The organism is Helicobacter typhlonius (genome assembly GCF_001460635.1).
Lineage (GTDB): Bacteria > Campylobacterota > Campylobacteria > Campylobacterales > Helicobacteraceae > Helicobacter_C > Helicobacter_C typhlonius.
On the sequence record NZ_LN907858.1, the window covers coordinates 287,288 to 344,958 of the forward strand.

Consider the following 57,671-nt stretch of genomic DNA (forward strand, 5'->3'; position numbering starts at 1 on the left):
TTATCCTTAGATTCTATAAAGTCATAGGTATAATTTTACCCAAGAAGTGCTAAAATAAGCAAAAATTCACAAAGGGATTTGGAGTGCAGAGGGTAAAAACAAAACAAATTTTCGTAGGAAACGTGGCAGTAGGCGGCGATGCGCCCATTTCTGTGCAAAGTATGACTTTTAGCAAAACTTGTGATATAGAGGCGACAAAAGCACAGCTTGATAGATTGTATTTTGCTGGGGCTGATATGGTGCGTGTGGCAGTGAGCGACCCAAAAGACGCGGCTGCACTCAAAGAGCTTAAAAGTGTTTCGCCCCTGCCACTTATCGCGGATATTCATTTTAGATACAAATTTGCCCTTATCGCAGCAGAGAGCGTGGATTGCATTCGTATCAATCCGGGCAATATCGGCTCAAAAGATAGAATTAAAGCTGTGGCAGATGCGTGTAATGCACGAGGCATACCTATTCGTATTGGTGTAAATGGTGGGAGTTTAGAAAAACAATTTGAGGAAAAATATGGTGCAACTCCTAAAGGTATGATTGAATCTGCGTTATACAACATCAAGCTTTTAGAGGATTTTGGATTCACAAATATCAAGGTTTCGCTCAAAGCAAGTGATGTAGAGCGCACAATGGCAGCATATAGAATGCTTCGTCCTTTAGTAGAGTATCCTTTTCATTTGGGCGTTACAGAGGCTGGGACTTTGCCGCATTCTATGGTAAAAAGTGCTATGGCACTTGGTGGGCTGCTTATGGAGGGCATTGGCGATACGATGAGAATCTCCATAACAGGTGAGCTTGAAGAAGAAATTAAAGTCGCGCGCCTCATACTTCAATACAGCGGACGACAAAAAAGCGGGGTAAGTATAGTGTCTTGCCCTACTTGTGGGCGCATTGAAGCAAATCTTGTCAAAATGGTGCAAGAGGTAGAATCTCGCATTAAGCATATCAAAACGCCTTTGCAAGTGAGCGTAATGGGCTGTGCTGTCAATGCTTTGGGTGAAGCTAAACACGCAGATATTGCCATTGCTTTTGGAAATAAAGATGGGCTGATTATTAAAGGTGGCAAGATTCTCTGCAAACTCAAAGAAGACAAATTACTTGAGCGGTTTATCGCAGAAGTAGAGGAGCTTGCCAAACAAAGAGAAGAAGCATAAGGGAGGAAGCATAATGCAAGATATACAAGCAATGCTCATATCTGCAAAGCGTAGTGCAAGGATATTAGAGCAATTAAGCGATAAAAAAAGAAATGCAGTGCTAGAATCTATGGCAGATGAGATAGAATCTCAATGCGAAATAATATGCGAAGCAAATGCTAAAGATATGAGTGCGGCAGAGCATCTTCCTCTAGCAATGCGTAAAAGATTAGAATTAAATAGTATAAAAGTGCATTCTATGGCAGATTCTATGCGTGATATTGCAAAGCTTCATTGCAGTGTAGGGCAGGTGATAAAGAGCTGGAAAAACAAGGCAGGATTAGAGATTACGCAAGTGAGTGTGCCGCTTGGTGTCATTGGTGTCATTTATGAATCTCGCCCTAATGTTACAAGTGATGTAAGTGCATTGTGCTTTAAAAGTGGGAATGTGTGTGTGCTCAAAGGTGGCAAAGAGGCATTTCACTCAAATGTGGCAATACTTAAAGCATTGCATAGTGCATTAGAGCAGCATTCACTTCCTAAAGGATGTGTGAGTATGATAGAGGATACTTCACGTGAGGGAATATTAGAATTTGTCAAAATGGATAAGTATGTGGATTTGCTTATACCACGAGGGGGTGAGGGATTGATTGAATTTGTCAAACATAACGCAACAATTCCTATCATCAAGCACGATAAGGGCGTGTGCCATACCTATATCCATAAAAGTGCGGATTTGGATATGGCACTCAATGTTGTGCTCAATGCAAAGTTAAGCTATCCCGCCGCGTGTAATGCGTGTGAGTGTATCTTGCTTGATGAGGTGCTTGTAGAGGGATTCTTACCGAAATTGCTTACAAAATTAAGAGAAGCAGATGTGCGTGTAATGTTTGAAAATGAAGTATGGCTCAAAAATTGGGGCATTGCAGATGATGGCTTAGCTGATTTTAGCAAAGAGTGGGGCGATAAGATTCTTAATCTTAAAGTTGTAAATGGAATTGATGAAGCCCTAGAGCATATTGCGCACTTTGGTTCTGCGCATTCGGAATCTATTATCACTCAAGATGAAGTGATAGCACAAACTTTTATGCGTGAGGTCGATGCGGCGTGTGTATATGTGAATGCTTCTACACGATTTAGCGATGGTGGAGAGTTTGGCTTTGGTGCGGAGGTGGGTATTTCTACCTCTAAACTTCACGCTAGAGGTCCTATGGGTATAGAATCTTTATTAAGTTATAAATATTGTATTACAGGCAATGGACAAGTGAGGTAAAATGGGAATCTTAAAAAAACAATGGAATATTTCGTGGCTTAATTTTACTCTGCTTTGTGCTACTTTTTTAAGTGCTGGGTTGGCATTGCGGTATGTGCGTATGTTGTGATAGGGTAACCTGTCTAAAAGACAGGTTTGACGCATTCCTTTAGCTTTGATATTTTAAAAGTAGAAGTTATCTATTTATTATGTATGTAAAATCATTGTATCCTCCTTAAAAGTAAATTTTAAGAAGTGTGTTAGTGAGAAATAATTGCGCATTTTGGATTCATTGTTTGCTCCTTTGTCTTTTGTGTCGGTATTGTAGCATATTACTTATAAAAATCTCCTCATCTGTGTGAGATTATACAACGCATACGCTAATGTATCAATTTGGGATTGAATGCAGAAGTGCCAAAATGAGAATCTGTGGGTTTGAGGAGTTAGGATTTTCTATGGTTTTTAATATTGCCTAACTTAACAATAGAAGTAATAATTGCTGGAATAAGTGAGAGCCAAGCATTGGGCTTATCATTTATGACAAGATAAGCAAATATTCCTAAACTCCCAAGAATAAAAATAGCTGCCGTTATAGCTCCTAAGCCTTGCAAACTATAAAACCAACGCATATCGCTTAATCTATTTTTTTGTTCTTGCCTTTCTAATTCAAGGATTTCTTTATCTATTTGCATTTTATGTTCAGCAGTTTTTTCAAGCAAATTCATAGCTCGTTGTGCTAAAGGTTCGGGGAGTTTGCCTATTGCGTTAAGTTCATTTTCCATAAAAATATTATTTTGTATATTTAATTGATTTTGTGGGTTTGTATCGTTTGGTAGATTATTTTTTCTTACAGGCTTCTTATTCATTTACAAAGCCTTAAGTTTTGTTCTCTGTTCTTTATGGTTTGTATTAATTTGTTTATAGGCTTGTATTTGTTTTTGTTGAATCTCTTGTGCAATTTGTCCATAACTTTTTGGGGTAGTGGGTGAGGGTGTGGCAGAAAACCCATTAATATAGCCTTCAGTAAATCCATCAATAAATGAATTTGCGTCAGAATCTTTTTTATAGGATTTATAAATCAAAAAGCCTATACCAGCAGTTAAAGCACCAAATAAAAACCATTTTAATTCTTTCATTGCCGCATTACCTCTTTGTATTTTGCAATATTACAATATTTTAACATATTTAAATAATAAATTCGGTTATTTCTCTATAATCTTAATTTCCTCATTGGTGGGATTATATAATTTATACACTAATTTATCAATTTGAGATTCCAAAGTGGAGGCGTAAGCAGTGGATTTTATAAAAACTAACATTTTAAAAATTCTTCACATCTTTTACTAATACAAACTTCTGCAAAAGCTTTTCCGAAAGCATTAAATTCAGTTTTATAAAAATATTTGCCCACGCTTTTGTAATTCTCGTGCTGTTGGTTTTTAAAAATTTCTCGTCCTTGTGTTGAGTTTTGCAAGACTAGATTGCCATCAATCTCAAAAAATATTTCTGCTGTTTGATAAAAGTTACCAGTTAATAATCCTAAAAGGGTGAGATGATTTTTGTAGATAGCGAAAAATTCTTTGTTAATATGATGTGAAATTTCAATATATTCTTCTTCATATATGCCATTCTCATTAGCTCTCATATAGTAAATGCAATCAATAGAGAGATACATTTTTAAAAGTGTTAAAATTTCCGCTTCATCTTTAGAAATTTGTTCTAGAATTTTAGGAAATGCAGGACTCAAGAATCTTTGTTTTGTCTTATCCACTGAATTTCGTAAAATATTAAAAAACATTTCACCCAAAAGCGTTTCATCTTGATGTAAAGCTAAATTTTGTAATGTTGGTATAACAATATTTGGTTGTGCTTTGATTCGATTATCTTTTGATACATCATTTTCTATTCTTGTAATCCATTTTCCAAATCTGTCATTAAGTGTTTTTGTGGGATAGTAAATTGGTGCAAGAATAAGTTTGGCAATTTCGCCCAATGTTACACCTGCTTGTTGTGCTGATGGTTGCAAAATATCCTTATATGCTTCTGTTAAATCAAAATTGATAGCCATATCACTCCTTATTTTCTATGGTTTTTATCTCCTCATTGGTAAAATTATACAACTCATACACTAAATTATCAATCTTACTTTCAAATTCTAGGCTATTGAAATTTTTATCCTTTGCTTTGTTTTGTAGAATCTCATCAACTAAAGCAATGATTTGATTCACGATTGTTTGGTTTGCTTTGGTGATTTTGGGTATTGGGAGTTTTAAAAGATTATTTGTTTTTAACTCACCTTCAATACCTCCTCCCATATAAAATTCACGCATAAGAAAATATACAAAAGAAGAGTTTAAAAACCCTGTAAGATATTTCATATCACATTCTTTGCCTGTAATGAGATTTGCGGGAGCTGGAGCAAAAAGCCTTTTTCCTCATACACAAAACAAGATTCATTTGCCATTATGCAAGGATAAAGAATCTTACCTTGCGCGTTTTGATGGAATCCGCTATGGCACAAGAAGCGAATCAAAAAATTGCGTATATAACGATAAATTTTATCAATTATTTCTGTTCTCTCTCTCTCTCTCTCTCTCTCTCTTGTTGATAATTCAGATTCAATTAAGTTTATCTCATTTTCATTTAATCCATAAGCTTTATAAACCAAGGAATCAAGGCGAGATTCTAAATCGGCTACGCTAGAGTTAGAATCTGCTTCTTTAGATTCTAAAATCTCACTTGCAAGATTTTCAATCTCTTTTAAAAGTGTAGAATCTATTTTATGAGTTTCTACCACAGGTAATTTTTCTACAAAGATTTTGCTCATTTCATAACCACTTGCACCTAAGGTTGCTCCAATTTGTTTAAAATACCAAAAGTTTGTTTTAGAGTTGAGAATCGCAGTTAGATAGAGTAATCTATTTTTATCTTTAATATTATCGCTTAAAATGAAACATTTTTGATTAGTAAAAAATCCTTGCATATCAAGATAAGCAATAAATTCCTTTGCCATATTTGGATAGATAATCTTGCCTTCATATTGCTTTTGTGGCACTTTAAGTCCCTCACAGAATTTAAAGGCTTCTTTTAACTCTAATTCAAAATTTTTACAAAGCGACTTCACTAAAACAATAAATTGAGATTCCACACAGGCAAGAAGCAGGTAAGCTAAACTATATTTGCCCCCCCCCCCATTACTTATTAGCTTTATTTCTTCATCATTTAAGCCATAGAGAGAGAAAACCATAGAATCAAGGCGAGATTCTAAATCTTTAAGTGTTGCATTTTGTTCTTCTTTTGATAAGGGGGAGGGGTTTGAATTAGGCGAAGTCGCTCCCTCCCCCTTATCTATCCCCCACCCCGACAACGCCTTTGAGGTTTGCACTTCGTGCGTTTTTATTGTATTGTAATGAGGATATACCTCATTGTTAAAATTTTCTAAAGACTTTTTGCATTGAATAATCGCATTTACAATTTTGCTAAATTCTGCTTCTTGGCTTTGAGTAATTTTGGGGATTGGGAGATTTTCTAAAAAGGCTTTTTTGTAGCGATAGCCACTTTCTCCTAATCCCCCTCCTGCATAAAATTCCTTAAAGGCAAAAGTGCAAAGCTTAGAATGTAAAAGCCCTAAAAGGTATTCTAGGGAGCTTTTAAAGTTTTTATTACCACTTAAAATAAAGCTTGTTGCTTCTGCATAGAAATACCCAAACTTAAACTCACCATTGTCTAAATAAAATTGTGGCTCTCTAACTATTTCACTATATACGATTTTAGGTTTGGCAAATTCGTTAAGGTAAGAATCTTTCGGGTTATTATCAAGTTCCAACCAATGATGTTGTCCTAAATAACCTTTGCCTGTATCAACTTTATTGCCTCTCGCATATCTGCATTGTCCTCTCGCTTGGAGTTTATCTTTGTGTTGTAAAAGGTGATTATAAATTATTGGATAGTCTTTTTCTAAATATTTATGACTATCAAATTTTGCTAATATTATCCACAATCCCGCCCACTCATAACTATATCTCTTAATATCTCTCCCACGCAAAATAGGCTTAATCAGTTGCGCAGTGCGCTCCTTTTCTGTGAGGTAAATAACACCTTTGTCTCTATCAATGCGTGAGTTTATATCTTTCATTATAAGCTGCTTTGGATTTTTAAAGCATTAGAAACCTCAAGGAGACTTTTTTCTCTTATAATATCACTATGCTTTTTGAGTTTATCTGCAATCTTATATCCCTCTTTGAGACTTGCAATGACTACTTCCAAACCATTTGTTCTTGCGCATTTCAAAGCGGGGATAATATCTGTATCTTTGCAAAATACCATTGCTTTATCAGCTAATTTTTGATAGGCAATATGGGATATATCAAGTCCTAAGAGCATATCTACTTGTTTTTGATTAATTATAGGTTTGCCATTACTATCAAAGCCAGAGAGTTTTAGCTCTCCTAATCGCACAGCAAAATAATCCTCAAAAGCAATATGTTTTACAAAATCAATAATCTTTTGTCGTATCTCGCCCATAGAGTTGTTTTTATGTTCATTGTATTCAAGGATTTTTTTAAATATTTCGGGATTCTTTTTCTTGTATCTACTTAATTCTTTATTAATCTCCTCATCTGATAGTGGCAAAGCGGTATAAAAGAATATTTTGCTGATTTCTTCTTTGTCTATATCAATAAATTGCTTAATCAAAAAAGATATATTTGATACATTGTTATAGTTGAAAGTAATATTTTTTCGTTCTTTGTGCGTTCGTTGAATATTATGAATATCTAAACGTAGATTTTCCCAATCAATAAAAACTACTACTTTTTTCATAATAACCCCATTAAACTAAAAAACCTACCTTAATCCCTGATTGCACCGAATTAAGTAATGTGCAACACTGCGGGGGATTAAGGTAGGTTTTAGCATAAATTATATAATATAAATACTTATATGAGCCTTAATTTTTAATCTAATGCGTGATTTGGGTCATACTCACTCAAAGGAAAAGGTTTTAGAGAATCTGCACTATCATCACACGCATTTAAAATCTCCTCACGCTTTTTAGAATCAATGATAAAGGCTTCATTATAGCCTGTTTTGATACCATAATTTATATTTATATCCCAATCCTTTAGCGGTGTGCCGATGGCTTCAATCTTAGCTTTAAGGGCTGTAATTTCTGGGCTTGTGAAAATAAAGGAATCCGTGCTTAGGGAATCTTGGGGGATAAGCCATTGTTTGTTTTTAATTACTTCGCTTATATCATTGTCTTCTTTTGTGAAACTTAAAAAGCATAAAGCATAGTTTTTGTTTGGCATATATTGCAGAGTAGTGATAGCTGTATCTACTTGGGCGGATTCAAAGATTTTCACACCATTAAAATCATAATGTGAATCAAGTTTAAAATCAAGGATAAACTCTCTTAAATTTTTTCCATATCCTGCTCTGCACCATTTGTTACTTGTAATAAAGCTTAAGAATCCTTCATTTTTTAATAAATCTAAACTTTTAACATAAAAGTAAGTGAAAATATCTGCGCTTGAATTGGCAAGGTTGTAGGATTTGCCTTTAAATTTTTCAAGTTGAAAGTTTTGAAACGCATTAAGTAGAGATTGTTTATTAGGAATCTTTTCTTGTCTAATATACGGCGGATTGCCAATGATTATATCAAAGCCCCCTTGTGCGAAAATGGGTGCAAAAAAGAAGCGATATAAAAAAAGCTTGTCGGTGTGGAAGTTATGTTCTTTATAATCTTTAAAGAGTGTGTTTAAATCGTGTTTAAAAGATTCGTATTGAAGTATTTTTTCTTGCTGTTTATCTCTTTCTTTTGGCTTAGATTTTGGATTTGCCTTTATGCTTTGAATATTCTCATCAATTTGCTTGATACGCTCATCAAAGGCTTCTTTCATTATCGCTAAAATCTCTGCTTTGAGTTGTGCTTTTTGTGCATTTGGCTCATAGTATTGCAGAAAAAGTGCTTCTAGCTTATGAGTTTGTGATTTATCAAATAAAGACGCATTGGCATTGCTCGTTTTCCCCCAAAGGTCTTTTTGATGTTGTGGTGCATTCAAATCACTTGGAATAATTTCAATGCCATTAATGCTTTCTATAAGAGCATTGCCCTGCATAAATTTAAAGTCAAGGTTTGGAAGTGGGCTAGGTGTATCCTCATCTACGGCGATTGAGAGCCAAAAGCGGAGTTTTGCTATCTCAATCGCATCAGCATCAATGTCTATTCCATAGATTTGCTGCTCTATAATCTCGCGCTTATATCTTGCTAAGTCTTGCTTTTGCAAAGAGGGGTTGAGTGTGTGCAGAGCTTCTAGTATCTCGCTTAGCATTCCCATTGGGAAAGCACCACTTCCAATAGCTGGGTCTAGGATTTTAAGCGATGTGATAGCTTGTGTTAATTGTTTCGCATTTTGTGCAATAAAATCATCGCTTTGTTTATAAAAAATAAAGTTATAGAGTGAATCTTTGTGTGCGTGTGGAGATTCTGTATCTTGTGTGAGGTGAGATTCATCGTGCAAGATTCTCTCCTGTAATGTGCGGGTTAGGACATTTTTACACATAAAATGCACAATTTCTCTAGGCGTGTAAAAAGCCCCACTTGATTTATTATAATCAATGAGGTTTTCAAACACTTTGCCTAGCATTTCTGGGTCAATACCGATTTCTTGATTATCTGGGGTGGATTCTTCAATCGTAAAATTATAGTTTTCAAATACATCAAAAATTGCTTTAAAATCAGTATTTTCTAGGCTTTGTGTAAGGACAAAATCTCTTTCTATGCCCTTACCTTGCTTGTCTCTATACTCTTCAAAAAGCCCACCATTAAGGAATGGAATCTTACAATCAAAGTGGGGTGAATAGTCATTTTTACGCTCTGTATTAAGTGTCTCAAAAAATAAAGGGCAAAGGTATTTTGTATAAAAAAATTCATTATTTTGCGTGGCTTTGATAAAAAGTGAAAACAAAAAGTTTTTATCGCCCTCTCCATAAGAAGCATTTTGTGCTACGCCTAGCCAACCCTTTTTTTGCAAAAAGTATAAAAACACAATGCGCCCTAGAAGTTTTTTGACAAAAGCATTGACTGCTTTTTCTCCATTTAAACCCTCATAATTATCTAAGATTTTTAAAGTGGCTTGATTTTGACATAATTTTTGCGATAAATCTTTATAAAGCCTTTCATAATCTCTATAAAATTCTTTACTTATAGGTTCTGTGCTAAAAGCTTCTTGGAGATTTTTTAAAGTTTTTTCTTTATCTAAAAATCCTTGAAGTTGTAATTTGGCTGTTTTTGTCTTTGTATTTTCTCCTAGTGTGAAGCTTTGTCGGCGGAGATTTGAAAAGGTTGTTTTGTTTTTTTCATAATCAAAACCTTGTGTTACAAGACTTAGTCTAAATTCTTTGCTTTCATCATAAAAAACTGCAAGCATTGCGTTTATTTCTGGTTGATTTTTGATGATTTCAGCGATTTCTTTATGGAGGGTGATTTTGGCATTAATTGATGTTGTTTTAAAGGCATAGATGCTTAAACTTTGTGAATCTAGGGTGATATTTTCACACATTTGTGAATAGGCGGTGATAATGCTATTATGCTTATCATAAGGAGTGCGTTGCTTGGTTTTTATGTCAATATCTTTTCCAAAAGATTCTATGATGAAGTTTTGAAAATGTTCGTGCTTATAGGCGTTATTAAGAAAAATATCTAAAGTTTTTGAAGATTCTACTACACTCATTTTATCCCCTTTGTTAAGTGAATTGTCGTAATGCTAATTTGGATTTGAGGTTCTGTGTGGGTGGCAGAATCTATTGTGTTATAATCTTGCTCTTTGCTAGTCTGCAAATCTGCATTTGGGGCAAATTTTTCTTTGATGACAAGGACTTCTCTTGCAAAATCCGCACTATTTTTAGCCTTTATATTGATAGTCTCTTTAGTAAGCTGGGGGTGTCCGTTTTTTATTAAATCAATAAGATTTTCCTTCACTTGCGAATCTAATTCTTGGCAAGAATTAATTTTACTGATAGCTGTTATTTCTTGTGGTTTAAGCTCTTTTTTTGTTGGATTAGGCGTATTGCGGGATTTTAGAGATTGCTTATAGGATTGCATTGCACTTTGGATATGCGTATAATGCACGCTCATATCTGCATTTTTGAGAGGACAAGATTCTAAATGTGCTTTCAAAAAGTCTGCCATTTCATAAAAATCACATTCTTGTGTTTGTGGCTCTTGGAGTAAGTTTTGGCTTGGCACAATATGATATGGATAAAAGTGTGCGTGATTGTGGCTAGAAATGTGGCGAATATAAGCAAAACTTTGAGTTTGATGAGATTGTATTATCGTGCGTGATTTAAGCGGGAGATGCTCTATCCTATCAAATTCATCTTTGTGATTTTTGTAGAAATCTTGTAATGCTTTTTTGTATTGTGAATCTTTGCTTGTTTCTTGATTGTTTTTATCGATTTGAGAATAGAGATTTTTGCTCCCTACAATCTCTTCATCATCATAAATTGCTGAATCTTCCCCTAATGTATAGTGAAAGCTTTGCAGTTTGCCCGAGGCAATAGAGTTTATATTGATAATCTCATCGGCTAAATGCGTAGGCTTGAAATTATAAATATGGATTTTTTCAAAGCTCGTGCCTATACGATTAATGCGCCCTATTCTTTGCATTAGCCTTGTGGAATTATAAGGCGTGTCATAATTAATAATAATATTTGCACGATGAAGGTTAATTCCTTCTGCTAATGTATCGGTTGTAATGATGATATTAAACTCATCTTTTTGTTTCTCTTGAGGATAGTTTGCGTCAAAATTTTCTTTAATTTTTTGCTCGTTTTCTTCACGATTACTTGCATCAATTTGTAAAATTGTATATGCAATAAGCTCTTTAGCAAGATATTTTGCGGTTGTCGCTGCTTCTGTGAAAATCACTATTTTTTGTGATTGTGGTAGATATTTATCTAAAGAATCTTTGAGTTTATCAAGTTTAGAATCTCCTTGTATATTCTCCCACGCATTGAGTAATTTTTCTAGGGCATCTCTATCATTTTGTAGCTTTTGATAAAAATCATTCTTAAAATGATGAGATTGTAAATGTATGAATTTATCTTCCTTTTTCTCTAAGAGATTCTGCAAGTCCTTATCATTATCTGATAATACAGCCTCATATAGCTTTTCTCTTGAATTATAGCCCTTTGGGAGTGCGATGGTGCCCTCGCTAAACATTGCAATAAGGGCATTGTGAGATGTGATTTGATTTTCAAGTGTGGCTTTAAATGCGTCTATGCTTGAATCAAATCGTTTAAATAGAATCTTTTGGATAAGCACACTCAAACGCTCTGCTGTGTCATTATAAAAACCTTTGCTTTTTTCATCTTCGCCATATTGTGATAAAAACTCCTCTTGTCCATCTTGGGTGAGATTTGGGAATATAAGATAACGCACATAGGAAAAAGTGCCTATATTGTTGTGTTTCTTTGAGAGAAAAGCAATTGTTTCTTTTGCAAGATTATGTGAGTTAGAATCTAAATCATAAAGCAAATCTTTAGGGGGTTCAATTTTTGGAAAAGTGAGATTTTGCTTTTTCATATCATCTTTATAGAGTAGCTCTATATCACCTCTAGTGCGGCGAATCATAATATGAGACAAAAGCTTATCGCGTAAGGTGTTGGCAATATTTTCTAGTTTTTTCTTTTCTTTATTTTGTGCAGATTCTTTTTCTTGTATGGATAAATTTGTGTTTTGGTTGATGATTTTTAGCTCTTTCATTGAGTTTTCAAATTTTGTTTGAAGGTCGCTAAAAAATTTTTCTAAGTTGTTTAAGCCTTCAATGAGAGAATTTCGCCTATTGCAAAAAAGATAGACTTGATTTGCTAAGTCTTTTGGAGAGTTATTTTGAGGAGTGGCGGAGAGGAGAATAATTTTTTTATGTGCGCCATTAAATGGAATCTTGCAAATATTTTCAAGCTCTTTGTAGCGGTTTGAAGTGCTGGAGCGAAAATTATGACTTTCATCAATAATTATAAGCTCTATATCCTCTCTTGTTTCTTTTGGGATTTTATGCAAGCTATCGTGAGTATAAATTTCATAATTTGCAATATTTATATCATCAAAATGTTTTTTCCACGATTTCTTAACGCTCGGTGGAGCAACAATGAGAATCTTGCCCTTAAGATTGTCTATGCGGCATTTTTTAGCGATGACAGACGCGATAAGTGTTTTGCCAAGCCCAACAACATCTGCAAGAAAGAATCCATTGTATTTTTTAAGCTTTTGCAATCCTTCCTGCACGGCGTGTATTTGATAATCATACGCGATATAGTCCTTAAAAAGAGCGGGAATTTCATTATCTTTCACCAAAAAGTCTTTGCCAAAATGCGTTAAAAGGAGCTTGTAATAAATATCTTTTGGGCTTAAAATTTCTAGGTAGCTTTGTTTTACACATCTATTAATGTCTTCTATGCTAATCTCTATGGAATCTTTCCATAGTCTTTCAAATTCGTTCAATGCAAAGCTTACATCTGCTTCATCTTTGCTTAAGAGATTGACTTCATAATTTTTCTCTAAGCCATTATGCGTGAGATTGGAGCTGCCTACGATAAGATAACCATTATAAAGGTTTATGTTGCCTGTATGGCTTTGTCGTGGTTCTTGCGTAAATAGATAGAATTTCGCGTGGCAATTTTTATCGCGCACAATGCGCATTTGAATCTGTTTGGATTCTAAGGCGACTTTTAGGGATAGGATAGAATCATCTACATTTTTATCATAATCTTCTTTTTCTAGTGCTTCTTTTTGATTTTGACTCCAGAGCGTGCGGAATCTATCCTTTTGAAAAGTGTAATCTAAGCCCTTTTGTGAAAGCTCATAAATGAGGCTATCTACATTAAGCCCCACTAGAATGCGAATGCTTTGAAATCTCTCATAGCCTCCTCTTTCTTGCAAAAGTTTATGTAAATGAATAAAGCCACTTATACGAAAAAACCCAATAAGAAAGCTTAGATTCTGCGTGTTGTTATCACTTAGAGCATTTTTGAATTGATTGAGAAGTGTATTTTGACCTTGATTTGTGGTAAATTTGAGATTTTGTGGGTATGTAGAAGAATTTTCTCTATCCCCCCCCCCCGCTAAAAGCTATAATATTCTCTTCCATTGTTCATACTACCCTAATTTTTCTTTTAAAAGCTCATTTACCCTTGCTGGATTTGCGCCTTTAGAGTTTTTCATCACTTGCCCGACAAAGAATCCAAAGAGTTTGTCTTTGCCACTTTTGTATTCCGCGACCTTGTCGGCATTAGCGCTTAACACAGATTCTATAACTGCAATAATTGCGCCATCATCATTAATTTGGGCTAATCCCATAGAATCTATGAGGCTATCTACATCGCCTCCTTTTTCCATAAGCACATCTAAAATTTCTTTGCCACTTTTTCCGCTGATTTTGCCCTCCTCAATGCGTTTAACAAGTGTGGCTAAAGTTTTAGAATCCACCCCACAAGTTTGCAGTGTATTTTCACCCTTTAATCGCCCTAAAAGCTCTGTAGTAAGCCAAGTAAGAGCACCTTTTGCGCTCGCACCTTCTTCAAGCATAGATTCAAAATAAAGTGCAAGCTCAAGGCTACTTGTAAGCACACCTGCATCATAAGGCTTAAGTCCTAAGGTATTAATATATCGCTCCCTTTTTTCATCGGGCATTTCTGGAATCTTCACTCCCTCACGCATAAGATTCTCATCAATAAAAACAGGCAAAAGGTCAGGGTCAGGGAAATAGCGATAATCAGCTGCCTCTTCCTTGCCACGCATTGAACGAGTAATGCCTTTGGCAGTGTCAAAAAGACGAGTTTCTTGCACAACTTCGCTTTGATATTTTCCCTCTTCCCAAGCTTCAATTTGTCTCTCTACCTCATATTCAATCGCTTTTTGGATAAATTTAAAGGAGTTAAGATTCTTAATCTCTACACGCGTATAGAGTTTGCAATCTCCTTTGGGGCGAATAGAAACGTTTGCATCACATCTAAAGCTTCCTTCTTGCATATTTGCATCGCTTATGCCAAGAAATCGCACAATAGAATGCAGCTTTTTAAGATAGGCTATTGCCTCATCGGAACTTCGCATATCGGGCTCACTCACAATTTCTAGTAGAGGCGTGCAGGCACGATTTAAATCTACTTTTGAATAATTATTTTCGTGGATATTTTTACCTGCATCTTCTTCAAGGTGCGCACGCGTTACACCGATAGTTTTTGTTTGGTTATTACATTCAATTTCAATACTTCCTCGTCCTACGATAGGAATCTCAAATTGACTGATTTGATAGGCTTTTGGCAAGTCTGGGTAAAAATAGTTTTTGCGTGCAAAGACAGAGTTTTGATTAATAGTCGCATTAATCGCAGTGCCAAAGGAAATCGCCTTTTTTACCGCTTCGCGATTAAGCACGGGGAGTGCGCCGGGTAGCCCTAAGCAAGTGGGGCAAACATTTTTGTTAGGCTCATCACCAAAGCTTGTTGCGCAAAAGCAAAAAATTTTTGTTTTGGTATTGAGTTGGACATGCACCTCTAAACCGATAATCGTTTCATACGCTGACATTTTCATAGCCTTTTGTGTTGAAAATATTGGAATATAAAATGCTAGTATAGGCTAAAGCCGATAAAAAATTTATAAATTTTTAACAATATTTGGTATAAAATTATAGTTTAAGATTTTATAGAATCTTTTACAAAAAGTAGAAAATACCGATATTTAAGTAGCTTTATAGAGGGTTTCAAAGAGATTTTAGGGGTGAGGCAAGTGAAAAACATAAAGGTGATGATGCTATTGTTAAGTTTTGTCTTAGGCTTAATGTGGGCTGAAGATTCACAACTGAACCAATTAGAATCATTAGAGGCACACAAGACTTCTTCTGATACAAATATAAGCAAAGAGCAGAGTGAAGATTCTGGTGCAAGTATGCAGGTGAGTAAAAATTTCTCAATCAAAGCTGATATAACCGCAAATGAGGGATATTCAGAGTTTGAACTTGAAACAGGTAAGGCAAATTTGAATGAGTTTGACGCTCCAATATCGCGTTATAGAACTGGTATGAAGCTTAATTATTCTTTTAAACCTGATGCGCGTGTAAAATTAAATTTTTTCCTGTTGAATGCTTTGGAGATAAATACCCAAAGACGTGGAGGAAAGGTTAAACCATATAATGATGGCACTTTGTATGAAGAGAATACATATGATTATGGCAGTGTAGCGGTGGAATCTAGTTGGGTAAATAGTGTTGGTGTGGCTTTAACGATTTTAGGCGTTCATAGGATTTCGCTTACAATGAAGCAAACGCAATTTGCTGGTGAGAATAATTCACTTGTCGCCCATATTGGTTTCCCCACCTTTGTTGGCAGTGTGAAACAAAATTCAGTATTAAATGATGGGAATCTGGTAATTGCCAACCCTTTTATGATTACCACGCAGTCTTTTTTGACATATACTTATGTGTTTTGATATGACTACATAGCATTATTTAGTAGGGTTTATTATGAATACAATCACTATTTTTGGTGGCGGTGCTTGGGGTAGGGCGTTAGCCTTTGCATTTGCTGAAAAAAATAGAGTTAGCATTGTTTCGAGGCGAGATATTAGCGCACTCCTCGCACCTCTTAATAAGAATCTTGTAAATAATAATCATTCACCCATTACGCAGGTAAGCCACAGCCAAGCATTAGATTCGGATTATTTTGTAATGGCTATTGCTACAAGTGCCTTGCGTGAATGGCTACATAGTGTCGCCTTGCCTCGTGATATAAAAATGCTCTGTGCAAGTAAGGGTATAGAAGCCGGCAGTGGTGCATTTGTGAGTGATATTATGGAAGAGTATGTGCCACACAAGAGCATCGCATACTTGTGTGGTCCTAGTTTTGCTACAGAGGTGGTGCGCTCCCTGCCTTGTGCGCTTGTGATACACTCGCGCAATCTTATCTTAAGTCGTGAGTTTGGCTCACTTATGCCACATTTTATCAAAACCTATGCAAGTCCTGATGTCGTGGGTGGCGAAGTTGCTGGGTCGTATAAGAATGTCATTGCCATAGCTGGTGGAATATGCGATGGCTTGAATTTTGGTGCAAATGCAAAGGCTTCGCTGCTTGCGCGAGGGCTTGTAGAAATGAGCCGATTTGGAGAGCATTTTGGTGCAAAAATGGAAACATTTTTGGGGCTTTCTGGTGCGGGAGATTTATTTCTCACATCAAATTCTACAATGTCGCGCAATTATCGTGTTGGACTTGGATTGGCGAAAGGAAAAGCAATTAATGAGATTCTCAAAGAGCTTGGTGAGGTGGCTGAAGGTGTGATTACTGCAAAAGCTATTACAGAGATAGGACAAAGGGAAAATATCTACACCCCAATAGCAAGGGAAATTAGTCTCATTATTGAAGGAAAAAGTGTGAAAGAAAGTTTGAAGTCTCTAATGGCGTAGCCCAAAGAGCTACGCTTCATCTGTTTGGCTTATTTTTTAGCCTTTGCTACGAGGTCTTTCAAGCCTTTTCCGGGTCTAAATTTAGGAACAGCTTTTTCTGCTGTTTTGTATGTTTTTGATGTGCCGGGAACTTTGCCTGTTTTAGCTTTTTGAATTGCTGTTTCAAATTTACCAAAACCAACAAGTTCAACGCTTTGTTTTTTAGAAAGAGCCTTAGAAATAGCTTCTGTAAAAGCGCTTACTGCTTGTTCAGCATCTTTTTTTGTGCTGTAATTGCCAACTTTTTTAACCAATTCCACGAATTCTGCCTTGTTCATAGCAAACTCCTTACTTTAGATTTTGAACGCGCCCATTCTACAAGAAATTAAGGCTTGAGTCAAGGTTTATATAAGATGTATGCGTATTTTGAGCAGATTTTCTATCAAAAATCTATGCTAGAGAGAATTTTCGAGGAATTTTTTAGCGGCTTTAATCTGTTCCATATGGATTTTAGTTTGGAGTTGCTTGGATTGTAGAAGTAGTCTTGTTTGATCGATAAGTTCTAAGGCTTGGAGCTTATCTTCAAGAGATGCAGATTCTAAATCTTGTGGGAGATTGCTTATAAGCACGAACGCGCCTTGGTCGTCTTCTTTGAGCAAGGCGACTTTAAGTTTATCGAACCAATTCATCTTGGTTAATCTCTCTCCACGCCTCAAGTAACCCTTTAGCAACATTTATGACAACATCAATTTTGGCGGGGTCATTTGCCACATTTGCCTGTGTAAGGAGCTTTATTTGGTGTGTGTAAAGCCCTGTGAGATATACTGCTACTTCGCCGCCTTTATCGTAATCAAGCGTATTCAAAAGCTCTGTAAATATATCTGTCGTGCGATTGATATAGTAGATTTTTTTCTCAATATCCTCTGCTTCCATATGTCGCTTCGCTTGGGCGCAAAATCGCAAGATTCCCTCATAGAGCATTTCTACAAGTTTAACAGGAGATTCTACAGAGACTGAATTTTGTTGATAGAGGCTATAAGCGTTATTGCCATACATTGGTTACTCCTTATTTTTTAGCTACAGATTGGTCAATCATCAGCTGAACGCTGCTGAAAGCATTGTTTGTTTTAGAAATTTGTGAATCATAGGCTGCAAATCTTTGTGCCATAATATCATAGCGCATATTAAGCTGCTCTACTGCTTTTTTGCGGTCCTCGCGTAACTTTTTGTCATCTCGAGTAAGGCTTTCTTCAAGCAACTTAAGCCGCGCATTACCACCATTGAGTAGCCTATCTAATTCTTGGTCAAATTTTTTAAACACACCATCGGTTTTCACCTCCCTAAATTCTAAAGTCTTTAAACTCCCATAGAAAAACTCCTGTGTGCCCTCTGGGTCGGAGCTTAACTCCATTTTGAGCTTATTCATATCAAGACTCATTTTGCCCTTTTCGTCAAGGGATAAGCCATATTTTGCAAGTCCCTTAATCTCGCTTTCTGTTGAAATAGTCGTAGAAAAAATGCGATTGAGTGTAGGGCGTATCATACGAATATCACTATCGCCATTAAAGATACCCGCTATTTTGGAATCTTCATCAAAGCGCGTAACTTCATCAAGCTTTAGCCCAAGCTCATTGTAAGTTTCCACAAATTGCTTTACATTCTCGATAATATCCTCATCATTGCGCGTGATGTTAATCACTGCGGGTTTGCCCGGCTCTGTGGTTGTGAGAAGCTCGATATTTACCCCACTCACCACATCATCTATTGTATTTGTAGGGCGTCTCATCGAGATTCCATTATATGAAAACACCGCATCTTCAGCTGTTTGCACCTTGCGTATTTTAAATAAATCCTCTTGTGTTTTGGCATAATCCATAGTCGTGCCGCTTTTCAATCCTAAATCTTCCAATGCCTTTTTACTATCAGGGTCATTGTCCGCAAAAATACTCACTTCGCCTGTGTCGGAATTGATGACAAGCTTGCCTTCATTATTCACAGAAGCATAAATACCTGCAATATTGTTAATCGCCTCTGCGATACTCTTCGCATTTTGTTCGGCTGTATTTTTCTTTTTGGTAAGTGTAGCAAGGTCAAGTGGAATACTACCTATATTAATAGTGCCTTTGAGTTGTCCTGCACCCACGCTTTTGGTTGCTACTATTAAATCATCTTGTTGAGTTGATTTATTGTCCTCACCAAAACCTAGAGTTTGCGACTTGCTACCCTCGAGATTAATGCTATGCCCACGTCTATCATTGATTGTGAGCATATCGCTATTTGCACCGCCTACGCCGATATTCAAGTCATTGCCAAGCATACCTTCAAAGTCAGAATCATTTTTAATTGCTTCAATAATCGCCTCTTTGAGTGCTTGTGCATTATCTTGCGACTTAGAACTTGCAGTTGTTTTTGGCAATCTTATGGATAAGGTCTTATCAATGCCTTTCTTGTCTTTAAGAGTGATAGAAAAATCCCCATCGTTAAGTTCAAAAGACCCACTAGGCACGGCAGAGCCTACGGCAGTCGAGCCAAAATATATGCGCGAAGCCTCGCCTGTATCTTTTGAATTAATCATTAGCTGGTAGGGATTTGAACCGCCTGTTTTCATTACAATCCCCATTACCTCGCCCTTTGTCGTATCAGTAATGAGTTGTGCCACGTCACCTAGCTCCATACCCGCTTTAATTTCGATTCTATAATCTTGCCCCTTATGGTTGAACTTTAGCACAGAATCCTTTTGGCTAAAGACAGATTCTCTACTCTCATACTTCGAGCCTATTTCGTTAATATCAGAGCTTGCCACAGAATCTACATCGATTTTTATATCCTGTGTAGGCACACCTGTGGAGATAGTAGCCTTTAGTGCATCTCCTATGACATTACTAGAGCGTCCTAAGTAAGTAGAGTAATCAGCAAGTTTGCTCGTGCTAGATTTCAACCCACGTAAAGAAGAGGTAATGGCTACAAGCTCGGTTTGCTTCTCCACATTTTGCTCGATTTTTTTGTCAATAGGCTTGATGTGAGAGGCTTCGTCTGCCTCTCTAAGTTTATCAATCACTTCGTGATTTAAAACCTTGCTTCCAAGTCCTAGCGAACTCAATGTGCCAAGTGCCATTATTCCTCCTCCCTTCTAAAGTAGATATTATTTTAAACCATAAAGTAAAAAGCTATCCCTGTTTGTCAAAAATCACACCAATCACTTCGCGCATTCTTTTCATAAGCTCAATAGCCTCTTTAGATGGAATCTCGCGTATCACCTTATCGCTATTGCTCTCTTTTACGGTTACTTTAAGACCGGGGATATTTTCATTATATGAAAAATTTAAATCCGTGCCTACACGTTTCATCTCATCATTGAGCTTTTTGCTTAATTCACGCAACTCATTTTCAAGCTGTTTTTTGTTTTCCTTATCTTGATACTGCGCGGTTTCTTCCCGTCTTCGCACTTCCAAAGGGCGTGTGTCCTCCGCAACTGCATTGCCACTAGAATTTACCATATCGACAAGTCGTGTCCTTATGGATTCTGTATTGTCAATCTTACTGATATGATTAGTATCAATCATAATGTCCTCCTTGTGAAGATTTAGAATTGAAGTAAGGCAGTATCGACTTTTAGGTATTTTTTTTTAATTTAATTTGATAAATTCGGCAGGGTTGATATGTTTATCTTTTTGTGTGATTTCAAAGCTTAGTCTATCATTAACCTTGCCAATGATTGTGCCTTTTTTGACGGATAGCCCCGTTTTGATAGAAGATTCTATTTTATCCATATACGCATAGATTGTATGTAGGGCATTTTGATGCTCAATAATTACCACTTTTTTAAGTCCGGGTGCATCTTTTGCATACACAATCTTGCCATCAAGCACATTTTTTACATTTGCATTGCTTGATTTTGGATTGAAAATAATTGCAGCATTGAAAATCTTAAACTTATACACAGGGTCAAAATATGGTCCAAATCTTCTTTCAATTACATAATTATCAAGCGGTGGGAAAGTTTTTGCACCCTTATATGGGATAGTAGGCACATCTCGGTATGAGGTACCAAACTGCTTTGGGGCTTTGATGCTATCGGGATTCTTTTGATTATCAATAAATACCTGCTGTTTAGAGTCTGAGCGTTTTTGCTCTTTTACAATGTTGAGATTAGAAAGAATATTATCGAGATTCTCGCGCTCTTTGACAATATCTTTAAGTTGTTTGTCATAAATCTTTAAGTCAGTTTGCATCTTTGCCAAGGTTTGCTTCTGCTGTTCCTTTGCACGCTCTAAATGCTCCTTTCTGTCAGTTTGAGTTTTTATAGAAGTTTGAATTTGCGAAATTGTATTGGTAAGCTTTTTTATCTCGTTATTGAGGATATTTTGTTTGGCGTTAAGCGTCTTAATATTGTTTTTTGTGTTATTTTGTAAGATGTTGTAGATATAAGATTCTATGACTTCATCTACTGAATCCGCATCAGCAGTGCGATTGATAATCATAGAAAAGGCAATATTTTGCGCGAATAGTTTCACGAGCTGTTCTTCGCTTTTTTGCTTTTGCTCTATGAGTATTCTTTGCTTTCTTTGAAAATCTTTGAGTGTCTTTTCTTGACTTTGGGATTTGCCTTGATTTTGCAAAATATCTTTTTGTAATATATCAATTTGCATACCAAGCTGGGTTAGCTCACGATTTTTAGTATTTATCGCCCTGCCTAAATTATCAAGCTTTTTGCTAATAGCCGCCTCTTTGGACTTCGCGTCTTTGAGTTTATCCTTTGCGGTATTTTGGTCAATATTCGCCAAGCACATACTTGCAATAGCGCATATTGCAAAATAGCCAAAAGCCCTCATTACAGGTCTTTTTGTTTAATGATGACAAAAACCACCGACACAATAGATACAAGGACTGATGTAAAAAGCAAAATGATGAAATCGCTTCCTATGCGGAAAATATCGCTTGTAACTTCAAGCGTTTGCATTATTTCTTGCATTTTGTTGTGATGAATGATATATGTCATACCCGTGATAATCGCTATTGTAGAGATAATAGAATCTATAAACGCAAGGCGGAATAAAATGCCATTTCTCATCCACGCGGGAGCACCCAAAAATGCCATAATCTCCATTCTGTCACTATGCTCGAATTTCCAAATCTCAATTTGCTTTATCATCAAAATATAGCTTAGAATCGCAATCAACGAGGCAAATACGACAATTGAACTTTTGATAATAAGTAGGAGCTTATACACCTGCGAGTGGCTTTTGCTGAAAGATTCTACTTTTGTTACACCATTGAGCTTTTTAAGCGTGGCATTAATCTTTTGCAGACGCTCTTCATCAGGGAATGTAGAGAGTTTGAGTGAGTAAAAAAAAGGTAACTCTCTTTGCAAAGTTTCAATGCTCTCGCGGCTTAAGTCTTTGCGCAATTCATTCATCATATAATCTGGCGTAACGGCTTTGAGCTCCTTTGCTTCACGAATAAAGCTCTGAATCTTATCAAGTGTGAGTGCATTTTGTGAGGCGATAACAATTGAGTAATTGTCCGAGAGCTTATTTTCGTGCTTACTTACCGCACGATTGACAAGCATAATGCTTTCAAAGCTAAATAGAAGAGCGAGGAGCGGGATAATTAGTGCCAAATGTCTCCTAAGCAAACTCATAGACCACTCCTTCCTCGATATGTAATCGTCTGTATGGGATATTGAGTCTATCGGGCATTCTGTGTGTTACAACAACCACGGTTATGCCGAGCTGTTCATTCACACCTTTGAGTAGATTCCAAATCAACTCACTCGAATAATCATCAAGGTTGCCTGTTGGCTCATCGGCAAAGATGATTGTCGGGTTATGTGCGAGTGCGCGTGCCATTGCCACGCGTTGTTGCTCACCACCACTTAACTCTAGTGGGAATTTATTTGACTTATGTGAAAGCTTAATATGCACGAGAAGCTTCTCTACTTGTGCTTTACACACTTCCTTTTTATAGCCATTAATTACCATAGGAAGCATTACATTGCGCTCGATATTCCATTCCTTGATAAGCTTGTAGTCTTGAAACACAATGCCAATGTTGCGGCGGAGCTGATTAACGCGGTTTTTTGAAGCCTTTTGCATACTCACGCCAAAGACATTAAGATGTCCGCTTTTCACACCTAAATGCCCGAAAAATGAGCTTAAAATAGTGCTTTTTCCACTACCCGAAGCCCCTGTGATAAACACAAACTCTTTGGCGTTGATATTAAAAGTAGCATCTTTAATCACAAGCTCATCGTTATAGCCAAGATTCAAATTTTTTGCCTCGATAATTGCACTCAATTCTCACTCCTGTGTTAATATCTGCATCAAATGCGTATGTGCCTTTATAGCCGCCTGTGTAGGGATAGGGTCGCCACCTATGTAATGCGCGGATAGAGTGGGGTAAAACGCAATTTGTAAAAACGCATTTTGAGGTTGAAAAAAATCTCCAAAACACAATGTCATCACATACACATCTCCCGCACAATACAAACCATCAATGTGCAAAAACCAATCTTTTGCAATTTTCTTATACGAAAAATCTGTGTAATTATCCACATTTTTTCTTAGAATCTTATCAAAACTGAATCTATTTTGATTATTTTGCACATTTTTTGTATTTTTCTCCCCATTTTGTTTAAAAATTTTCATATCATAGATGTCTTTTTGTTGCCTTTCCCAACGCGCTTCATATTTGCTCGTAATATCAAGCTTTGTATTTTTATACACTTCAAGGTGTAAAAGTGGCTCATTCAGCGCAAGATTGAGCGTGTCTTTAAAATAGATTTCATCATCGCTACGCAAGTGCAAAAACGCGTTTTCATCTAATACGCGTAAAACTTCTTGTAAGAATCGAGCCGAAAATACGCGTCTATGGGGCTTTTTATTCCACGGGACAGGGAAGTGAAGGTAGATTCTGTCTGCTTTAGAATCTGGCAAGATTTCAAGCAAAACCCGCGCGTCAGCATTGATAATGAAAAGATTTTCTAATCCCAAAAGCTCTATTTGTCTTAGAATCTGCTCGATAGAAGGCGTGTGAATCTCCACGCCAATGCAGATTCTATGCGGATTATTCTGCGCTAAATGTAAGAGATGTCGCCCCGAGCCAAAGCCTATCTCCATAATGAATCTATCTCTAAAATCCAAAAAAAACTCTATGGGCTTAAAGTAGGGCAATTGCAGATTTTGTCGAGGTGAATTATTGTTGAGATTATGGCTAATGAGTGAATCTTGGTGTTTGCTTAGAATCTTTAGGGCATTTTTAATCACGCCCGTATGCACTTTTGCGCTGCTTTTTTCACATTTAAGAATACTATTGTTTTTTGTCGCTCTTTTTTGTTTGCGTAGGAAAAATGCGTTTTGTTTATATTCTACAAGAATAAGCGATTGGTTGGCGTCATTGCACTTTATAGCCTCATAGACAAAGGTAAAATCCTCCTGCATATAAGGCAGCGATGGCAGAGAAATATTTGAAGCAAGAAAATGCGGCATTATGGCTTTGCTTTTTGGAGCGTGATTTCTTTGCTGGGAGTAGATTCTATGCCATTTATATCCACGCTTACAACACTATAAACATATGCTTTGCCTTCTTGCATTTCTTTATCTATGAAGCGCGTATCGTGTATATCAATGAACCTCATACTTTGATTCCATAAGCTTTTTTCCTTGCGATAGACGACATAGCTCACAATGCGGTCATCACTTGGCGTTTGCCACGAGAGAGTGGCTCTATTATCGAGCATTGTACCTTCAAATTGCGTAGGTGCGCTGGGTGGAGGGAGACTAGAACCCTTGGCTGGATAGCTACTTAGGCGTCCTTGCAGTCCATTATCACCTAAAAGCACGACTTGATAGGTGTAGCTTACGCCATTTTCCTTGTCTTTAAGCTTGTGCGTATATTGTGTTTGGTTTGTGGTGGCGAGATTCTTATAAGTTTTGCCATTAGCGGAGTAGGAGATTCTATATCTTTTTTTGCTTACCCCTTGTGAATCTGGTGCTTCATTCCAAGTGATTACAATAGCGCGTGGCAAGTCATTGCTTGCCTGTATGTTTTCAATGGGTGCGGGTTGAGGGATAGTAGTCGCGCTCACACTCGCAGAAGCTTTGCTCTTTATGCCCTCAAAGTTTTTTGCAATAACGCGATAGGTGTAGGTTTGCCCGTCCTGCAAATCCTCATCGAAATACTCCACACCTAAGCGGTGCGGGATAGTCGCTATGGTCTTAAATTCTCCGGCTTTATCAAGACGTTGGATAAGATAAGAATCTACGCTGGGATTGGGGTGGGGTGAATAGATGATTTTAATCGTTCTAGGTTTGTTATTTATAGCGAAAACGCTCTCCACCGCATCGATAAATGAAGTTTTGACTTCGAGCGTTTGCATTGTTTGCGAGATTGTATCGTTTTCGCCTAGAATCTTAAAACCATAGATATAAGTTGATTGGGGTTTGAGATTATCATCATAGAAATGCGTTGCAGAGGCGTTTTTAATCCTCTCAATCTCTTGCAACTCTTTCTCATTTGGCTTAGAGCGATAAATCACAAAGCCTTTTACATTTTCATCTTGCATAAGTTTCCATTCAAAGCCCACGGACGAGACATCAGCGAGTGCTTTTACAGAATCTAACTTTGGCAGGGAGCTATCCTCTTGCAACACGGGATTGAGGGTGCTACACGAGTTAAGGAAAAATATGAAAGGCGTCAATAATCCTATCAACTTCAAGCAAGTCCATAATGTTTTGGCAGTCATCGGGCAAATCCTTTGTAAAATGATTTTGGAGAAATTCTAGCATATCTGTCAAAATGGGGGCTTTAAAGATATAATTTTCTTTGTTGCGCGGGTGGTTGAGATAAAGTATATAGGCGTGGAGCAAAATTCTATTATCGTAATGGTAGCTCTCCGTGCCCTTTTTGTATCCATAGAGTGTATCGCCAAGGATATGGCGAGAGAGGCTTTCAAGGTGTGTGCGGATTTGGTGCGTCCTGCCTGTGTGGAGCTTCACTGCTACTAACTCACATTTACCATTATCCGCAGTGGCGAGTTTGATAAAGGAGCTTTTGGAATCCCGCACACCCTTAGGAATAGGCGCATTTGGGCGAATATAAATCTTGCTCATTTTGAGGCGATTGTGGGGATTGCGCCCCATAAAGCATTCTATTTGCTGATGAGATTTTAAGGGCTTATCAATAAGTGCGAGGTAATAGCGTCCCATTTGCCGCTCTTTTAGCTCTTGGGGGAGGATTTGATATGCAAGGTGGGATTTTGCAATGGCTAAAGCCCCGCTTGTTTGTCTATCGAGGCGATGAATAATGCCATATCGCTCCTCGCCACTTAATGTATGCAGGATATGCGAATGTGCCCTAAGCCAATCAGTGAGGGTTGGTTCTTTAAGGCTTGGGGCTTGATGCACGACAAGATGAGGCGGTTTATTGATAATTAAAATATCGCTATCTTGATAGAGAATCTCAATATTAAATTTTTTATCCTGCATATCAAGAGGAAGTGGAGTGGGGATGGGATTTATAGAATCTGAATCTGTGGGGTGCGTAGGATTAGAACCCTCAAGATTAGATTCTGTAATAATATCTAGCCTTATGTGGTCATTTTCTTTAAGAAATATGCCATTTTTTGTGCAAAGTGTGCCATTAAGATAGACTTTTTTGCTTTTGATGAGGTGGTGGATTTGGTTTTTGCTGCTTTTGAGATATGCGCTTAGAAGCGAATCTAGCCGCAATTTACCATTCATATCTTTGTTGTTTAAGTCAATATTTGATACAATTAATTCTTTCATTATCTTTTCTGCCTTAGAACTCAATACGTTTATATAAATTTTGTAGAGGAAAAATTGTGATTGATAGACGGATTCTAGCACATTTTGATTATATTTTATTATTGCTGATATTGCCACTTATTGGGATTTCACTTTTTTTGATGAGTGAGCTTGATAGTGTGTTATTTGCGAAACAAGTAAAGTATATTGCTGTGTGCTGCGGTCTTATGACACTTTTGTTTATTGTGCCTTACAGACAACTTAATGGCATTATTATGGTAATTTATGGCGTGTGCGTAGTGCTCCTTATCCTCGTGCATTACATTGGCACACAAAAACTTGGGGCGCAGAGATGGGTAGATATCCCTTTCACAAGCTTTTCTATCCAGCCCAGCGAGGTGATGAAAATTGCCCTTATGCTGCTCCTAGCTTCATATATTACGACAAATCCACCACCACAGGGTGGTTATGGCGTAAAGGAATTTCTCACTATTAGTTTTTTTATCCTTGTGCCATTTTTTATTATTCTCAAAGAGCCTGATTTAGGCACAGCTATGGTGATTTTACTCACCGGATTTGGCACCTTATTTTTAATTGGTGTAAATAGGAGAATTTGGATTACTTTAGGGCTGGTTGTGGCATTTTTAGCACCTGTGGCTTATGTAGTCGATCCGCTCAAAGACTATCAAAAAAGGCGCATTATGGATTTTATATCCGATAAATCCCCATATCAAGTAAATCAATCTCTTATTGCCATTGGTGCGAGTGGTTTTTTTGGCAAATCAAAAGAGGAAGCAACGCAATCGCAACTCAAATTTCTGCCTTATGCGAATACAGACTTTATTTTTGCGTATTTTGTCGAGCGATTTGGTTTGTTTGGCGCATTTGGGCTATTGGCATTATTTTTTGCGCTGATTGTGCATATTTTAAGTTTAGGATTCGCGTATGCACAGGATTATTTTTTGCGTGTATTGGCAGGATATATTGCTATTTTGCTCTTTTTGTATGTGGGGATTAATGTCTGTATGGTTATAGGTTTAGCCCCTGTGGTGGGAATCCCTCTGCCGTTAATGAGTTATGGTGGGACGAGCTTTGTAACATTTATGACACTTTTTACAATCCTTGAAAGCGTCCTTGCCTTTAGATTTGTTTTTGAGTATAATGCCAACTCCAAGCCCGGACCTTTAGCTCAGCTGGTCAGAGCACTCGGCTCATAACCGATTGGTCGCAGGTTCGAATCCTGCAAGGTCCACCACTTTGATACAATCCTTAGTTTTTTACTGCTTAGTAAATCTTAATAATAGACATTGGGTAGGTAGTTGTTGCAGATTCTAAAAATATTTACAATTAAAAATGCGAAATGAGGTAAGAAATCGACAAAAAGGCATAATTTTGCATAGTAAATTCAATATTTGCGCCCTTTGGTGCATTTATTTATGATACAATCGCAAACTTAAAACTATACAAAACACAATTAAGAGGTTATACATCAAATGATTACTTGGATGCAAAAACATAAAAAATGGCTTATCATCACCATTTGGGTGAGTGCTATTGCATTTATTGGTGCTGGTGGGGTGAGCTGGGGCTCTTATGGATTTGGCTCGAGTAATGATAAAGTCGCACGAGTAGGGGAGATTGATATTCGTTTGCCCGAGTTTCAAAGGACATATAGCAAAATATTTAGGGAAAATGCAGAGATAATGAACGAAAGATTTGGTCTCTCGCTTGATGAGGCACAGGCAAAGCAGCTTGGGCTGCCTCAACAAGCCTTGCAGTCGCTTATACAGCAAGCACAGATTCGCAACTTTGCGCGGGATTTGGGCTTGGTTGTGAGTGATAGTGAAGTAGGACAGGCTATCATTGATGAGAAAATTTATGTTGATGAAAATGGGCAGTTTAGCCGAGATGTGTATGAAGCAGCTTTGAGAGATATGCAACTAAACAAAGCTGAATTTGAAGAAGATGTGCGAAACATACTCATTTTGCGCAAGGTTTTGAATCTTATGAATGCGGGCGGTGCGCAGTCTATTCCTTTGTTAAAGGCTACATTACTTGAGAGAAATGCTCTAGAAATGGCGCACAATGTGAGTGATAGACTAATGATAAAGACTATTCCACTCTCACAAATGCAAGTAAGTTTTGATGATGAGGAATTGAGGACATTTTGGGAGATGAATGCGGATAATTGGAAAACGCCAATGGAGTTTGAAATAGAATATATCCTAATTCCATTTAGTGAGCAAAAGCCAGAGCAAGAGGCATTACAGGAGCATTATGAAAACTTTAAGAGCGATTATTTAGACGAAAATGGACATTTATTGACCCTAGAGCAAAGTATGGATAAGCTTATGCAAGATGTGCAGGTAGTCGAGGCAGAGCGGGTGGCAAAGAGGGCGTATAGGGATTTAAAAAATGGTAGCAAGAGTGGCATCGTGCGCCATATAAAAGAAAATGAGCATTTTTTTATACAAAATGGGGTGGATTTGGTTGTAGCGGATATGAAATTAGCGCAAGTTGGGCAAGTGTTGCAGCCTATACAAGCTGATGATGGATTTGTAACGCTTAAACTTTTGAGTAAAAAAGAGAGTGTGAATCAAAGCTTTGAAGAGGCTAAGGCGGAAGTTACACAAATGTATAAACACCAAAAAGCAAGAGAAGCACTCGTAAAGCTCGCTAAAGAAAGCCTCAAGGATTTTAAGGGCACAGATATTGGCTTTGTCTCCTTTGATAATGGATTCGTGCAACCTATACCTACATTGCAGGACACTCAACAGGCGCATTTTCTCTCACAAGTCTTTGGCTCGCAGGAGAGTGAAGGATATGTGCTTTTTGATGATAAGGTGGTGCTCTATCGTGTGCTTGAGCAATCTTTAGCTAAATCTGGAGGGCAAGAGTATGAAAACGATACCGAAATACTTGCAAAGGGTGCGAAACTTCAGGCAATTTTGGATTCGTTTGTAGAGTATCTTGATAAAACTTATAAAACCACCATTTACATTGATGTAAGCAAGTGAGGCGAAAGTGGATAGGATTATTTTAGGTATTGACATTGGCAGCACAAAGATTTGTGCCATTATTGCCGAGATAAAAGATGATGGAATCCCGCATATTGTAGGCACGGGTATGCACAAGGCTGAAGGAGTGCGTAAGGGCTCAATTTCAAACATAGAGCAAGCCTCTACTGCCATAAGAAACGCGGTAAATGACGCTAAAATGGTATCTGGTGAGCAAATAGACAAAGCGATTATTTCACTCTCTGGCGCATATGTAAAGAGCATTAGGGAAACAGCTATCATCAATGCACCAAAAAATGAGATTGGGCTCACAGAGATTCGCCGTGTTATGCAGACAGCTATTTATAATGCAGATATTCCCGATGACCATACGCTTATCCACGCTTTGCCTTATGAATTTAGGCTCGATGGGCAAAGCTATGCTGAAGACCCTATGGGTATGAGTGCTTCGCGTCTTGAAGCATTCGTGCATATCGTAGCGGCAAAGAAAACCGCGCTAGAGAACCTTAAACGTGCCGTGAGTGAGGCAGGGATTGAGATTAAAAATATCGTTTTGAGCGCCTATGCTTCCTCGATTGCAGTTTTAAGCAATGAAGAAAAAGAACTCGGTGTGGCGTGTTTGGATATGGGCGGACAGACTTGCGATTTGATGATTTATAGCGGGTATTCTATGCGTTATTGCGATTTTTTAAGCGTAGGGTCGCATAATATCACAATTGATTTAGCTACCGCGCTTAACGCCCACCCGAGTATAGCAGAGGAGATTAAAGCAGAATGTGGTAAGCTTATCTTAAGTGAGGACGATAAAACAAAATCTGTCAAGGTTTCAATGATGACGGGCGAAAATGTAGAAAAGTTTGTGCCTTTGGAGGTGATTCACGCAGTGATTTTTGCACGCGTAGAGGAAACCTTGAGGCTTCTGGCAAAGAGTATTGAAAAAAGCGGCTTAAAGGATAAGATTGGCGCGGGGATTACGCTCACGGGTGGTATGGCGAATTTAGAGGGTATGCAAGAATGCGCCTCGAGCATTTTTCGCAAACCTGTGAGAATCTCAAAACCTATAGCCGTAGATGGGCTTTTTGATCGTTTAAGAGGCACAGATGGTGCGACAGCAGTGGGCTTGATACTACACGGTGCGGGGCGACATACAAACTATGAGATGAATCACGAAAGGAATCTTTTGTATAAAAGCAATATCATCACAGATAGTGCGGACATACATAGTCTCGAGCTGCCAAAAAGTGCCATTGAAGAGCCGAGCATAGGCTCGAGGATTACACAAATTGAAGATTTGTCAGAAATTAGGACTTCAAATGGTGATAAGCGTAACAATCTTTTTGTAAGATTCCGCGAATGGGCGAGTCAATTATTTTAGGAGGCTTATATGAATACAGATTTCAATGCAGATTATGTTGATATACAAGAAGTGCAACCAAAGCATAACGATACGCTTGATAGACCAGAACATAATGTAAGAATTACCACTATCGGCGTGGGCGGCGGTGGCTCACATATGATAACTCACCTCTCAAATACAAACCCACATCACGCGGTAAATCTTGTCGCAGCAAACACAGATAAACAGGATTTATATACGACAAAGGCTCAAGTGAAAATGGTGCTAGGCGAGAAACTTACAGGCGGTTGGGGCGCAGGTATGCGACCAGAAGTAGGTGAGAAAGCAGCATTAGAGACTTATGAGGAGCTAAAACTTGCAATTAATGGCTCACAAATCGCATTTGTATGTGCCGGACTTGGCGGTGGCACAGGCACAGGCGCGGCACCGGTAGTAGCAAAGGCTGCAAGAGAAACGGGTGCGCTCACAATCGCTGTTGTAACTAAGCCCTTTAAATCCGAGGGCAACAAACGCGCAAAATTTGCAGAGGAGGGCTTAAAGAAGCTTAAGGCAGAGAGTGATTGTATAATTGTGATTCCAAATGAGCGGTTGCTTTCTATTATTCCGCCAAATCTTGGCTATAAGGATTCGATGCGTATCGTTGATGATGTGTTGGCTCGTGCAGTAAATGGTATGTCAAACATCATCTTAAGGGGTGCTAACGAGGGTATGAATATGGATTTTGCCGATACACGCACCGTTTTAAGCTATGGTGGTCTAGCACTTATGGGGATTGGCGAAGCTAAGGGTGATGAGGCAGCAATAGAGGCAGTGCGCAGAGCCATAGAATCCCCACTGCTTGATAATGTCGATATCAATGGCGCAAAGGGTGTGCTTGTGTGCTTTGAGATTAATGAAGATTATCCTATGAGTGCCACAGATAAGGCTATGGAGCTTATCCACAGGGCTGCCGATGAGGACGCGGATATTTTTTGGGGAGTTTATATAGATGAGAATGCAGAGATAGATTCTGTGCGTGTAACGGTGATAGCTACGGGTTTTGAGCGAGAGATTATTGCTAATAATGAGAATCCACAACAGCCTCAAATGACGCAAGAACAGGTTATGCAAAAGCAAGCTATACAGAAGCTTAATGATAATTTTCGAGCAATATCACCTTCTTTCAAAGAACAGAATGGATTGCTTGATTATGAACTTGATGTCCCCACATATTTGCGTGCAGGACGAGACTAGATTCTGTTAAGCCCTAATTGCGCTTAGGGCTATGGCGCAAAGCCACCACAAAAATTTTCAATTTTCTATCATTTTCTTAACAATATGTTTTTTGCCAAAAACTCTAAACATTACAGCGCGTGAATATTCTAAATTTTGTAAAATAATCTTAAAGTAAGTGTAGAAGTGGCGTGCTCGGAGGGATTCAAACCCCCGACCTACAGGACCGCAACCTGTTGCTCTATTCAGCTGAGCTACGAGCACAAATGTGAAGTAAGCTTGGTATTTTAGCGAAATTTTCTTAAAACTCACTTTATATAATGCAGTTTTAAGGATAATTAAACAAAACTCGCGTATAATGCCGCTTTCAAATTTTACAAGAAAGTAGGTGAGACTATGCCGGGTATCAAAGTGAAAGAAAGCGAATCTTTTGAAGAAGCGTATAGGAAGTTCAAAAAACAAACCGACCGCAACCTTGTTGTAACCGAGCTTCGCGCACGAAGATTTTTTGAATCTAAAACTGAAAAGCGCAAAAAACAAAAAATTAATGCAAAGAAAAAAATGCTTAAGCGACTCTATATGCTCCGCCGTTACGAGTCTAAACTCTAATGTGTTATCTAACTCTTCTTCTCTCTTAGAGAGTGAGGAGAGAGTTAGTCTTACTTCCTTATTATCCTCATATACAAAAATGGAGTGAGAGATGAATGAATCTAATCTTATCCAAATCACACATTTAAGCAAAACTTATACTCATATAAATGCTTTGAATGATGTGAATCTAAGCATTCCTCAAGGCAAAATCGTTGGTTTGCTTGGACCAAATGGCAGTGGTAAAAGCACTTTGATTAAGATTCTCGTAGGGCTTTTGCGTCAATATCAAGGTGAAGTTTTACTTGATGGACATAAACCAAGCCTCTATACCAAAGAAATCACTGCATATTTGCCCGATAGAAATATCTTAAATCCTAGAATGAATGCGGCTCAATGTATGAGATATTTTGTAGATTTTTTTGCTGATTTTGATGAAAATAAGGCAAGGCAAATGTGTGAGATTTTGCATATTCCTTTAGAATCTTCTATTAAAAGCCTCTCCAAAGGGAATATTGAAAAATTACATTTAATCCTTGCCCTTGCGCGTCAAGCAAAGCTTTATATTCTTGATGAGCCTATTGCCGGAGTTGATCCTTACTCAAGAGAAAGAGTTTTTGAGCTGATTAAAAAGTATGTTCCAAAGCATTCAAGTGTGATTCTCGCTACGCATCTTGTCAATGATGTGCAACCTATTTTAGATGATGTGATATTTTTGTATCAAGGGCGTGTGTTACACTATGAAAGTGTGGAATCGCTCACAGATAAATATGAAAATCTTCAAGCGGCATTTAAAGCTGAAGTATCGCGCTTAGATACTTTTGCAGGAGATTTTATAAATGGAGAGGGCAAATGAAAGGATTTTTCACATTTTTTAAATATGAATTTTTATCAAGCGCTATGCCTCTTGCCTTTACTTATGGGATGGGAACACTTGCCCTATTGTTACTAAGAGTTCCTGATATATCTTTTTCAAGCGAATGGGTTTTTTATGAAGGTATCATAAGAGTATTGCTTAATACTCTTATGATGGGTAGTTTTATAGCTTTTGGTATATTGCTTATAGTGCGTGCATTTCAGAGCTTTTGGGTAGAGATTTTTGGAAGTAGGGGATATTTGACACTCACCTTGCCTCTAAGTCTTGATACTATTTTGCTCTCTAAGATTATCACTCTTGCCTTTTGGGCGGTAATTGGGACTTATTGTGCCTCTGTATTTTATAACTTAGAATTTTTTGTAGAAATCTTATTGAATATAGACATACAAAATGCCCTGATAATATTTTTTGATACATTGATTATAATATTATTTTATATAACACTTATACTCTTTATTACTGCTTTGCTTAACGCCCTCAAAGTGCGCACTTTTGTGTTATTTAAAGGCTTTGGCATTGCGCTTGTTATTCATCTTTTATGGATTCCATTTACACTTGTATATGTAATGCGATATGATAGTTTTTTAAGTATAGACACATTATTTCTTTCCATTGTATTTTACTTTGTTGCGCGTTATTTGATTATGTATAAACTGGAACTTGAATGAAGCTTTTTGCGAATGCTACACTTTTTAGAATCTATATCATTTTATTGTTTTTAAATACAATTATTCTCTTTGGTTCGCAGTATTTTGTTTATACGAAGCATTGGGATTTGTATTGGTTTAGTTCATTTTTTTATCGTGAATTATTGCTGTGTGTGAGCTATTTTTTGGCTTTTTGGCTTTTTTCTTTGCTCCCTCAAAGGCTTGGTAAAGTCTTATCTTGGATTATTTTTGCTCTAAGTGTGCTCTGTTTTATCATTGATATATTTTTGCTTTATACTTTTGATACAAACCTCAATTCTTATCTTGTCATTGTTGCCCTAGAGACAAATCCGCAAGAGAGTGTGGATTTTTTGCGCAATTATATCACCCTCCCACTATGTGGTATTTATGTGCTTTTTGCTCTTGCGTGTTTTATTTTATGGCGTAAAATCACACCTTTTATCCCTTCACACAAGGTAATGAATAGAATCTATATCGCACTTGGCATAAGCATAGCGATTTTAGTAACGATGATTCTCACTCATACGAAGCCACTCAATGAAGATTGGTCAGATATGCTTTATAATTACACAAAGCAAACCTACCGCGCGATTGAAAACACGCGAGGATTCATAGAAGAATACAAAAAGCTTAATGCTAAATTTGATGAACTCTCCACCACTTTAAAAGTCAAACCTACACAAAATCCTATTGATAACATAGTGCTTGTCATTGGAGAATCTACTCAAAGAGGCAAATTAAGCCTTTATGGCTATCCATTACCTACTACACCACTTTTAGAGAATCTTAAAACTTCTAAACCAAACAATCTTTTTGTCTTTAGTGATGTCATCTCTCCTCACGCCCAAACACACGAATCTCTTTCCCTCTCCCTTAGCTTTGCTAATCAAGATTCACAAGGTATCTCTACCCTTAAGCCTTCATCTAAAAAGCGCTCTGTAAAGCCTACAATCAAGCAATGGTATGAATACTTAAATATTATTGATGCTTTTAAGCTAGGAGGTTATCACACTATTGCTATTTCAAATCAAGAGCCAGTTAGTCTTTTTGGCAACGCAGCTGCTACGATTTTAAAACGCGCTGATGAAGTAAGCTTTGTCAATGTCAATGACAAAATGAGCACGACAAAATTTGATGAAAGCATTTTAGAGATTCTTAAAAACGAGCAGCTAGAGCAAGAAGAAGTAGGGCAAGAAGGTTTGCAACAAGGTGCAGATGAAAATACAGAGCAAAAATTAGAATCTAGCCTAACTCACACAAAGCCTACATTCTATGCCCTGCACTTAATGGGCAATCACGCCAAGTATTATAACCGCTATCCAACCAACTTCGCACATTTTGCGTCTAAAGATATGCTTTGTCAAGAGGATAATTCACCTCAAAAAGGTGCAAATATAGAGGAAAATATGCACTATGATAATGCCACCCTCTATGGCGATTTTGTCTTAAGTGAGATTATTAAGCGATTTGAATCCAGTGATAGCATAGTGATTTATTTTAGCGACCACGGAGAAGAAATTTATGATTTTAGAAATTTCATTGGGCATTCAGATTCTAAAATTTCGCGCTTTATGGTAGAGATTCCTTTTATTATTTATGTAAGTGATACTTTTATGCAAAAACATCCATATCTTTATAAAAGAATAAAAAGAGCCCAACATCAAAAATATATGAATGATGATTTAATGCACACACTGCTTGATATTGCAGGTATTAAGATGAAAGGCTATGAGGCAAAAAGGAGTATTTTGAGCGAGGATAAATCTTTTTTAAATGCGCGAGTGCGTATTGTGGGTGAAAAAAAGGGTGCAAGAGGTTATGATAAAGAATTAAAAACACAAGAAAGCTATATCCAGCAAGGCTTATGCCAAAAGAAAGAATAATGTAGCTTGAATGCTTTTAAAGAATCTAGAAATTATAGAGTTATTTAATTTCTATGCCCCTCTCACAATAGCGACTTTTATTTGCTAGAGTTTGTAAGTAGATATTATGATTAGATTCTAACATCGTGCGGGAGTTTTCAGGGTGATAGAGATGATAGGCAATTCCTGCAAATTTTAATCGCCTCATCTCTCCACCATTAAACAAAAATCTCGCCACAAATTCAGAATCTTCCCTCCCCCAGCCAATAAATGCTTCATTAAAGCCATTAATACTTACACAATCAGTCTTAAAAAAGCTCATATTGCACCCGCGAATGCCTTTGATAAAGTCTTTTTTGTCAAAAAATGATGAGGTAATTTTGGAAGTATTAAAAATAAATGACGAGAGTAAAACACATCGTTTTGCTTTGAATCCACCTTGTTTAAAGGCTAAGCTAAAGGCGTCTTTTGTGTTAGATTGCATAATATTTTGCGTAGTGCTTTCATTTAAAATCACACGAGAGCCTTGCAAAAATACACCTTTTTTTGCAAAGTGTAGATGTTCTTTTATAAAATGAGAATCTAAAATCATATCGCCATCAATGATAATAATATATTCTCCATTTGCCGCATTTATGGCACGATTACGAATCTCACTTAAGCGAAAGCCTTTATCCATCTGCCAAATATGCCTTAAAGGACAAGGAAAGTCTTTTGCATAAGATTCTATTAATTCTTTTGTATCCTCTGTGCTGCCATCATCGGCAATAAGCACTTCACTTGGCAAAAGCGCAAGATTTTTTACAGAATCTAGCACTAAAGCTAGTCTTTCTTTTTGATTATAAGTAGTGATGATAAGCGAACATACTCGGGGGGGGTCGTGTTTTGAAGCTCATAAAGCTTCATATATTTAAAAAAAGTGCCTAATCCATTGCAAGTAGCAATCACAAAACCTTTGTATCCATAAAAAATGCCTTTTTTGAAAAAATAATCTCTAAAAAATGTCCAAATTCCGTGCGTGATTGCTTTCAATGGACTTGATTTTTTATGTTTATTTTGCTCTGCCCAAAGGCTTGAGTATCGTTGGAGTTTTTCAAGGAGATGAGCGATATTATCATAGGCGTAATGTTTTATTCCGCTTGAGAGCTTGAGTGTATGCGCATTTTTGGGGATTATCACACTCTCGTGAACAAAATTGTCATTAAAGCGCGTGAAAGTTTTATTAAAAAGTCGCCAAACATAGTCTGGATACCACCCACACGCCTTTATCCACTCTCCATTATAGAGATTTTTACGCGGCAGGGCATAAATCGTGTGAGAATTGAGCTCTAAAGATTCTATAAGCGCAAGTGTGCTTAACTCAAGCACCTCATCAGAATCAATACTCAAAATCCAATCGTGCTTCGCATAGCTTATCGCTAAGTTTTTCAAAGCACCAAAGCCGATAAATTCACTCTCAAAAATCCGCACATTAGAGAAGTTGCGTGCTATTTCCAAAGTTTTATCAGTGCTACCATTATCAAGCAAGATAATCTCATCAAAATTTTTTAAAGACTCTAAGCATTCTTTTATGGTGTCTTGTGCATTTTTCACTAAGATTGTTACGCTTATGGGAAGTGTATCCATTCTCTCTCTTTGTGTGGATTTAGGTTTAAAGCTCATAGTGCGCTATTGTAGCACATTTTATGTTTTTTGTCATTTTGTCTATTTAAGATGATAACAAGTATAAAAACATAAAACATTTCTCAAGCCATTAAGCGATGAGGAGTATGATAGACTGCAAGGTTTATGAGTTTAGAATCTGCAAAAAGGAGCAACAAATGAGTAAGCAACTATGGGATAAAAAGGCGCAGACTTTTCCGCGCTTTAAAAAAGATACGCAGGATACTTTAGAAATTTTAGATTTTTTTCGCGCCCAAAATGTGGTATTCAAAGATAAAAATTTGCTAGATATAGGCGCAGGAAATGGGCGATTTGCCTTGCAACTTGCTTTTGAAGCAAGGCACATTTATGCCACAGATATTTCCCAAACAATGCTTTCACATCTGCAAGAAGACGCAAGAGATTTGGGATTAGATAATATCACCACATTTGTAAGCTCGTGGGAAGAGTTTGACATAAAATCTTTGGGAGAGATTGAGCTTGCCTTTGCTTCAATGACACCCGCACTCAATAATCTTGCAGGATTCAAAAAGGCTTTAGGTGCAGGTAAAGAGGGGCTGTGCTATATAGGTTGGGGCAGAGTGAGAAAAAGCGCGTTTTTAGATGAGATTTTTGCAGCACATAATATTAAGGTTGAACTTCCTGTGGGGTTGCCTCAAGTGTTAGAATGGCTCAAAGAGCTAGGATATAAAGAGCCTATATATTGCTATAAAGAGGCGGGATATACCTATAAATCAGACATACAAAAAGCTATAAACGACATAAAATGGCATATTTGCATACATCAAGGTGAGCCAGATGAAGAGAAAATCAAAGCCTATGTGGATAAAAAGCAAGTTAATGGATATGTGAGCTATGAGCAAAAACGTGAAGTAGGGATTTGCTTTATCCCACGCGTTTAAGCATATATATTAGGCGATGACTTAAATGAAGTAAGGGCAAAAATGAGAAAAAAGATATTTTTCTTTGCAGTGTATTTGCGCTTTTTGTGTGTTTGTATCATTGCTTTGAGGCTTGGGCGATTTGATATTGCATATAGCAATATGCTTGCCCTTGTGAGAGAATATTTTGAGAGTTCAAGCAAAAGTATAGATTCTATGCTTTTTGTAGAGGAGTGACTAAGATAAGGAGCATAGAAAAGGAGCTAGAAAAGCCAAGCAAGGAATACACGATGAGTGTAACGCATTGTTCTCCTTTATGTAAAATGTGATTAGTAAAGTTATGTTACTATCACAACCTAACTTTATAAAGAAGGAGAAAATAATGGGACTTTATGATAGGAATTACACTAACAACGCGCAGTTTGCAAATGAAGCAATAGCGGAGCGTGATAGTGCATTAGTGAATTTTGTGAAGACGACTTACAAATTTTTTGGTGCAAGTTTATTCTTTGCTTTCATCGGTGCGATGATTGGTTTTATGTATTTAGAATTTGTAGTAGAATATCGCCTTTTTATTTTTATTGCTGAAATTGCAGCACTTTTTGGGGTTATGTTTTCTCGTTCTAAACCGGGCTTAAATATCGCTATGCTTTTCATCTTTACTACACTTACAGGCTTAGCTATTACGCCTCTTGTGGCTATGGTAGCATTTAAAGCTGGTGCTGGTGCGGTTGCAATGGCATTTGCTATGACAACAATTATTTTTGGCGTTATGAGCATTTTTGGTATTAAAACTACAAAAGATTTAGCTAATATGGGCAAAATGCTTTTTATTGCTCTTATTGTTGTGGTTGTATGCTCAATTATAAATCTCTTTCTTGGAAGCTCTATGTTTCAAGTATTGATTTCAAGTGCAGCAGCTATACTTTTTAGTTTGTATGTAGCGTATGATACGCAAAATATTGTGCGTGGTTTATATACTAGCCCAGTAGATGCAGCTATTAACCTTTATTTGGATTTTTATAATATTTTTGTGAGCTTACTTTCGCTCATTGGCTTAGCAAATCGCGACTAAGGCTCACACAATGGAGGTTGGTAGAGTCATTGATGCTAACCTCAATCGTTTAAAAGAGGGTATCCGAGTGATTGAGGATACTCTCCGCTACTTTCATAATGATGTTTTGCTTTCTTCGTCATTAAAGAATATCTCCGACATCAAATTAAAATTTCTTCAAATATATCTTTACTTTCTTGTCGTAATGTAAATGGCGATGTGCTAAAAGGAAGTGTGCCTGATGAATTGCAACGTGAGAATCTCGCCCATTTGGTAATGGCAAATTTTAAACGTGCTCAAGAAAGTGCACGAGTTCTTGAAGAATATACTAAACTTGTTCCTACTTTTGGCAATAGTGCTGATTTTAAAAAGGTAAGATATGAGTTGTATGAGCTTGAGAAAACCTACTTTGAACGATATGGCAAAAAGGAATAATCAAAGAGTATTATTATGAATTTGCTGTATTAATTGTGCCTCTAATGCTTTTTCCTTTAAATGTGTAATTTGTGCAAATTGAGTGCGATTAAAGGTGCGCTGACGTTTGGCAAGTTGGCAAGTATGAAAAAAGATTTGCTCTTCAAGCTGTTGTAAAGTCGCAACCTTGCCTTGCAAAAAATTTACACATTCTTTTGCGCCAATAGCATTTAACGCAGGAGCTTGTGCGCCATAAGATTCTAATACATTTTGCACTTCCTCCACAATCCCTTTTTGAATCATTGCTTTTGTGCGTTTAGCAATGCGCTCTCTTAACTCATCGCGTTCGCATTCAAGGCAAAAAATCTTAATGTCATAGCCTAAAGACTCTTTTTTATGTGTGGCAAAATATATACTTGGAGGTGTATTTGTGGCTTTAAAGAGTGCAAGGGCTTTGCAGATTCTGTAAGTATCTGTGGGTGAGAGACTTTGAGCATAAGTTTTATCAATTTGTGTTAATTGTGCATATTGCATACTTATATTTCCTAGACTTTTTACCCACTCTTCGTGTTCTTCAAGGGGAGGCATAGGGCTTAAGCCCTCCATAATGCTTTTAAGAAAAAAGCTACTTCCACCTACGATAAGCAAAGGCGTGTGTGGAGAGTTATTTTTGATGTCTTCAATGCTTTGGAGCAGAAGATCTTTGAAAATCATCACATTGCTTTTTTGATGTGGCTCTAGGATATTAAGCGCATAATAACATACCTGTGATTGCTCCAAGAGTGTGGGTTTAGCAGAAGTAATATCAAGATATTTATAAATACTTAGAGAATCAAGGCTAAAAATCTTACAATTTTGCTCCATTGCTATGCGATGAGCAAGAGCACTCTTGCCGCTTCCACTTGAGCCAAGCACTGCAATGATTTTCATATATGAAGTTAGAGACCTATTTATCTAATATCTCATAATAGGCAGTAAGAAATACTTTATTCCCTGTGCCATCAAATTTCCTAAGATTTAATCGTTCTAGAGCAAGCTCTATTGCGTTTACAACCCACACACTCTCATTAAGTGCGATAAGCCCCATTTGATTAAAGCGCACAATGCTTGTTTTGAGCTTATCTTGCCCACCTGCAGCGTTTATACCAAATTCATTTTTGAGAATCTTACGCAATGGTGCGGCATTAGCCTCATCGTAAATAGTATTCATCGCAAGGGCAGGATTTTTAGGATAAATCCTAAGCCCTAAAGATTCTAAAGCTTTGTGTGTGGCAAGGCTTCGTGCTTTGGTTTTTTCATAAATGCCTTTAAAATCTCCATTTACAAGTTCAAAATACTTTGCTAGTCCTGTGATAATTGTCGTAGGCGCAGTCCAAGCAGTCGTATTTTGTGCTTGATTTTTAAGCTCTGTTTTGAGATTAAAATAAAAACCTATATCCCGCTCGTTTGCAAGTTCTATCGCATAATGAGAAAGTCCTATAATGCTTAAGCCTGGCGGGAGCATAAAAGCTTTTTGTGAGCCACCAATGAGTGCATCAATATATGTCGTATCAATTTCTTCAACACCCATAGCAGTAATGGCATCAACAACAACTACAATACGCGGATTATGCGCTTTAATTGCTTGAGCAATTTCTTCTACAGGGTGGCGCAATCCTCCTGCAGATTCGCACATTTGAATGCAAAAGCAGTCTATATCTTTTTCATTTTTAAGTATCTCAAGCACACTTTCTACACTCGCAGGAGTATTCCATTCATTTACAATTTCTTTATAGGGAATCTTGTGTGCTTTAGCAATTTTGCCAAATCGTTCACCAAATTTGCCGCTATTGATACTTAGCACTTTATTTTGAGTAAAAGTGCATACACACGCTTCCATCGCACCACTTCCACTACTTGCAAGCATAAGCACTTCGGGCATTTTTAGCATTTTTAAAAGCCCCTCTCTTGCTTTTGCAAAAATTGCTTCAAACTCTGGTGTGCGATGATGCAAAGTAGGCTCACTCATTGCATTGCGTATGGATTCTGGCACAGGTGTAGGTCCGGGCGTAAAAAGTAGCATACTCACTCCTTAAATGAATAAAAAGAAATAAAAGCACATTATACTTTAAAATCTCTTTACTTTAACTATTTGACATCACTTAATCGGAGAGGCTGTGCAGCTTTGAGTGCGACTTTGGCACTCTTGCCTAGAATCTTATGCAAATATCGTGGGTGTTCTCCGCCGCTAGGACGCACGACAGAGAGATTTTTGTGCGTGAATTTTTCACCCTTTTTAATATCTGCACTTACCCAAATGCTTCGTGCAAATTGCCGCCTTTTTTTGCGTATATCTGCGGAAATTTTAGGTTTTTTGCAACCTAATGCCAAAGCGGTATCACGCACTTGCTCTACCATAGTTTTAAATTCATCTTTATTCATACTAAAGGCGCTATCTACACCACCAAGCGAGGAGTCAAGAATAAAATGCTTCTCAATCATACTTGCTCCTAAGCTTGTGGCGATACTTGGACAAAGTGCACCAAGTGTATGGTCAGATAATCCATATTTAATATTGTATTTTTTATAGGTTTTAGCAAGTTGAGGCATAGCAAGGAGATTTGCAGATTCTAGCGGGGCAGGATATTCGCTTATGCAATGAAGTAATGTAATGTCCTTACAGCCATATTTATGGCAAATTTCTAGTGCAGTTTTGAGCTCCTTACGCGTAGCTACGCCTGTGGAAATAATGATTGGCTTTTTTGTTTTGGCAATGGCTTCTATAAGCTCATAGTGCATTGCTTCAAAACTTGCTACTTTATAAATCGGGCATTGTAGAGATTCTAAAAATGCAACACCTTTAGGTGAAAAAGGCGAGCTAAAAATAAGCAAACCTAACTTTTTTGCAAGAGAAAAAAGTTCTTTATGCCATTCCCAAGGAGTTTGGGCTTCTTTATAAAGTTCATAGAGATTGCGTTTATCCCAAAGTGTGCCACCACTAATGCAAAAATGTGGTTCATTTGATTGAAGTGTGAGGCACTCTGGCGTATAAGTTTGTAGTTTCACGCCATCAGCGCCACAAGCGGCAATCGCACGAATAGAATCTTTAGCAATTTCTAGGCTTTGGTTGTGATTTGCACTCAATTCAGCGATAATAAGAGGAGAGTTTGTCATTTGAGCTCCTTATACATTAAAATCACATCATAATATCGTCTTTGTTCATCATCTTTGCGGCACACAAAGTCGTGTAATACGCCCTCGCGCATATAACCACATTTTTCATAGAATTTTATGGCGCGTTCGTTATGGATAAGCACCTCAAGGTGTAGGGTGTGTAGGGTTAGATTACGCATAGCATAAGATTCTAAAAAGGATAGAATCTGTGCTCCCTTGCTATTTTTGTCGCATAGCGGATTTGTATAGATACCGATAAAGGCGTGTTTATGCGCGGGATTTATGCGCGTGAGTGAGCCTACACCAATGTATTCATCATTGGATTTAAAAAGCCAATACTGTTTTGAAGTATCATTAGTGAGATGAGCTAAAAATGCCTTGTGTGAAGCGGGAGTGATATACGAAGAATACATCCATTGTGCTACTTGCTTGTGATTACGCATAGAGAGGACAATTTCGCTTTCTTCTTGTGTCAAATGCGTAAAGGGTAGGGCGATAAGAGAATTTCTAGAATCCACGCTTTTATCTCGCGCATTTATGTTATGTGATATGAGATTGTGAATCTGCGTAAAAAGTGCAGATAATGAATCTAAAAGCTTCTCACTTGGGTGTAAGTCTTGAAGCGTGGTTTTAATAGATTCTAGGCTTTTTGGGGTTTGGGGCTTTGTGTGCGTATCAAAGTCGTTTGCGCTAGATTCTAAAATATCTTTATACCAAATGCGTAAGATTTCAAGTGCGTCAAGCGGGGTTTTGGCGGTGGCAATCGCGCCTTTTTGCGCCCATTTTGTGATGTGGAGATGTTGATTTGTGGCAGATTCTATAATAATGCTTGGAATCTTTAGTGTGAGGAGTTCGAGCATACTCCCGCCCCCCGCGCTTATGGCACAATCGCATTCTTGTGCCTTGGCTAAAAAATCTTTGGGGTTAAGGTTGTGATAAGTGCTAATGTAGCTTGTGAGGCGAGGCGGGATACAAAGTGTGTGCGGGTAGCCGCCGCCTAAGATGATATGAAAATGGCAAGATTCTAAGAAAATAGAATCTGCAAGAATATTAAGATTCTCAATAAGTTCTTGCGTGAGATTGCCACTATCCACGCCACCAAAGGTAACAAACACATTTATACGCGATATGTTTTTCCCGCACTTCTGCATAGAATCTTGTATAAAATCCCGCTTAAAATCTTGTGTATAATCCTGCGTTGGCATAATGGGCGGGATAATGTATTCTTCCCCGCACCATAGATAATAGTTCTTGTGCGAAAAATACTCTTGTATATGTGGAGTGGGGTTAAGGATATAGCTTTGTGGCGGATACACATCGCGCAGAGTATCATCAAGACAGATGAGCGCCTTGCTCTGGGATTTTAATCGGTAGTAAAACCACTCTTGTGCTTCATAACTATCGACAATAGCAATATCAAGCATTTGAGGCTGGGTAGAGAGCCACTCGTAATTTTTACATTCATAGGATATAGATTCTAATAATTCTTTATCGAGCAGTTGTGCTAATGACGGAGGGATAAAATCCCCTACCACGCGATTATGCAAAGTGAGGGCATTGACTTGCCTTGTTTTGGCGCATAACGCGATGAGTTTCACACAGCGATAAAAATGTCCTAAGCCATATTTCGCCCCGCTCTCGCAAAAAACATCAATCCGCATACCCTTTCCTTTAGCTTAAAAGTTTTGATTGTGTAGCAAAGTTGATTCCATAAACAATAAAAAAAGTGCAAATATAAAAAGATGATGAAAGAATGAATAAGGGTTATTTTGATGAGTTAAGGAGGTGTGATGTGGGCAGATTATGCGAATCAATGGTTTTAATCAGTGATTGAATCTCTTCATTATACATCTCTTGCGTATAGATTCGCTCTCACATTTTAACTTAATGCACTTCAGGCACTAGCTCAAAGCCCTAATACTCAAGCTTTGGGAGCTTTGCCCCTTGCAGTGAAATCTCCATTGCTCTGCGATAAAAGGCTGTGTGTTTATTAGAGCAGTGCCTATTGCATTGTTTGACAAATAGCACATCAAATACATCAAATCCCATCCACTCCCACGCGTAAGTATTGTATCTAAATATCATTTTTCCCTCACGCTTTTTAATAGCACTTATTTGCTCTTGAGTAAAGCCATTGTTTGTAAGATGATTCATACACCATTCGTGGGTTTCCTTAGTATATTCTGTATCAAGATACTCTTCAAGCAAGGCTATCCAATTATCCATATGATGTATTTCTTGCACGTTATTGCGTTTGATAAAGTCTTTAAATTGCTCTTTATCGCAAGAAGGAATCTTAATCAGCTCATAAAATGGCTCACTCAAGCACTTATTTTGCACAATTAAAGCAAGTGGTAAATCTATATAGCCCACAATATCTTTGGCATTAAGCTCACTTTCGCCTTGCTTATTTTTGTTTTGATACACACTACTTGGCTTAAGCGGATAATTTAAAAAAATAAGGCTTGAAAGCCCTATTTTAATCCCGCAGTCTTGAGAGTAAATATCTTCAGATTCTGAAAGATCCGCAATATATTGACCTAGAATCGTATAGGGAAGCAAAAGTCGCGTCAAGCAGGAGCGCAAAAATCCCAAACTATAATCTCTCTCGCAAAAAACTAAATGGAGGCAAAGGCAGAGGGAGTTTAAAGGCATTTGTATTGCCACTATGGATTGATTCTAACTCCTTGCCCTCTTGCGTGATAATCTTCTCAAAGCGCATTTTTTTCACACCATTTTCTTCATAAATCTCACCTAACTCACTTTTGCCACACGCCACCTCTATGCCAAAAGGCACGACAATCTCTTTGGCTTCTCCTACGCGAATTGTATGCTTACATATCGCACATAAACCATTTTCTAGCACCTCGGCATTGACTTGATAATTACCATCACTAATTGCGGTAAGATGATTTTGTGTGTTATTTTTTTCATAAGGGCGATGAATGATATAGCCATCAGTGAATCCGCGATTTTTAAGTGTGTTAAGCTCATTGGCATAAAATGCGCTATTTTCACTCCCGCTATAATAATCATCAATTGCTGCACGATAAGCCCTAGCAGTGATTCCTGCGTAATAATTTGACTTTGTGCGCCCTTCGATTTTGAGCGCATCTATTGCGCCAGAATCTAAAATTTCTTTCATATGTCCGCTTAGATTCAAATCTTTTGAGTTAAAAATATGTGTCCCCAGTCCCTCTTGCTCTTGTAGCCTCATCATCACGCCATTATCGGGATTTTTGACAAAAAGCTCCTTGCCATCAAACTTCACAAGCTCATCATTCTCAATATTACGCACAAAATATTCATAATCAAATCGGCAGTCATTCGCACAACTCCCGCGATTAGGCACACGCCCACTTTGCAAGGCAGAGATGAGACATCGTCCAGAAAAGGCAAAACACATACTGCCGTGAATAAAAACTTCAATCTCTAAATCGGGGAGTTGCTTTTTAATCTCTTTAATATCTTTGAGACTTATTTCTCGTGCCGCAACAATGCGCTTCACACCCATTTCATAGTAGCTCTGTGCATCAAGGATATTAAGCACATTTGCTTGAGTAGAGAGGTGGATAGGAATTTGCGGGGCGATTTTTTTAGCTAGACGCACAACACCAATAGCGGCGACAATAAAGGCATCAGGCTTAAGACTTGCCATTTTTTCAATATGAGATTCTAAAAGTTTGAGTTGGGAATTAAATGGGAATCCATTGATTGTAACAAACACTTTCTTGCCAAGTGCGTGAGCATATTTCACACCCTCTGCAAAGTCCTCATAGCTAAATTCTTTTCCTGCTCGTGTTCTTAAGGAGAAATGGCTCACGCCTCCATACACAGCATCAGCCCCATAAGCAAGGGCAATTTTAAGTTTTGTAAGGTTTCCTGCGGGGGAGAGGAGTTGGACTTTATGAGAAGTTTTAGAATGAGCCTTATTTTGCATAGGATTATGTGTGCTTAAGTTTATAGAATCTTGCATTATGTAGTCTTTAGACTTATTAGTTTAGAATCTCATCACTTTAAGACTTTGTGCCAAATGAAGCAATCATTGCTTCAATATCATCTTCATTGACCACATCTTCTTTGTCGTCTCCTGCAATAAAGACAGCGGAGCTTACGCGCTTACTATCATCAATCTTGCCTTCAAAGAGTGAATTCATATATTGTGCGAGGGCGCGCATTACATTGATTACGCGCTCAATTTTTTGACGATGAATATCTTGGTATTGCATTAAATCCATTGCCTGCATTGAAGCATCATTAATATCGTTTGCTGCATCTGTGATTTCTTTGCTATGTGACCGAGTGTTTTTGGTAGATTCTAAAGCGATTTGGAAACTTTGTATATGAGGAAAAGTCGTGCAAAGTTTGGTAAATAACTCCTCTTGCTCACATAGGTAAGATTCAATGCCCTTAGCAAGTTTAGAGATTTTATCTGCGTCATTACTCATTACTTCGAGCTGGTCGAAAATTTGTGTGCCCTTGACTTCTGTATCTTTTGTAACTTCATCAAGCTGATGAACGATTTTGTGGTCTTCTGTGGGTGGAGGTGGAGGCCATTTTTTATCTGCTTCTGCGCGGAAGTCATTTGGATCAATAGTTACTTTCTTCACTTCATCATCCTCTGGGGCAGAAACCGATGCACCATCTACCTTGCTCACATCGGGCTCACCATCCATAAGAGAATCTAGCTCTTCTTGAGTCATTACGCTTCCTCCAAAATAAAAAGCGTATTATATTACATTTATTTTAAGTATTTCATTAATTTTTACTATTCTATATCACATTTATACAATACAGGACTAAATGCCTTATCGGCTATAATGACTTGCTCTCCTATGTGGAATTGTGCGCATTCGATTGGGTCATATATGATTTTATAAATTTCATCATTGCATAGCACACTGATAACACACACTAGAGCTTCTTTGTGTATATGGATAATCTCGCCTTTGAGTTTGAGCTTCGCACTTAAGAGCTTGTGCGTAAAAATAGAATCATTGCTGCCATCACGGGTAATATGTCCATTCTGTAATACAAATGTGCGCGAGGCGAGTGCGAAAATCTCACTCATACTATGGCTTACGAGTATAGTCGTAAGTCCAAAATGCTTGTGGAGAGCCTTTAGCGTATCTTGCAATATTCTCCTCATTGCATTATCAAGTGCTGAAAAAGGCTCATCAAGTAGCAATATTTGAGGGCGTGAGATGAGTGAGCGCGCGAGGGCTACGCGTTGAGATTGTCCGCCAGAGAGTTGGGAGATTTTGCTTTTTTTAAGGGGTGTTAAGTCCATACGCGCAATGAGTTCATCGGCAAAGATTCTATCTTTTTTGTCTTTGAGCGCGAAACAAATGTTATCATAGACATTGAGATGGGGGAAAAGCGCGTGGTGCTGAAATACAAAGCCGATACATCGCTTTTGTGGTGGCAAACAAATGCCATTTTGTGAATCTAGCCATACGCTTTCACCCACGCGGATATAGCCATTTTCGACAGATTCTAATCCGCTTAAGATTCTTAAAATTGTCGTTTTCCCTGCGCCACTCTTACCAAAAAGTGCAACAAATTCACCAAATTGCAGCTGTTTATCCACTTCTAGCTTAAATGTACCCTCACTGCCAAGCAGGGTTTTGCTAAAACGCAAATGAATATCACTCATTGCTTGCCCCTTGCTAGGCGTTTATTGATATAAAAAATTGCCAAAAGCAATACGAAGCACACGCTAAAGAGCGTAAAGGCGTATTGGTGCGCTAATGTGTAGTTGAGCGATTCTACCTCATCATAGATAGCAATACTTGCCACGCGCGTTTGGTTTGGGATATTCCCACCTATCATCATTACCACGCCAAATTCCCCAATGGTGTGTGCGAAGCTCGTTACACAGCCCAACAAAAGGGCAGGTTTAATATTTGGCAAAAGCACGAAGCAGAGCGTATAAACGCGTCCTTTGCCAAGTGTGAAACTTGCTTCCTTGAGCGAGGAGGGGAGGCTCAAAAGCGCACTTTTTATGGGATTACACATAAAGGGTAGGGAGAAAATCACACTCGCTAAGATAAGCCCTTCAAAGCTAAATACAAGCTTTATGTCAAAGTATTTGAGCAAAAATGCCCCCAATATGTTCTGTGGGCTAAAAGTGATGAGGAGATAGAATCCTAACACGGAGGGCGGTAGCACGAGAGGCATCCACACGAGCACTTCGCATATGGGGCGCAGGGGATTTGTAGAATAGGCAAGAAAATTGCCGATGACTATGCCGAGTGGAAGTAAGATAAGCGTGGTGAGAAAGGCGATAAAGAAGGTAAGGCGCATTGTCTCTATAAAGTCCATTATGCAATGCCTTCAAGTATGATATGTGAGCTTAAAACGCACCAAGTGTAAATATCCCCCTCCTTTATTAAGGGTGTTTGAATAGAGGGAATAAGCGCATAGATTGGTTTATCATCTGTGTTGTATCGCGCTGTTGTGTGGGAGTTGGTGGATTGTGAATCTAAAGTATGCGGGGATTCTAAAGGCTTTGTAGAATCTTGCAAATGCGCGTTTTGAAAGGGCAGGGGCAGTAAGGCTATGCGCGTAAAAATAGAGTTTGCCTCATAGGTAATTACTTGTCCCTTAAATGCGTTGAAGCCCCATATCTGTGGCGTATTATCTGGCAGGAGAAACACATTATTTTCTTTGAATCTTAGCCATATCTCATCGCCCTTTGTATATTGTGGGCTATCTTTAGATTCTATTGTCAGTGCGTGGAATGTGCCAAAGACAGAATCCGCGCTTATTAGCGCACAATGAGAATCTAGCACAATGTGGCTAATGTGAGTTTTAATACTATTCATCTGCTTTGTCGTAACCATATTCTTGGAATATTTTTTGAGCCTTTTTATCATTGAGTATGAAATCCGCAAAGTCCTTAGCAAGTGTAGAATCCGCACCATAGTTAGGGATAATGAGTGCCTGATTTATGGGCTTATATATGCTTTCATCAATGAGCGTGTAAGTAAGGGAGGGGCTTTTGTCCTTTATTACCATTGAAAGTGCGCTAAAGCCAATCTCGCTTGAGCCTTGTAGCACATAAGTTGTCGCCTGTCCTATGCTTTCGCCGATTCTAAGTTTAGGAGAAAGTTTCTTATCAAGCTTTTGAGACTTGAGAAATTCCTGTGCGGCTTTGCCATAGGGGGCGACTTTGGGATTAGGAATCGCAATATCACGCACCTGTGGGTGTGAAAGCACATTAATATCACTCGCATTAAAATTCTTATTGATACTAAAAAGCACGAGTTTGCCTTTAGCGTAGTTTTGTGGCGCGGTGGCGGCTAGTTTTGCCTCATAAAGTTTTTGTGGATAGCTTGTATCTGCAGCGATAAAAAGATGTGTGGGTGAGCCATTGTGAATCTGCGCATATGCCTTGCCCGATGAGGCATAGCTAATTTGAATCTTATCTTTTTTATGCGTTTTTAAATACGCATTCTTAATATCTTCAAGCACATATTTGAGACTTGCTGCAGCAAGGACATTAATTTCTTCAGCCACCGCACCTACGCAGATAAAAGCACTTAGAATAGATATATTGAGAATTTTTTTAACAAATATCATAACACCTTCCATAAGATTCAAGTAGCAAAATTATATACTAACTTATATAACCAAAGCCAATTATGCGCTTCTATATCTTTGTATCTCATCATTTGTAAGGCTATATGATTTGTGTGCTAATGTGCTGTGCGGGATTCTAAAGCGGAAGTGTCAAATGTGGAATCTTGGGTTTAGATTCTAAAATTTTATCTGCAATTTTTTGGTTTGCTTTTGTGATTTAGGCGTGTAGAAACTGCCCTCCTTGTAGCCATTGAGTTTTGCAAAGATAAACCCCAAAACACTAGAATTGATTAAATCCCTGAGGGAAGTTTTTTCAAAATATGCAAGGCTTAAAGTGTCATCAAGTGCTGAAATTTCGCATAAAGCCTTTTCTTTTTCGTTGCGATTAAAAAGGCTGGAGTTTAGATAAGGTAAATAATTAAAATTTTCATCGTCTCTGTCTTTTTTTGGCTTAAGACTTCAAAGAAAAGTGTGTTTAAAGTGCTAAAGGTAGGAATTTTATGAAAATTTAAAAATTTCAAACGCTCATCGCCACCATTAAAATGCACTAAATTTGCTTCAATAAGCTGAAGAAAAAGCACACGATTAAGCCATAGAATCATCAATGAAAGTGTAGATTCAAAATTGCTTTTATGAGACTCATCTGGAAATTTGTTTTTTAAAATCTTTTGTATAGCATAAAAAATGAGTATAAAAATCTAAAGAGTGAAGCTAATGAGTTAAGGTTTTTTAAAATCTTTTAAAGCAGATTCTAAATGCGATAATTTTAAGAGAATCTCATCAAAATCTTGCGAATTATCCAAATAATCAAAAAAGATATTTTTTACTCGTTCTAATTCATTAAATGCTTGGAGTGCTTCAAAGCCAAGAGGAGTGAGCTTTGTGCCACCACCACCCTTGCCTCCATTATTTGATTGCACAAGTGGAGAGGGGGAGAGCTTATTCATAATATCTACACTATCCCACGCTGCTTTATAGCTCATACGCATTTGTTTTGCCGCTTTTGATATGGATCCAGATTCTGCTATGCGCGTGAGTAGCTCTGCGCGTCCTACCCCAATGTAGCTTTTATTATCTTTTTCAAACCAAAACCGCGCAAAAACATTCATAATCTTTCCTTAATAGAGTATCACATAGGTGCGTAATGAGCCGTGCACACCAAAGACGGTTTGAAGCTCAATATCCGCAGTGCGCGAAGGTCCAGCGATAAAAATCATATTAGTCGGCAGGATATTATTTTCGCTTTGAGCTTTGAGCGCACACACGCCGTCATAGAAGTTTTCCACAATGTTTGATTTTTTTAGCAAAACAACGCAGGTGCGCGTGATGAGTGATGAGAGACGAGGGGCATTTTTGTGTGAAGCAATGCCGATAATGCCGAGATTTGCCACGCCACAATTTGCGTGAATGATAGAAGTATCAATGTTAAAAAGCTCCTCTCTTGTCTCATCAACACTTTTTTCATAAGGAATAAGGCTCATAGAATCTGACATATCCTTATGTAATGCTTGTATATCAATCTCATCTTCAATATCAAGATTATAGAGAATCTTAAGTGCTTTTGCTTCTACAAGAACTTTATGTATATCTTGTATTAGAGTATTTGGACTAGATTCTACCACAATGGCTTTATTTGCATTTTGTAAGTTGATATATTCTTGCACTTTATCAGAATTTGTGCTTTTCATCGGATTAGCATAATGCGAGGATTCTGTATGAAGCGGATTAGCCTGAAGTGAGGCTTTGATATTGTCTAAAATAGCTTGCTTACTCATAAATTACTCCTTTCATATTTGAAACTTTTTTGTGGAGGTTGCCATTTAAAGTAGGGAAAGTGCGATAAGCCACCCAATTTTTAAGCCCGGGTATAAATCCACTAAAAAGCTTTACTAGAGGCATAAGTAGAGGCTTGTTTGGCAAATTCAATAATTCACGCCAAGCATCACCATTAGTTGCAGCATTAGCAAATTGTTTCATTGCGTATTCTTCATTTTTGTCGCGTGATGAGCCGTCATTGCTTTTAAGATTCTTGCGCCCTTGCCCTACTTTTTCACTGCGTAAATCGCGTATAAGCTCGGCTAATGGAATCTTTACAGGACATACCTCGCTACATCGCCCACAAAGTGAGCATAAACTCACCATATGCCCGAATTTTTGCATACCAAAGAGTTGAGGTGAAATCACCTCGCCAATGGGTCCGGGATAGGTGCTAAGATATGCGTGTCCGCCGATTTTGTCATATACCGGGCAGTGATTGAGGCAAGTCCCGCAGCGGATACACGAGAGTGAGCGATAGAAATGTGAATCCTTAAGCATATTCGAGCGGTTATTATCAAGCATAATAATATGCACTTCTTTGGGACCATCTAGCTCACCATTTTTGCGTGGAGAAGTAATAATGTTATTGTAACAAGTAATGGGTGCGCCCGTGGCTGAAGGCACAAGCAGCGCGTCTAAAATACTTGCATCTTCAAAGCTTTCAACAACCTTTTCAATCCCACAAATAGCGATGTGAATATCACTCGCTGTGGTGCTCATACGCCCATTGCCTTCATTTTCAATAAGCCAAATCGCGCCTTCATTTGCAATGGCAAAATTAACGCCGCTTAGTCCCATTTTAAACTCTTTAAACTCCTTGCGTAAATGCACACGAGCAATTTCGTTGAGTTTTTCTGGTTCAGATTCTAAGTTTGCACCAAGTTTTTGTTGGAATATTTCGCCGATTTGATAGCGGTTTTTATGAATAGCTGGGGCGACAATATGCACAGGTGGCTCATCAATAAGTTGAATGATAAGCTCACCCAAATCTGTTTCAATGGGATTAATACCTTTTTGCTTTAAAAAAGCATTAAGATGCGTCTCCTCGCTCGCCATAGATTTGCCTTTGAGAATCTTAGTGATATTTTTCTCTCTCATAAGATTATAAATAATCTCATTTGTTTCTTTGCTATCACGTGCCCAATGCACAATGAATCCATTTTTTGTAGCATTTTGTTCAAAACGTTCAAGGAGAGTATCAAGTTGAGAGAGAGTTTTTTGTTTAACCGCTCTTCCTTGCTCACGCAAAGCCTCCCAATCTGTGTAGCGAGAAGCGATAAGATTCTTACGATTCCCTTTAAGGGTGTCCATTACACTCTTAAGGTTAGTGCGGAGTTGTTTGTCATTGAGTTTGGTATGGACGATATTGGTATGTTCTTGATGGCTCATAATTATGCTCCTAATCCGATTCTTTGGGCTAAGAAATCATAGAGATGAATGGGTTTGACAGCGATTTTTTGCTTTTGCATTGCCCCGCTGATATTAAGTAAGCACCCTGCATCTGCTGAAATTACATATTCTACATTTCTTGAAAGAATATCCTCAATTTTCTGGCTCACCATTGCATTTGATACTTCCGGCTCTTTAATGCTAAAAGTCCCACCAAAGCCGCAGCATTCTTCTTCTCGTTCTAGTTCAATAAGCTCAACATTTTGCAATGAAGTAATGAGAGCCTTTGCGCTATCAACAACTTTAGAGGTGCGTAAAGCGTGGCAATTACTATGCCAAGTAACTTTGGTAGGCGCACCTTTATCTTCATATCGGACATTGAGTATCTTATGTAGGTATTCGCCTAAATCATATACACGTGAGCAAAATTGTTTTACCTTCTCAAGTTCGCTTCTTCCCTCAAAAAGTGCTAAATAATCCTCTCTCATCATACCTGCACAAGAGCCTGAAGGCACAATAATTGGTTCTTCTCCCTCAAAAAGTGCTATATTATGGAGAGCAACTTTGCGGCTTTCCTCATAATAGCCCGAATTATAGCTTGGTTGTGCACAACAAGTTTGGTCTTTTTTAAAAATGACTTCACACCCCTCTTTTTGTAATAATCTGATTGCATTTACGCAAGTATCAGCATATGCTAAACTTCCTAGACAAGTTGAGAAAAAAAATACTCGCATATTAACTCCTTCCTAAATTTCATAAAACAATTATGATATAAATAAGGAGCTTTAAAAATACAAAAGGTAAAAGTTTAGTTATTTTTCTTTTTATAAATGTGTAAAATTTTCTCAATTATATGTCAAATGGATTTAATGTGAAAATTTTACACATTGGCATATAAAATACATACTCATTCATCTATTTCATAAGGTTAAGTTTTTTTTGATATTTTAAAATCAATAGCAAAATGGCAGTTGCAGTTGTTATTTTGAAAAGATTCTAACCATAAAGATTAAAGGAGATTCTAAAAATGGGTGCTTGGGAACAGATTTATGATCCACTTAACAATATGTGGTTAAGTGCAGCAGTAGCTTTTATACCTATTGCGTGTTTTTTATTATGTTTGCTTGTTTTAAAGCTTAAGGGATATATAGCGGGCTTTATCACAGTGATTGTAGCGACTTTGGTGGCATTTTATGCTTACAAAATGCCTTTTTCACTCATAGGTGCTTCTTTTGTGCAAGGATTTGCACAAGGAATGTGGCCTATTGCTTGGATTATTATTGCAGCAATCTTTCTCTATAAGCTTTCGGTGAAATCTGGCTCTTTTGAAGTAATTAAACAAAGTGTAATGACTATCACGCCTGATCATAGAATCCAAGTGATTTTGATTGGATTTTGTTTTGGTTCATTTTTGGAGGGAGCCATTGGCTTTGGCGGACCTGTTGCGATTACAGCAGCACTCCTTGTGGGCTTGGGGCTTCGTCCATTATATGCAGCAGGACTTTGTTTGATTGCAAATACTGCTCCTGTGGCTTTTGGAGCAGTTGGGATTCCAATTATTGCAATGAGTAATCTTGTAGGTGTAGAGCAATATTCTGTTGCGGCAATGGTTGGGCGTATGCTTGTGCCTTTGAGTTTAACAATCCCTTTCTTTATTGTATTTTTAATGGACGGAATCAAAGGTGTGAGAGAAACTTTCCCGGCAATTTTGGTAGCAGCAGTGAGCTTTACAGCTACTCAATTTATTAGCTCAAACTATCTTGGCGCAGAGCTTCCTGATATAGTTTCTGCTGTGGTATCTTTAGTTTGTACCACAGCTTTTTTGAAGTTTTGGTCTCCCACAAATATATTTAGGCTTGATGATTTAAAAGATTTTTCAAACCACGAAAAACTTGAATTTGTTAAAGTCTTTAAAGCGTGGCTTCCGTTTATTTTGCTCATTATTTGTGTAATTATTTGGACTCAGCCTTGGTTTAAAGCAATATTTGAAGCAAAGAAAATTTTATTTGAGAATCCAGATTTATTGATAAATGGAGCTATTGCTTTACCTAAAGAGAGTTTCTTTTTTAGCATAAAGCCTATAATTGATGATGCGGGAGCAACGATAGGTTATTATCAAATTGGAGCCTTAAACTATACCCAAGTGAGTATGGCTTTCAATCCTCTTACAAGTGTCATAACTGACCCTAGCGGCAATCCTATAAAAATTGATTTGCCCATTAATCTTATTGCGCTTCAAGCAGGCACAGCGATTTTAGTAGCCGCTTTTTTAACCATCGCTTTTTTGAGAATAAAATCAAGTGTGGCTGAAGAAGCACTTGGAGATACCTTAAAAGAAATGGCGATTCCTTGTATCACAATTGGGCTTGTTGTTGCCTTTGCTTTTATCTCAAAAAATAGTGGTATGAGTGCAACTTTGGGTATTGCTTTTGCAAAAACAGGCGATTTATTTGCTTTCTTTAGTCCAGTTATTGGGTGGCTTGGCGTGTTTATCACAGGAAGCGATACAAGCTCAAATCTACTCTTTGGTCCGCTTCAACAAGTTACTGCACAAGAGCTTGGTATTAAAGAAACATTATTCCTTGCAGCAAATTCTGTAGGTGGTGTTGTAGGTAAAATGATTTCTCCACAAAGTATTGCGATTGCTTGTGCAGCGGTTGGGTTAGTTGGTAAAGAATCAGATTTATTTAAATTTACTTTAAAATATTCTCTTGCATTTATCATTCTTATTGGTATTTGGACAGCTATTATTGCTATGTTCTTATCGAGCATCATACCTGATGCGGTAGCACTTCCTAAATAATTCTTATTTAGGTTTATCCTTTTACCCTTTCGCAGGGGTAAAAGGGCTATTTCAAACAAAACTCAACAGATTCTTCGTATAAGATTCCATAGAATCCACCACGGATCTACAAAGCGCAAAAAGATTCAAATTTATATTTTGACTATGTCTCATTGATATTTTAACCTTATACAAAAGCACCCCAAGCTTTACAAGCGATTGCAAAGGGCGCAAAATACCAAATATATGAATGATGATTTAATGCACACTTTGCTTGATATTGCAGGTATTAGTTTGAATGGCTATGAGGAGGCGCGTAGTATCCTTAGTGAAGATAGCACCTTGCTTAAATCCCGTGCGCGTATGGTGGGAAATAGAGAGAGCGCAAAGGATTATGATAAGGAGTTAAGATTACAGGAAATTATCAGTAAAGAATAATTTATGTATTTTTCTTTTTGCCATATTTCATTTTATCTAGCATATTTTGATACTTAGGTCAAAGAGATTCTCAATGTTTAACTTTAAAGATGTTCCATTAAGGCACTTATCACAACAACAAAAATCTTTTGCGTGAGGTGTTTAAATAATCTTTAAAATCTCAAGCACATCATAATTATGATTCTTGCTTAACATTCCAAAAATCTTAAAGGTCTCTAGCAAAAAATCTTTATCTTTAGAATCTAAAACAAGCAAACTGCATTCTTTAGGCTCTGCTACCCTGCCTAAAAGTAGAGGTTGGCATTGTAATTCTGTGATGGGAAAGCAAACATAAAGCATT

Annotated in this window: 51 protein-coding genes, 2 tRNA genes and 6 pseudogenes (1 of these 59 cut by a window edge); 19 read left to right on the forward strand and 40 right to left on the reverse strand. The window is 37.6% G+C overall.

All coding sequences use genetic code 11. The features are described 5' to 3' along the window. Nucleotides 1-83 precede the first annotated feature (83 nt). Together ispG and BN2458_RS01465 are read left to right on the forward strand one after the other, a co-directional pair. A complete protein-coding gene (gene ispG / locus BN2458_RS01460) occupies nt 84-1,148 on the forward strand; it encodes a flavodoxin-dependent (E)-4-hydroxy-3-methylbut-2-enyl-diphosphate synthase (protein WP_034343497.1) in 1,065 nt (354 codons plus the stop codon). Between the two features lie 13 nt (nt 1,149-1,161). After that, entirely contained in the window at nt 1,162-2,400 is a 1,239-nt protein-coding gene (locus BN2458_RS01465; RefSeq protein ID WP_034343495.1) for a glutamate-5-semialdehyde dehydrogenase, read from the forward strand. A 422-nt stretch (nt 2,401-2,822) separates the two neighbouring features. On the opposite strand, the gene BN2458_RS01470 is transcribed toward BN2458_RS01465, so the two are convergent. The 10 genes and pseudogenes from BN2458_RS01470 to gatB form a co-directional block, all read right to left on the reverse strand. After that, nucleotides 2,823-3,245, reverse strand: coding sequence for a hypothetical protein (locus BN2458_RS01470; RefSeq protein WP_034343493.1), 423 nt, complete (start codon nt 3,243-3,245; stop codon nt 2,823-2,825). Then, a complete protein-coding gene (locus BN2458_RS01475; RefSeq protein ID WP_034343491.1) occupies nt 3,246-3,515 on the reverse strand; it encodes a hypothetical protein in 270 nt (89 codons plus the stop codon). It abuts the gene before it with no gap. A gap of 176 nt (nt 3,516-3,691) precedes the next feature. Further along, a complete protein-coding gene (locus BN2458_RS01480) occupies nt 3,692-4,447 on the reverse strand; it encodes an Abi-alpha family protein (protein ID WP_034343489.1) in 756 nt (251 codons plus the stop codon). A gap of 1 nt (nt 4,448) precedes the next feature. Beyond that, nucleotides 4,449-4,864, reverse strand: a pseudogene (locus BN2458_RS01485) (class I SAM-dependent DNA methyltransferase); the annotation flags it as partial. Nucleotides 4,865-5,185: 321 nt separating this feature from the next. Beyond that, nucleotides 5,186-5,626 (reverse strand): annotated as a pseudogene (locus tag BN2458_RS10690) (TaqI-like C-terminal specificity domain-containing protein); the annotation flags it as partial. Between the two features lie 192 nt (nt 5,627-5,818). Continuing rightward, nucleotides 5,819-6,460, reverse strand: a pseudogene (locus BN2458_RS10250) (TaqI-like C-terminal specificity domain-containing protein); the annotation flags it as partial. A 53-nt stretch (nt 6,461-6,513) separates the two neighbouring features. Beyond that, a complete protein-coding gene (locus BN2458_RS01495; protein WP_058122021.1) occupies nt 6,514-7,200 on the reverse strand; it encodes an NYN domain-containing protein in 687 nt (228 codons plus the stop codon). A gap of 134 nt (nt 7,201-7,334) precedes the next feature. After that, a complete protein-coding gene (locus tag BN2458_RS01500; protein ID WP_034343190.1) occupies nt 7,335-10,112 on the reverse strand; it encodes an Eco57I restriction-modification methylase domain-containing protein in 2,778 nt (925 codons plus the stop codon). After that, on the reverse strand, nt 10,109-13,321 hold the full coding sequence (locus BN2458_RS01505) for a helicase-related protein (protein ID WP_081951477.1): 3,213 nt from the start codon (nt 13,319-13,321) through the stop codon (nt 10,109-10,111). Before BN2458_RS01505 ends, BN2458_RS01500 begins: the two co-directional genes overlap by 4 nt. Nucleotides 13,322-13,537: 216 nt before the next feature. Beyond that, entirely contained in the window at nt 13,538-14,962 is a 1,425-nt protein-coding gene (gene gatB, locus BN2458_RS01510; protein WP_011115638.1) for an Asp-tRNA(Asn)/Glu-tRNA(Gln) amidotransferase subunit GatB, read from the reverse strand. Nucleotides 14,963-15,163: 201 nt separating this feature from the next. On the opposite strand from gatB, the gene BN2458_RS01515 reads away from it, so the two are divergent. Continuing rightward, entirely contained in the window at nt 15,164-15,862 is a 699-nt protein-coding gene (locus BN2458_RS01515; RefSeq protein WP_231944812.1) for a hypothetical protein, read from the forward strand. A 34-nt stretch (nt 15,863-15,896) separates the two neighbouring features. Then, nucleotides 15,897-16,832 carry an NAD(P)H-dependent glycerol-3-phosphate dehydrogenase gene (locus BN2458_RS01520; RefSeq protein ID WP_058122023.1) on the forward strand — a complete coding sequence of 312 codons (936 nt, stop codon included), beginning with the start codon at nt 15,897-15,899 and terminating at the stop codon, nt 16,830-16,832. 29 nt (nt 16,833-16,861) lie between these two features. On the opposite strand, the gene BN2458_RS01525 is transcribed toward BN2458_RS01520, so the two are convergent. From BN2458_RS01525 to BN2458_RS01575, 11 genes are all read right to left on the reverse strand, one after another. After that, nucleotides 16,862-17,149, reverse strand: coding sequence for an HU family DNA-binding protein (locus tag BN2458_RS01525; RefSeq protein ID WP_034326740.1), 288 nt, complete (start codon nt 17,147-17,149; stop codon nt 16,862-16,864). A gap of 117 nt (nt 17,150-17,266) precedes the next feature. After that, nucleotides 17,267-17,500, reverse strand: coding sequence for a hypothetical protein (locus BN2458_RS01530; RefSeq protein WP_034326743.1), 234 nt, complete (start codon nt 17,498-17,500; stop codon nt 17,267-17,269). Further along, on the reverse strand, nt 17,484-17,867 hold the full coding sequence (fliS, locus tag BN2458_RS01535; protein ID WP_034326745.1) for a flagellar export chaperone FliS: 384 nt from the start codon (nt 17,865-17,867) through the stop codon (nt 17,484-17,486). The genes BN2458_RS01530 and fliS overlap by 17 nt, the downstream gene beginning before the upstream one ends. Before the next feature lie 10 nt (nt 17,868-17,877). Next, nucleotides 17,878-19,926, reverse strand: coding sequence for a flagellar filament capping protein FliD (gene fliD, locus BN2458_RS01540; protein ID WP_034326748.1), 2,049 nt, complete (start codon nt 19,924-19,926; stop codon nt 17,878-17,880). A 52-nt stretch (nt 19,927-19,978) separates the two neighbouring features. After that, on the reverse strand, nt 19,979-20,374 hold the full coding sequence (locus tag BN2458_RS01545; RefSeq protein ID WP_058122024.1) for a FlaG family protein: 396 nt from the start codon (nt 20,372-20,374) through the stop codon (nt 19,979-19,981). A 63-nt stretch (nt 20,375-20,437) separates the two neighbouring features. Further along, nucleotides 20,438-21,643 carry a murein hydrolase activator EnvC family protein gene (locus tag BN2458_RS01550; RefSeq protein WP_034326752.1) on the reverse strand — a complete coding sequence of 402 codons (1,206 nt, stop codon included), beginning with the start codon at nt 21,641-21,643 and terminating at the stop codon, nt 20,438-20,440. Beyond that, nucleotides 21,643-22,452: a hypothetical protein gene (locus BN2458_RS01555; protein ID WP_034326754.1), complete on the reverse strand. Its 810-nt coding sequence runs from the start codon at nt 22,450-22,452 to the stop codon at nt 21,643-21,645. The genes BN2458_RS01550 and BN2458_RS01555 overlap by 1 nt, the downstream gene beginning before the upstream one ends. After that, nucleotides 22,439-23,107, reverse strand: coding sequence for a cell division ATP-binding protein FtsE (locus tag BN2458_RS01560; protein ID WP_034326756.1), 669 nt, complete (start codon nt 23,105-23,107; stop codon nt 22,439-22,441). Before BN2458_RS01560 ends, BN2458_RS01555 begins: the two co-directional genes overlap by 14 nt. A 3-nt stretch (nt 23,108-23,110) precedes the next feature. Then, nucleotides 23,111-24,298 (reverse strand): tRNA (guanosine(46)-N7)-methyltransferase TrmB, encoded by a 1,188-nt coding sequence (trmB, locus tag BN2458_RS01565; RefSeq protein ID WP_034343340.1) that lies wholly within the window; start codon nt 24,296-24,298, stop codon nt 23,111-23,113. Continuing rightward, complete coding sequence (locus tag BN2458_RS01570) at nt 24,298-25,554, reverse strand: fibronectin type III domain-containing protein (protein WP_034343338.1); 1,257 nt, start codon at nt 25,552-25,554, stop codon at nt 24,298-24,300. Before BN2458_RS01570 ends, trmB begins: the two co-directional genes overlap by 1 nt. Then, complete coding sequence (locus BN2458_RS01575; RefSeq protein WP_034326762.1) at nt 25,484-26,596, reverse strand: RluA family pseudouridine synthase; 1,113 nt, start codon at nt 26,594-26,596, stop codon at nt 25,484-25,486. The genes BN2458_RS01570 and BN2458_RS01575 overlap by 71 nt, the downstream gene beginning before the upstream one ends. Before the next feature lie 56 nt (nt 26,597-26,652). Between BN2458_RS01575 and BN2458_RS09560 the strand changes: the two genes are divergently transcribed. The 5 genes from BN2458_RS09560 to ftsZ all read left to right on the forward strand — a co-directional run bounded on the left by BN2458_RS09560 (nt 26,653) and on the right by ftsZ (nt 32,182). Continuing rightward, nucleotides 26,653-27,792 carry an FtsW/RodA/SpoVE family cell cycle protein gene (locus tag BN2458_RS09560; RefSeq protein ID WP_081951489.1) on the forward strand — a complete coding sequence of 380 codons (1,140 nt, stop codon included), beginning with the start codon at nt 26,653-26,655 and terminating at the stop codon, nt 27,790-27,792. Then, nucleotides 27,754-27,830: transfer RNA gene (locus tag BN2458_RS01580), tRNA-Ile, on the forward strand. The genes BN2458_RS09560 and BN2458_RS01580 overlap by 39 nt, the downstream gene beginning before the upstream one ends. 238 nt (nt 27,831-28,068) lie before the next feature. Then, the gene (locus BN2458_RS01585; RefSeq protein ID WP_034326765.1) at nt 28,069-29,592 is read left to right on the forward strand and encodes a peptidylprolyl isomerase; all 1,524 of its coding nucleotides are present in this window, start codon (nt 28,069-28,071) and stop codon (nt 29,590-29,592) included. Between the two features lie 7 nt (nt 29,593-29,599). Next, a complete protein-coding gene (gene ftsA / locus BN2458_RS01590; RefSeq protein WP_034326766.1) occupies nt 29,600-30,967 on the forward strand; it encodes a cell division protein FtsA in 1,368 nt (455 codons plus the stop codon). A 9-nt stretch (nt 30,968-30,976) separates the two neighbouring features. Then, complete coding sequence (gene ftsZ, locus BN2458_RS01595; RefSeq protein ID WP_034326767.1) at nt 30,977-32,182, forward strand: cell division protein FtsZ; 1,206 nt, start codon at nt 30,977-30,979, stop codon at nt 32,180-32,182. A 166-nt stretch (nt 32,183-32,348) separates the two neighbouring features. Here ftsZ and BN2458_RS01600 read toward each other — a convergent pair. Then, nucleotides 32,349-32,425, reverse strand: a tRNA-Arg gene (locus BN2458_RS01600). Between the two features lie 132 nt (nt 32,426-32,557). Here BN2458_RS01600 and rpsU point away from each other — a divergent pair. From rpsU to BN2458_RS01620, 4 genes are all read left to right on the forward strand, one after another. Further along, entirely contained in the window at nt 32,558-32,770 is a 213-nt protein-coding gene (rpsU, locus tag BN2458_RS01605) for a 30S ribosomal protein S21 (RefSeq protein ID WP_002955579.1), read from the forward strand. Nucleotides 32,771-32,861: 91 nt separating this feature from the next. Beyond that, a complete protein-coding gene (locus BN2458_RS01610; RefSeq protein WP_034342096.1) occupies nt 32,862-33,605 on the forward strand; it encodes an ABC transporter ATP-binding protein in 744 nt (247 codons plus the stop codon). Beyond that, entirely contained in the window at nt 33,602-34,294 is a 693-nt protein-coding gene (locus tag BN2458_RS01615; RefSeq protein ID WP_034342094.1) for a hypothetical protein, read from the forward strand. The genes BN2458_RS01610 and BN2458_RS01615 overlap by 4 nt, the downstream gene beginning before the upstream one ends. Then, nucleotides 34,291-36,177 (forward strand): phosphoethanolamine transferase, encoded by a 1,887-nt coding sequence (locus BN2458_RS01620; protein ID WP_034342093.1) that lies wholly within the window; start codon nt 34,291-34,293, stop codon nt 36,175-36,177. Before BN2458_RS01615 ends, BN2458_RS01620 begins: the two co-directional genes overlap by 4 nt. 40 nt (nt 36,178-36,217) lie before the next feature. Here the strand turns inward: BN2458_RS01620 and BN2458_RS01625 are convergent. Further along, a pseudogene (locus tag BN2458_RS01625) lies at nt 36,218-37,782 on the reverse strand (glycosyltransferase family 2 protein). 194 nt (nt 37,783-37,976) lie between these two features. On the opposite strand from BN2458_RS01625, the gene BN2458_RS01630 reads away from it, so the two are divergent. From BN2458_RS01630 to BN2458_RS01640, 4 genes and pseudogenes are all read left to right on the forward strand, one after another. Continuing rightward, entirely contained in the window at nt 37,977-38,720 is a 744-nt protein-coding gene (locus BN2458_RS01630) for a class I SAM-dependent methyltransferase (protein ID WP_052082025.1), read from the forward strand. A 42-nt stretch (nt 38,721-38,762) separates the two neighbouring features. After that, nucleotides 38,763-38,936 carry a hypothetical protein gene (locus BN2458_RS09820; RefSeq protein WP_156407271.1) on the forward strand — a complete coding sequence of 58 codons (174 nt, stop codon included), beginning with the start codon at nt 38,763-38,765 and terminating at the stop codon, nt 38,934-38,936. 145 nt (nt 38,937-39,081) lie between these two features. After that, nucleotides 39,082-39,774: a Bax inhibitor-1/YccA family protein gene (locus tag BN2458_RS01635; protein ID WP_034326774.1), complete on the forward strand. Its 693-nt coding sequence runs from the start codon at nt 39,082-39,084 to the stop codon at nt 39,772-39,774. 10 nt (nt 39,775-39,784) lie between these two features. After that, nucleotides 39,785-40,188, forward strand: a pseudogene (locus tag BN2458_RS01640) (thiamine-phosphate pyrophosphorylase). On the opposite strand, the gene miaA reads toward BN2458_RS01640, so the two are convergent. From miaA to BN2458_RS01720, 16 genes and pseudogenes are all read right to left on the reverse strand, one after another. Further along, complete coding sequence (gene miaA / locus BN2458_RS01645) at nt 40,189-41,097, reverse strand: tRNA (adenosine(37)-N6)-dimethylallyltransferase MiaA (protein ID WP_034342085.1); 909 nt, start codon at nt 41,095-41,097, stop codon at nt 40,189-40,191. A 16-nt stretch (nt 41,098-41,113) separates the two neighbouring features. Beyond that, nucleotides 41,114-42,229, reverse strand: a complete 1,116-nt coding sequence (locus BN2458_RS01650) for a pyridoxal-phosphate-dependent aminotransferase family protein (protein WP_034342084.1) — start codon at nt 42,227-42,229, stop codon at nt 41,114-41,116. A 65-nt stretch (nt 42,230-42,294) separates the two neighbouring features. Beyond that, nucleotides 42,295-43,320 (reverse strand): pseudaminic acid synthase, encoded by a 1,026-nt coding sequence (gene pseI, locus BN2458_RS01655; protein WP_034342083.1) that lies wholly within the window; start codon nt 43,318-43,320, stop codon nt 42,295-42,297. After that, nucleotides 43,317-44,981, reverse strand: coding sequence for a UDP-4-amino-4,6-dideoxy-N-acetyl-beta-L-altrosamine N-acetyltransferase (gene pseH, locus BN2458_RS01660; protein ID WP_034342082.1), 1,665 nt, complete (start codon nt 44,979-44,981; stop codon nt 43,317-43,319). Before pseH ends, pseI begins: the two co-directional genes overlap by 4 nt. Before the next feature lie 253 nt (nt 44,982-45,234). Continuing rightward, complete coding sequence (locus tag BN2458_RS01665) at nt 45,235-45,915, reverse strand: hypothetical protein (RefSeq protein ID WP_034342081.1); 681 nt, start codon at nt 45,913-45,915, stop codon at nt 45,235-45,237. A 1-nt stretch (nt 45,916) separates the two neighbouring features. After that, the gene (locus BN2458_RS01670) at nt 45,917-47,260 is read right to left on the reverse strand and encodes a peptidase U32 family protein (protein ID WP_052082085.1); all 1,344 of its coding nucleotides are present in this window, start codon (nt 47,258-47,260) and stop codon (nt 45,917-45,919) included. Nucleotides 47,261-47,336: 76 nt separating this feature from the next. After that, nucleotides 47,337-48,023 (reverse strand): hypothetical protein, encoded by a 687-nt coding sequence (locus tag BN2458_RS01675; RefSeq protein WP_034328268.1) that lies wholly within the window; start codon nt 48,021-48,023, stop codon nt 47,337-47,339. A gap of 65 nt (nt 48,024-48,088) precedes the next feature. Further along, complete coding sequence (locus tag BN2458_RS01680; protein WP_034342077.1) at nt 48,089-48,976, reverse strand: ATP-binding cassette domain-containing protein; 888 nt, start codon at nt 48,974-48,976, stop codon at nt 48,089-48,091. After that, nucleotides 48,973-49,644, reverse strand: coding sequence for a molybdate ABC transporter permease subunit (modB, locus tag BN2458_RS01685; RefSeq protein ID WP_034342076.1), 672 nt, complete (start codon nt 49,642-49,644; stop codon nt 48,973-48,975). Before modB ends, BN2458_RS01680 begins: the two co-directional genes overlap by 4 nt. Further along, on the reverse strand, nt 49,644-50,147 hold the full coding sequence (locus tag BN2458_RS01690) for a hypothetical protein (protein ID WP_034342074.1): 504 nt from the start codon (nt 50,145-50,147) through the stop codon (nt 49,644-49,646). Before BN2458_RS01690 ends, modB begins: the two co-directional genes overlap by 1 nt. Next, nucleotides 50,140-50,904 carry a molybdate ABC transporter substrate-binding protein gene (modA, locus tag BN2458_RS01695; RefSeq protein WP_231944813.1) on the reverse strand — a complete coding sequence of 255 codons (765 nt, stop codon included), beginning with the start codon at nt 50,902-50,904 and terminating at the stop codon, nt 50,140-50,142. The genes BN2458_RS01690 and modA overlap by 8 nt, the downstream gene beginning before the upstream one ends. Nucleotides 50,905-51,123: 219 nt before the next feature. Next, a pseudogene (locus tag BN2458_RS10255) lies at nt 51,124-51,536 on the reverse strand (type IIG restriction enzyme/methyltransferase); the annotation flags it as partial. 87 nt (nt 51,537-51,623) lie between these two features. Next, nucleotides 51,624-52,013: a winged helix-turn-helix domain-containing protein gene (locus tag BN2458_RS01705; protein WP_034342071.1), complete on the reverse strand. Its 390-nt coding sequence runs from the start codon at nt 52,011-52,013 to the stop codon at nt 51,624-51,626. A 9-nt stretch (nt 52,014-52,022) separates the two neighbouring features. After that, nucleotides 52,023-52,679, reverse strand: a complete 657-nt coding sequence (locus tag BN2458_RS01710; protein ID WP_034342069.1) for a LutC/YkgG family protein — start codon at nt 52,677-52,679, stop codon at nt 52,023-52,025. After that, complete coding sequence (locus tag BN2458_RS01715; RefSeq protein WP_034342067.1) at nt 52,672-54,111, reverse strand: LutB/LldF family L-lactate oxidation iron-sulfur protein; 1,440 nt, start codon at nt 54,109-54,111, stop codon at nt 52,672-52,674. Before BN2458_RS01715 ends, BN2458_RS01710 begins: the two co-directional genes overlap by 8 nt. A 2-nt stretch (nt 54,112-54,113) precedes the next feature. Beyond that, on the reverse strand, nt 54,114-54,845 hold the full coding sequence (locus BN2458_RS01720) for a (Fe-S)-binding protein (protein WP_011115492.1): 732 nt from the start codon (nt 54,843-54,845) through the stop codon (nt 54,114-54,116). Between the two features lie 293 nt (nt 54,846-55,138). Between BN2458_RS01720 and BN2458_RS01725 the strand changes: the two genes are divergently transcribed. Both BN2458_RS01725 and BN2458_RS01730 read left to right on the forward strand, forming a co-directional pair. Continuing rightward, nucleotides 55,139-56,914, forward strand: coding sequence for an L-lactate permease (locus BN2458_RS01725; RefSeq protein ID WP_058122025.1), 1,776 nt, complete (start codon nt 55,139-55,141; stop codon nt 56,912-56,914). 198 nt (nt 56,915-57,112) lie between these two features. Then, the gene (locus BN2458_RS01730) at nt 57,113-57,331 is read left to right on the forward strand and encodes a hypothetical protein (protein ID WP_138109615.1); all 219 of its coding nucleotides are present in this window, start codon (nt 57,113-57,115) and stop codon (nt 57,329-57,331) included. Between the two features lie 141 nt (nt 57,332-57,472). Here BN2458_RS01730 and BN2458_RS10260 read toward each other — a convergent pair whose 3' ends face one another. Further along, on the reverse strand, nt 57,473-57,671 hold the 3' portion of the coding sequence (locus BN2458_RS10260) for a R.Pab1 family restriction endonuclease (protein ID WP_231944814.1). Its footprint extends 164 nt past the window's final position; 199 of the gene's 363 nt are visible here — the last part of the coding sequence; its start codon lies off the right edge, out of view — the gene reads right to left on this strand; the stop codon is at nt 57,473-57,475.

Bases quoted from the DNA above. Each gene is read 5' to 3' on its own strand.
- BN2458_RS01465 (WP_034343495.1), top strand. From the start codon at position 1,162: ATGCAAGATATACAAGCAATGCTCATATCTGCAAAGCGTAGTGCAAGG.
- BN2458_RS01470 (WP_034343493.1), bottom strand. From the start codon at position 3,245: ATGAATAAGAAGCCTGTAAGAAAAAATAATCTACCAAACGATACAAAC.
- BN2458_RS01475 (WP_034343491.1), bottom strand. From the start codon at position 3,515: ATGAAAGAATTAAAATGGTTTTTATTTGGTGCTTTAACTGCTGGTATA.
- BN2458_RS01480 (WP_034343489.1), bottom strand. From the start codon at position 4,447: ATGGCTATCAATTTTGATTTAACAGAAGCATATAAGGATATTTTGCAA.
- BN2458_RS01495 (WP_058122021.1), bottom strand. From the start codon at position 7,200: ATGAAAAAAGTAGTAGTTTTTATTGATTGGGAAAATCTACGTTTAGAT.
- BN2458_RS01500 (WP_034343190.1), bottom strand. From the start codon at position 10,112: ATGAGTGTAGTAGAATCTTCAAAAACTTTAGATATTTTTCTTAATAAC.
- gatB (WP_011115638.1), bottom strand. From the start codon at position 14,962: ATGTCAGCGTATGAAACGATTATCGGTTTAGAGGTGCATGTCCAACTC.
- BN2458_RS01520 (WP_058122023.1), top strand. From the start codon at position 15,897: ATGAATACAATCACTATTTTTGGTGGCGGTGCTTGGGGTAGGGCGTTA.
- BN2458_RS01525 (WP_034326740.1), bottom strand. From the start codon at position 17,149: ATGAACAAGGCAGAATTCGTGGAATTGGTTAAAAAAGTTGGCAATTAC.
- BN2458_RS01530 (WP_034326743.1), bottom strand. From the start codon at position 17,500: ATGAATTGGTTCGATAAACTTAAAGTCGCCTTGCTCAAAGAAGACGAC.
- fliS (WP_034326745.1), bottom strand. From the start codon at position 17,867: ATGTATGGCAATAACGCTTATAGCCTCTATCAACAAAATTCAGTCTCT.
- fliD (WP_034326748.1), bottom strand. From the start codon at position 19,926: ATGGCACTTGGCACATTGAGTTCGCTAGGACTTGGAAGCAAGGTTTTA.
- BN2458_RS01545 (WP_058122024.1), bottom strand. From the start codon at position 20,374: ATGATTGATACTAATCATATCAGTAAGATTGACAATACAGAATCCATA.
- BN2458_RS01550 (WP_034326752.1), bottom strand. From the start codon at position 21,643: ATGAGGGCTTTTGGCTATTTTGCAATATGCGCTATTGCAAGTATGTGC.
- BN2458_RS01555 (WP_034326754.1), bottom strand. From the start codon at position 22,452: ATGAGTTTGCTTAGGAGACATTTGGCACTAATTATCCCGCTCCTCGCT.
- trmB (WP_034343340.1), bottom strand. From the start codon at position 24,298: ATGCCGCATTTTCTTGCTTCAAATATTTCTCTGCCATCGCTGCCTTAT.
- BN2458_RS01570 (WP_034343338.1), bottom strand. From the start codon at position 25,554: ATGACTGCCAAAACATTATGGACTTGCTTGAAGTTGATAGGATTATTG.
- BN2458_RS01575 (WP_034326762.1), bottom strand. From the start codon at position 26,596: ATGAAAGAATTAATTGTATCAAATATTGACTTAAACAACAAAGATATG.
- BN2458_RS01585 (WP_034326765.1), top strand. From the start codon at position 28,069: ATGATTACTTGGATGCAAAAACATAAAAAATGGCTTATCATCACCATT.
- ftsZ (WP_034326767.1), top strand. From the start codon at position 30,977: ATGAATACAGATTTCAATGCAGATTATGTTGATATACAAGAAGTGCAA.
- rpsU (WP_002955579.1), top strand. From the start codon at position 32,558: ATGCCGGGTATCAAAGTGAAAGAAAGCGAATCTTTTGAAGAAGCGTAT.
- BN2458_RS01610 (WP_034342096.1), top strand. From the start codon at position 32,862: ATGAATGAATCTAATCTTATCCAAATCACACATTTAAGCAAAACTTAT.
- BN2458_RS01615 (WP_034342094.1), top strand. From the start codon at position 33,602: ATGAAAGGATTTTTCACATTTTTTAAATATGAATTTTTATCAAGCGCT.
- BN2458_RS01620 (WP_034342093.1), top strand. From the start codon at position 34,291: ATGAAGCTTTTTGCGAATGCTACACTTTTTAGAATCTATATCATTTTA.
- BN2458_RS01630 (WP_052082025.1), top strand. From the start codon at position 37,977: ATGAGTAAGCAACTATGGGATAAAAAGGCGCAGACTTTTCCGCGCTTT.
- BN2458_RS09820 (WP_156407271.1), top strand. From the start codon at position 38,763: ATGAGAAAAAAGATATTTTTCTTTGCAGTGTATTTGCGCTTTTTGTGT.
- BN2458_RS01635 (WP_034326774.1), top strand. From the start codon at position 39,082: ATGGGACTTTATGATAGGAATTACACTAACAACGCGCAGTTTGCAAAT.
- miaA (WP_034342085.1), bottom strand. From the start codon at position 41,097: ATGAAAATCATTGCAGTGCTTGGCTCAAGTGGAAGCGGCAAGAGTGCT.
- BN2458_RS01650 (WP_034342084.1), bottom strand. From the start codon at position 42,229: ATGCTACTTTTTACGCCCGGACCTACACCTGTGCCAGAATCCATACGC.
- pseI (WP_034342083.1), bottom strand. From the start codon at position 43,320: ATGACAAACTCTCCTCTTATTATCGCTGAATTGAGTGCAAATCACAAC.
- pseH (WP_034342082.1), bottom strand. From the start codon at position 44,981: ATGCGGATTGATGTTTTTTGCGAGAGCGGGGCGAAATATGGCTTAGGA.
- BN2458_RS01670 (WP_052082085.1), bottom strand. From the start codon at position 47,260: ATGCAAAATAAGGCTCATTCTAAAACTTCTCATAAAGTCCAACTCCTC.
- BN2458_RS01675 (WP_034328268.1), bottom strand. From the start codon at position 48,023: ATGACTCAAGAAGAGCTAGATTCTCTTATGGATGGTGAGCCCGATGTG.
- BN2458_RS01680 (WP_034342077.1), bottom strand. From the start codon at position 48,976: ATGAGTGATATTCATTTGCGTTTTAGCAAAACCCTGCTTGGCAGTGAG.
- modB (WP_034342076.1), bottom strand. From the start codon at position 49,644: ATGGACTTTATAGAGACAATGCGCCTTACCTTCTTTATCGCCTTTCTC.
- BN2458_RS01690 (WP_034342074.1), bottom strand. From the start codon at position 50,147: ATGAATAGTATTAAAACTCACATTAGCCACATTGTGCTAGATTCTCAT.
- modA (WP_231944813.1), bottom strand. From the start codon at position 50,904: ATGATATTTGTTAAAAAAATTCTCAATATATCTATTCTAAGTGCTTTT.
- BN2458_RS01705 (WP_034342071.1), bottom strand. From the start codon at position 52,013: ATGAATGTTTTTGCGCGGTTTTGGTTTGAAAAAGATAATAAAAGCTAC.
- BN2458_RS01710 (WP_034342069.1), bottom strand. From the start codon at position 52,679: ATGAGTAAGCAAGCTATTTTAGACAATATCAAAGCCTCACTTCAGGCT.
- BN2458_RS01715 (WP_034342067.1), bottom strand. From the start codon at position 54,111: ATGAGCCATCAAGAACATACCAATATCGTCCATACCAAACTCAATGAC.
- BN2458_RS01720 (WP_011115492.1), bottom strand. From the start codon at position 54,845: ATGCGAGTATTTTTTTTCTCAACTTGTCTAGGAAGTTTAGCATATGCT.
- BN2458_RS01725 (WP_058122025.1), top strand. From the start codon at position 55,139: ATGGGTGCTTGGGAACAGATTTATGATCCACTTAACAATATGTGGTTA.